Origin of the sequence: Streptomyces cinereoruber, assembly GCF_009299385.1 — a bacterium.
GTDB lineage: Bacteria > Actinomycetota > Actinomycetes > Streptomycetales > Streptomycetaceae > Streptomyces > Streptomyces bikiniensis.
Window position 1 is genome coordinate 6,076,705 of record NZ_CP023693.1, and the last position, 57,671, is coordinate 6,134,375.

At 74.0% G+C, this 57,671-nt stretch carries 43 protein-coding genes and 1 pseudogene (2 of these 44 only partly in view); 23 read left to right on the forward strand and 21 right to left on the reverse strand.

The genetic code is table 11. The features are described 5' to 3' along the window. Window positions 1-526, forward strand: partial view of a helix-turn-helix transcriptional regulator gene (locus CP977_RS27425; protein ID WP_062751579.1) — the end only. 782 nt of this gene lie to the left of the window's left edge; only the last 526 of its 1,308 coding nucleotides appear in the window; its start codon lies off the left edge, out of view; it ends in the stop codon at window positions 524-526. Here CP977_RS27425 and CP977_RS27430 read toward each other — a convergent pair. The 9 genes from CP977_RS27430 to CP977_RS35255 form a co-directional block, all read right to left on the reverse strand. Next, complete coding sequence (locus CP977_RS27430; protein WP_152370989.1) at window positions 458-1,891, reverse strand: amidase; 1,434 nt, start codon at window positions 1,889-1,891, stop codon at window positions 458-460. The genes CP977_RS27425 and CP977_RS27430 overlap by 69 nt on opposite strands. Before the next feature lie 36 nt (window positions 1,892-1,927). Beyond that, window positions 1,928-3,283: a phthiocerol/phthiodiolone dimycocerosyl transferase family protein gene (locus CP977_RS27435; RefSeq protein ID WP_167308970.1), complete on the reverse strand. Its 1,356-nt coding sequence runs from the start codon at window positions 3,281-3,283 to the stop codon at window positions 1,928-1,930. A 15-nt stretch (window positions 3,284-3,298) separates the two neighbouring features. After that, entirely contained in the window at window positions 3,299-3,694 is a 396-nt protein-coding gene (locus CP977_RS27440) for a hypothetical protein (RefSeq protein WP_062751577.1), read from the reverse strand. A gap of 27 nt (window positions 3,695-3,721) precedes the next feature. After that, entirely contained in the window at window positions 3,722-4,927 is a 1,206-nt protein-coding gene (locus tag CP977_RS27445; RefSeq protein WP_062751576.1) for an acyl-CoA dehydrogenase family protein, read from the reverse strand. Between the two features lie 12 nt (window positions 4,928-4,939). Further along, on the reverse strand, window positions 4,940-5,464 hold the full coding sequence (locus CP977_RS27450) for a flavin reductase family protein (RefSeq protein WP_229991793.1): 525 nt from the start codon (window positions 5,462-5,464) through the stop codon (window positions 4,940-4,942). 48 nt (window positions 5,465-5,512) lie between these two features. Next, window positions 5,513-6,436: an SDR family oxidoreductase gene (locus CP977_RS27455; protein WP_079130964.1), complete on the reverse strand. Its 924-nt coding sequence runs from the start codon at window positions 6,434-6,436 to the stop codon at window positions 5,513-5,515. Then, entirely contained in the window at window positions 6,433-7,629 is a 1,197-nt protein-coding gene (locus CP977_RS27460; protein WP_062751574.1) for an FAD-dependent monooxygenase, read from the reverse strand. Before CP977_RS27460 ends, CP977_RS27455 begins: the two co-directional genes overlap by 4 nt. A 1-nt stretch (window position 7,630) precedes the next feature. Then, window positions 7,631-14,896: an amino acid adenylation domain-containing protein gene (locus tag CP977_RS27465; RefSeq protein WP_152370991.1), complete on the reverse strand. Its 7,266-nt coding sequence runs from the start codon at window positions 14,894-14,896 to the stop codon at window positions 7,631-7,633. 333 nt (window positions 14,897-15,229) lie between these two features. Beyond that, complete coding sequence (locus tag CP977_RS35255; protein WP_152370992.1) at window positions 15,230-18,070, reverse strand: AfsR/SARP family transcriptional regulator; 2,841 nt, start codon at window positions 18,068-18,070, stop codon at window positions 15,230-15,232. A gap of 96 nt (window positions 18,071-18,166) precedes the next feature. On the opposite strand from CP977_RS35255, the gene CP977_RS27475 reads away from it, so the two are divergent. Beyond that, window positions 18,167-19,732 carry an MFS transporter gene (locus CP977_RS27475; protein ID WP_062751571.1) on the forward strand — a complete coding sequence of 522 codons (1,566 nt, stop codon included), beginning with the start codon at window positions 18,167-18,169 and terminating at the stop codon, window positions 19,730-19,732. Between the two features lie 68 nt (window positions 19,733-19,800). Here CP977_RS27475 and CP977_RS27480 read toward each other — a convergent pair whose 3' ends face one another. Next, a complete protein-coding gene (locus CP977_RS27480) occupies window positions 19,801-20,664 on the reverse strand; it encodes a LysR family transcriptional regulator (RefSeq protein WP_062751570.1) in 864 nt (287 codons plus the stop codon). 1,370 nt (window positions 20,665-22,034) lie between these two features. On the opposite strand from CP977_RS27480, the gene CP977_RS27485 reads away from it, so the two are divergent. From CP977_RS27485 to CP977_RS27510, 6 genes and pseudogenes are all read left to right on the forward strand, one after another. Beyond that, window positions 22,035-22,328, forward strand: coding sequence for an ArsR/SmtB family transcription factor (locus CP977_RS27485; protein WP_062751569.1), 294 nt, complete (start codon window positions 22,035-22,037; stop codon window positions 22,326-22,328). Further along, a complete protein-coding gene (locus CP977_RS27490) occupies window positions 22,325-22,711 on the forward strand; it encodes a VOC family protein (RefSeq protein WP_062751568.1) in 387 nt (128 codons plus the stop codon). Before CP977_RS27485 ends, CP977_RS27490 begins: the two co-directional genes overlap by 4 nt. Before the next feature lie 55 nt (window positions 22,712-22,766). Beyond that, window positions 22,767-22,897 (forward strand): annotated as a pseudogene (locus tag CP977_RS27495) (short-chain fatty acyl-CoA regulator family protein); the annotation flags it as partial. Window positions 22,898-22,978: 81 nt separating this feature from the next. Continuing rightward, entirely contained in the window at window positions 22,979-23,749 is a 771-nt protein-coding gene (locus CP977_RS27500; RefSeq protein ID WP_208421317.1) for a TSUP family transporter, read from the forward strand. 110 nt (window positions 23,750-23,859) lie between these two features. Further along, window positions 23,860-28,071, forward strand: coding sequence for a CHAT domain-containing protein (locus CP977_RS27505; protein WP_152370993.1), 4,212 nt, complete (start codon window positions 23,860-23,862; stop codon window positions 28,069-28,071). Beyond that, complete coding sequence (locus CP977_RS27510; protein WP_109184340.1) at window positions 28,068-28,763, forward strand: hypothetical protein; 696 nt, start codon at window positions 28,068-28,070, stop codon at window positions 28,761-28,763. The genes CP977_RS27505 and CP977_RS27510 overlap by 4 nt, the downstream gene beginning before the upstream one ends. A gap of 58 nt (window positions 28,764-28,821) precedes the next feature. Here the strand turns inward: CP977_RS27510 and CP977_RS27515 are convergent, their stop codons facing one another. Then, window positions 28,822-29,640: a helix-turn-helix transcriptional regulator gene (locus tag CP977_RS27515; RefSeq protein WP_109184341.1), complete on the reverse strand. Its 819-nt coding sequence runs from the start codon at window positions 29,638-29,640 to the stop codon at window positions 28,822-28,824. Window positions 29,641-29,775: 135 nt separating this feature from the next. Between CP977_RS27515 and CP977_RS27520 the strand changes: the two genes are divergently transcribed. Both CP977_RS27520 and CP977_RS27525 read left to right on the forward strand, forming a co-directional pair. After that, on the forward strand, window positions 29,776-31,455 hold the full coding sequence (locus CP977_RS27520; RefSeq protein ID WP_152370994.1) for an AMP-binding protein: 1,680 nt from the start codon (window positions 29,776-29,778) through the stop codon (window positions 31,453-31,455). Then, window positions 31,452-33,053: an AMP-binding protein gene (locus tag CP977_RS27525; RefSeq protein ID WP_062751562.1), complete on the forward strand. Its 1,602-nt coding sequence runs from the start codon at window positions 31,452-31,454 to the stop codon at window positions 33,051-33,053. Before CP977_RS27520 ends, CP977_RS27525 begins: the two co-directional genes overlap by 4 nt. Here CP977_RS27525 and CP977_RS27530 read toward each other — a convergent pair. From CP977_RS27530 to CP977_RS35570, 3 genes are all read right to left on the reverse strand, one after another. After that, window positions 33,050-33,574 carry a GNAT family N-acetyltransferase gene (locus CP977_RS27530; protein ID WP_062751561.1) on the reverse strand — a complete coding sequence of 175 codons (525 nt, stop codon included), beginning with the start codon at window positions 33,572-33,574 and terminating at the stop codon, window positions 33,050-33,052. The two genes, CP977_RS27525 and CP977_RS27530, sit on opposite strands and share 4 nt — an antisense overlap. 36 nt (window positions 33,575-33,610) lie before the next feature. Next, the gene (locus tag CP977_RS27535; RefSeq protein ID WP_062756773.1) at window positions 33,611-34,399 is read right to left on the reverse strand and encodes a TIGR04222 domain-containing membrane protein; all 789 of its coding nucleotides are present in this window, start codon (window positions 34,397-34,399) and stop codon (window positions 33,611-33,613) included. 155 nt (window positions 34,400-34,554) lie between these two features. Continuing rightward, window positions 34,555-34,917, reverse strand: a complete 363-nt coding sequence (locus tag CP977_RS35570) for a hypothetical protein (protein WP_423515802.1) — start codon at window positions 34,915-34,917, stop codon at window positions 34,555-34,557. Between the two features lie 921 nt (window positions 34,918-35,838). Between CP977_RS35570 and gcl the strand changes: the two genes are divergently transcribed. Continuing rightward, window positions 35,839-37,626, forward strand: a complete 1,788-nt coding sequence (gene gcl, locus CP977_RS27545) for a glyoxylate carboligase (protein ID WP_079130960.1) — start codon at window positions 35,839-35,841, stop codon at window positions 37,624-37,626. A 54-nt stretch (window positions 37,627-37,680) separates the two neighbouring features. Here the strand turns inward: gcl and CP977_RS27550 are convergent, their stop codons facing one another. Continuing rightward, window positions 37,681-38,661: an ArsR/SmtB family transcription factor gene (locus CP977_RS27550; protein WP_109184343.1), complete on the reverse strand. Its 981-nt coding sequence runs from the start codon at window positions 38,659-38,661 to the stop codon at window positions 37,681-37,683. A gap of 81 nt (window positions 38,662-38,742) precedes the next feature. Between CP977_RS27550 and CP977_RS27555 the strand changes: the two genes are divergently transcribed. Further along, window positions 38,743-40,050 carry an MFS transporter gene (locus tag CP977_RS27555; RefSeq protein WP_229991792.1) on the forward strand — a complete coding sequence of 436 codons (1,308 nt, stop codon included), beginning with the start codon at window positions 38,743-38,745 and terminating at the stop codon, window positions 40,048-40,050. A gap of 302 nt (window positions 40,051-40,352) precedes the next feature. On the opposite strand, the gene CP977_RS27560 is transcribed toward CP977_RS27555, so the two are convergent. The 3 genes from CP977_RS27560 to CP977_RS27570 form a co-directional block, all read right to left on the reverse strand. After that, window positions 40,353-41,807: a catalase gene (locus tag CP977_RS27560; RefSeq protein WP_062751558.1), complete on the reverse strand. Its 1,455-nt coding sequence runs from the start codon at window positions 41,805-41,807 to the stop codon at window positions 40,353-40,355. A gap of 191 nt (window positions 41,808-41,998) precedes the next feature. Next, the gene (locus CP977_RS27565; RefSeq protein ID WP_062751557.1) at window positions 41,999-42,889 is read right to left on the reverse strand and encodes a 2-hydroxy-3-oxopropionate reductase; all 891 of its coding nucleotides are present in this window, start codon (window positions 42,887-42,889) and stop codon (window positions 41,999-42,001) included. A 53-nt stretch (window positions 42,890-42,942) separates the two neighbouring features. Further along, the gene (locus tag CP977_RS27570) at window positions 42,943-43,776 is read right to left on the reverse strand and encodes a TIM barrel protein (protein WP_062751556.1); all 834 of its coding nucleotides are present in this window, start codon (window positions 43,774-43,776) and stop codon (window positions 42,943-42,945) included. Window positions 43,777-43,918: 142 nt separating this feature from the next. Between CP977_RS27570 and CP977_RS27575 the strand changes: the two genes are divergently transcribed. From CP977_RS27575 to CP977_RS27615, 9 genes are all read left to right on the forward strand, one after another. After that, complete coding sequence (locus CP977_RS27575) at window positions 43,919-44,170, forward strand: YkoF family thiamine-binding protein (RefSeq protein ID WP_062756771.1); 252 nt, start codon at window positions 43,919-43,921, stop codon at window positions 44,168-44,170. A 44-nt stretch (window positions 44,171-44,214) separates the two neighbouring features. After that, window positions 44,215-44,553 (forward strand): helix-turn-helix domain-containing protein, encoded by a 339-nt coding sequence (locus CP977_RS27580; RefSeq protein ID WP_062756772.1) that lies wholly within the window; start codon window positions 44,215-44,217, stop codon window positions 44,551-44,553. Window positions 44,554-44,708: 155 nt separating this feature from the next. Then, a complete protein-coding gene (gene uraD, locus CP977_RS27585) occupies window positions 44,709-45,215 on the forward strand; it encodes a 2-oxo-4-hydroxy-4-carboxy-5-ureidoimidazoline decarboxylase (RefSeq protein ID WP_062751555.1) in 507 nt (168 codons plus the stop codon). Window positions 45,216-45,278: 63 nt separating this feature from the next. Further along, window positions 45,279-45,683, forward strand: a complete 405-nt coding sequence (gene uraH / locus CP977_RS27590; RefSeq protein WP_062751554.1) for a hydroxyisourate hydrolase — start codon at window positions 45,279-45,281, stop codon at window positions 45,681-45,683. A 5-nt stretch (window positions 45,684-45,688) separates the two neighbouring features. Beyond that, window positions 45,689-46,612, forward strand: coding sequence for a factor-independent urate hydroxylase (pucL, locus tag CP977_RS27595; protein WP_062751553.1), 924 nt, complete (start codon window positions 45,689-45,691; stop codon window positions 46,610-46,612). Between the two features lie 74 nt (window positions 46,613-46,686). Further along, on the forward strand, window positions 46,687-48,093 hold the full coding sequence (locus CP977_RS27600; protein WP_062751552.1) for a nucleobase:cation symporter-2 family protein: 1,407 nt from the start codon (window positions 46,687-46,689) through the stop codon (window positions 48,091-48,093). A gap of 48 nt (window positions 48,094-48,141) precedes the next feature. Continuing rightward, the gene (locus CP977_RS27605) at window positions 48,142-49,533 is read left to right on the forward strand and encodes an 8-oxoguanine deaminase (protein ID WP_109184346.1); all 1,392 of its coding nucleotides are present in this window, start codon (window positions 48,142-48,144) and stop codon (window positions 49,531-49,533) included. 351 nt (window positions 49,534-49,884) lie between these two features. Beyond that, a complete protein-coding gene (locus CP977_RS27610) occupies window positions 49,885-51,333 on the forward strand; it encodes a nucleobase:cation symporter-2 family protein (protein ID WP_062751550.1) in 1,449 nt (482 codons plus the stop codon). Window positions 51,334-51,572: 239 nt separating this feature from the next. After that, on the forward strand, window positions 51,573-52,208 hold the full coding sequence (locus CP977_RS27615) for an aspartate/glutamate racemase family protein (RefSeq protein WP_275431371.1): 636 nt from the start codon (window positions 51,573-51,575) through the stop codon (window positions 52,206-52,208). A gap of 22 nt (window positions 52,209-52,230) precedes the next feature. On the opposite strand, the gene CP977_RS27620 is transcribed toward CP977_RS27615, so the two are convergent. Then, entirely contained in the window at window positions 52,231-52,890 is a 660-nt protein-coding gene (locus CP977_RS27620) for a hypothetical protein (RefSeq protein ID WP_152370995.1), read from the reverse strand. A 157-nt stretch (window positions 52,891-53,047) separates the two neighbouring features. On the opposite strand from CP977_RS27620, the gene CP977_RS27625 reads away from it, so the two are divergent. Continuing rightward, window positions 53,048-54,019 carry a fibronectin type III domain-containing protein gene (locus CP977_RS27625; protein WP_229991789.1) on the forward strand — a complete coding sequence of 324 codons (972 nt, stop codon included), beginning with the start codon at window positions 53,048-53,050 and terminating at the stop codon, window positions 54,017-54,019. Between the two features lie 81 nt (window positions 54,020-54,100). Next, window positions 54,101-55,897 carry a hypothetical protein gene (locus CP977_RS27630; RefSeq protein WP_152370996.1) on the forward strand — a complete coding sequence of 599 codons (1,797 nt, stop codon included), beginning with the start codon at window positions 54,101-54,103 and terminating at the stop codon, window positions 55,895-55,897. A 28-nt stretch (window positions 55,898-55,925) separates the two neighbouring features. Here CP977_RS27630 and CP977_RS27635 read toward each other — a convergent pair whose 3' ends face one another. Both CP977_RS27635 and aceB read right to left on the reverse strand, forming a co-directional pair. Continuing rightward, window positions 55,926-57,071: a GDSL-type esterase/lipase family protein gene (locus CP977_RS27635; RefSeq protein ID WP_062751546.1), complete on the reverse strand. Its 1,146-nt coding sequence runs from the start codon at window positions 57,069-57,071 to the stop codon at window positions 55,926-55,928. Between the two features lie 260 nt (window positions 57,072-57,331). Next, window positions 57,332-57,671 carry the 3' end of a malate synthase A gene (gene aceB / locus CP977_RS27640; protein ID WP_109184351.1) on the reverse strand. It continues 1,283 nt past the right edge of the window, so the window shows 340 of its 1,623 coding nt (coding positions 1,284-1,623); its start codon lies off the right edge, out of view — the gene reads right to left on this strand; it ends in the stop codon at window positions 57,332-57,334.

Genomic DNA, 57,671 nt, shown 5'->3' on the forward strand with positions numbered 1-57,671 from the left:
CCGGGAGACCACCGTCGACGACCTCCTGCCGGTCCTGCGGGTGCCGCCGTCGGCCCTGCTGCTCCTGCTCGACCGGGCGGCCTCCACCGGGATGCTGGCCGTCGGCGACACACGGGTTCGCTTCCCCAACGAGCTGCTGCGGCAGGTGGTCGCCGACTCGGTGCCCGCCCCGCTGCGGCACGCGCTGCGCCGGCAGGCGGCCGCCGCGCGGTCGGCGGACGGCCCGGCGGCCCCGCCGGCCGGGCCGCGACCGACGGAGCCGCCGGACCTCAACGGCCAGGAGCACCTGATCGTGCGGATGATCGCCGAGGGGCTGACCAACAAGCAGATCGCCCGGCGGCTGGACATCTCCCCGCACACCGTCAACTACCACCTGAAGAAGCTGTTCCGGAAGGCGGGCGTGAACTCCCGCATCGCCCTGCTGCGCGAGACCGGCTGGCACGAGCGGCCCGGCGGATCAGCCGAGGGGGGGCCGCTCGTCCGCCCAGGGCAGGGCCCGTTCGAAGGCGGCGGCCACGGCCAGTAGCCGCGCCTCCCCGCCGGGTGCGCCGACCATCTGGATGCCGACCGGCAGCCCGTCCGGGGTCCGCCCGGCCGGGAGCGAGACCGCGGGCTGGCCGGTGATGTTGAAGGGGTAGGTGAAGGCCAGCCAGTCGGCGTACTCCCGCCACCGCTCGACGAAGCCGGGACCCTGCGGAGCAGTCCCCAGCGGCGGCGGGAGCACCGTCAGGGTGGGCGTGAGCAGGACGTCGTGGTGCTCCCAGAAGCGGACCACCTCAGCCGCCCGGCCCTGGGCCGCCGCGACGGCCCCGCAGTAGTCGGCGGCGCCGAGCCGCTCGCCGTACCGGGCGGTGTCGAGCGTGGTCGACTCCAGCTCCGCCAGCCGCTGCGGCGGCACCCCGCGCACCATGGCGGCCGTGTTCGCCGCCATCACCGTCAGCAGCGGGTCCAGCAGCCCGCCGAGGTCGGGCGCGGCCTCCACCATCTCGGCGCCGGTGGCCGCGAACGCCCCCACCGCCCGCTCGAACACCGCCAGCACCTCCGGCGCCACCGCACCGTGCGGCGGGACGGCGGTGTACGCCACGCGCGGGCGCCCGGCCGGCTGCCCGCAGGCGGCCAGGAACGAACCGGACGGCGCGGGCAGCCCGTACGGCTCCCCGGGCACCGGGCCCGCCAGCACGTCGAGCATCAGGGCGGCGTCGGCCACGGTCCGGGCCACCGGGCCGTTGACGACGTAGCCCGCCCACTGCTCCTGGGTGCTCGGGGCCCACGGCACGCGCCCGCGGCTGGGCTTGAGCCCCACGACGCCGCAGGCGGAGGCCGGGGCCCGGACCGAGCCGGCGCCGTCGGCCGCCAGCGCCAGCGGCCCGATGCCGGCCGCCACGGCGGCGGCGGCCCCGCCGCTGGAGCCCGCCGGGCCGTGCTCGGTGTTCCACGGGTTGCGGGTGGCTCCGAACGCCCGGTTGTCCGTGGTGATCCTCAGCCCGAACTCCGGCATGTTGGTGCCGCCGACCAGGATGCCGCCGGCCCGCCGGAGCCGGGCGACCGCCTCGCTGTCGAAGCCGGGCCGGTAGCCGGTGAACGGCAGCGATCCGTAGGCGACGGGCAGATCCGTCGACTCGTTGACGTCCTTGACGGTGAACGGCACGCCGTGCAGCGGGCCACGCCGCTCCGGCGGCAGCGCGTCGGCGGTCCGCGCGTCCGCGAGCGCGCCCTCCGCCCGTACCGAGATCACCGCGTTCAGCAGCGGGTTCACCTTCTCCAGCCGGGTCAGGACCGCTTCGGTGATCTCGACGGCGGAGGACCGCCCGTCGCGGACCAGCCCGCGCAGTTCGACGGCGGACGTGAAGGCCGTCGGCCCGTCCGTCGTGTGGGTCGGTGCGTCGTCCATGGTCGGTCGTTCTCCCCTGGGGTGTGGGGCCGGCTGTCAGCCGGCCGTTCGGACGAGGTCGAGGACGATCTCCACGCAGCGGTCGGCGAGCCGTGCCGCGCGTTCCCCGGAGACCAGCCCCTCCGCGTAGGTGAAGTTCCACGCCAACTGGTGGTGACTGGAGTTGACGGCGGCCACGAAGGTGCCCACCACCGACAGGCCCGCCACGAACTGGGCGCCGGACACCCGCCACGGGCCGATCGAGTCCGGGAACGGGAACCGGCCGACGTTGGAGACGCAGAAGTTGATCGGCCCCTTCTCGTCCAGGTGCCGCACGAACGGCATGCTGTCGGCCACGGTCCGCGGCCCGGAGTCGCCGACCAGGCGGATCATGGAGAACTGCTCGCCCCGGGCCTTGCGGGCCCTGAGGTCCGCGCTGACCGCCAGGGCCGTCTCCCACAGCGGGTGGTCGGCGGCGTGCTCGACCAGGGAGGGAACGGTCGCCACGTAGCTGCCCACGTCGTCCGGGGCCACCGGCGGCACCAGGTCGCCGCGGAAGTCGACCGGGGAGCCGATCGAGTACCACGTGCCGTCGGCGGCCCCGGCGTCCTCGGCGACCGCCCGCACCATGGCGGCCGCCAGCACGCCGTGGACGGTCGCCCCGCGGGCCCGGCCGGCCGCCGCGAGGCCGTCCAGCGCCGCTGTGTCCAGTGCCCGGTGCAGGAACCGGGTGCGGCGCCGTTCGAAGGGCACCGGCCGGTCGGCGTCGATCCGGCGCGGGGCCAGCCGGCGCAGGTCGTCCTCGTCCCGGCGGGCCTTCTCCCGGGCCAGGTCCAGCCCGGCCGGGCCGCGGTGCCCGGCCGGGAACAGGTCCTCGGCCGGGGCCAGCACGGCCCGCGGCGCGACCGGGAGCCCGGCCGCCAGCTCCGCCCACTGCCTCACCAGCGAGAGCACCGTGGTGCCGTCGGCGACGACGTGCAGCAGCGAGAGGACCAGGTCGTGCGTCTCGCCGTCCGGTCCGGCGCCGCTCAGCACGGTGGCCCGGGCGAGCGGGCCGGTGCGCCAGTCGATGCGCTCGTCGACGAGTTCCTCGTCGACGAGCCGCGCCCACGCCCCGTCGGCGGCGTCCGGGGCGCCGGACACGCGGTGCTCCAGCGGGACGGGCCGGTCGTGCAGCGGTGTGAACCGCGGCCGCCGGCCGGCCTCGTCCGCCTCGATCGCCACCCGCAGCAGCGGGTGGCGGGCCTGGAGCCCGTCCAGGGCCGCGCGCAGCGTGCCCGGGGCCACCGGCCCGTGCAGCCGCACTCGCCCCAGGACGTTGAGCGGTGCTATCTGGTCGGCTATCCAGTACCAGCGTTCCAGCGGGCTCAGCTCCCGCGACGCCGTCCGGACGGAGGTGGGGATCGTGGTCACGTGCGCTCCCAGCGGTCAGTCGACGGGTGAGGCGGCCAGCGGCCGGAACATGCCCGCGCTCGCCCGGGTCTCCGGAGTGCTCTGCCAGGGCGGGTTGGTGCCGAAGGCGAGCAGGACCTCCTCGCCGTCGGCCCGGAAGGCGACCGGGTCGCCCTTCTCCACCCACACCAGCTCGTGCGGGCCGGCGGTCACCGAACCGCCCTCGAAGTCCACGGCGAACCGCCCGGACAGCACGACGATGAACTCGTCGTAGCTGGGCACCCACTCCATGACGTCGCCCGGGTGCAGCCGGGCGAAGCCGGCGCCCATCGACTTGGGCACCCCGTCGTCGGCCAGGTCCCCGATGTAGATCCGGGTGTCGGCGAACTGCTGCCACTTCGCCCTCTTGGTGTCGTACGTGTACGCGGCCACGGCCGTCTCCTCTCTGCGGTCTCCGCGTCACACGAGCGGAGAGATCTGCTCCTCGACGCCCAGCAGGGCCTTGCCGTACATCTCCTTGATCATCTGCGGCTGCAGGATGGCGTGCCGGGCGCCCACGGCCGAGTCCCGCCAGATCCGCTGCAGCGGACTGGCCTCGGCGAAGCCGCCCGCACCGTGCGCGGTCAGCAGGGTGTCGACGGCCTCGGTGACGTAACCGATCGCGGCGCTCAGGTCCGCCCTGGCCCGCAGCCGCCCCAGGGCGTCCAGCGCCCGGCCGCGGGCCGCCGCGTCGATGTCGTCGACCGCGCGGCGCAGGTGAAGCTCCGCGGAGTCGATCCGCACCGCGGCCTCCGCCACCCGCAGCTGGAAGGCCGCCGAGTCGCGCTGCTTGTCGAAGAAGGTGAAGGTGAACGCCTTGGCGGCGGCCTGGTCGCGGACCAGGTCCAGGGCCGCCCGGCCCAGCCCCAGCTGGGGGGCCGCCAGCGGGGCGCCGGTGAGGAACTGCGTGAACGCCGAGCGGGCCAGGGCGCTGCCGGACCGCTGGACGGGGTAGTCGCCCGCCATCGCCTTCGGCACCGACAGGACCCGGTGCTCCGGGACGAACACCTCCTCGGCGGCCACGCAGTTGCTGCCGGTGGCGCGCATGCCGGCCACGTGCCAGGTGTCCTCGACGGTGTAGTCGGCGGCGGGCAGGAGCGCCATGCCGTGGTCGACCGTCTCGCCGGTCACGTCCGGGACCGGGAAGCCGATCAGGGCCCAGTCGGCGTGCCAGGCGCCGGAGGCGTAGTGCCAGCGGCCCGAGACCCGGAAGCCGCCCTCCACCTTCCGGGCGGTGGCGCTGGGCGTGAGCACGCCGGAGATCCTCGCCTCCGGGTCGGCCCCGAAGAGCTCGTCCTGGGCCTGCTCGGGGAACAGGCTGACGACCCACGCCACCGAGTTGCAGACCGACACCACCCAGGCGCTGCTCCCGTCGCCCTCGGCGAGGATCGCGGACACGTCGGCCAGGGTGCGCACGGACGCCTCGTGGCCGCCGTACCGCCGGGGCACGGCCAGCTTGAACAGGCCTGCGGCCGCCAGGGACTTGACCGTCTCCTCGGGCAGCCGGCGGTCGCGCTCGCCCTGCTCGGCGTTGCGGGCGAGCAGCGGCACCAGCCCGCGGGCGCCCCGCAGCAGTGCGGAGTGCTCCGGAGGGACGCCGGTCCGGTCGGGTGTGGTGGTGGTCATGGTCTCTCCGTCTCAGCGGGCGAACGCCGCGATCTGGTCGGTGATGGACGGGGGTGCGTGGTGGGGGAGGGCGCAGTGCGTGCCGAACGCCCGGCGGCCGTAGACGAGCGGTGCGGCGGACGGCGCGAGGGCGACCCGGGTCACCCCGCCGAGGACCAGGACGTGGTCCCCGCCGTCGACCAGGCGTTCGGTGCGGCACACCAGCCAGCCCGGCGCGTGGCGCAGTCGCGGCAGTCCGTCGTCCGCCTCCCACCCGGCCGCGGCGAACCGGTCGGCTGCCGGGGAGGCGAACACCGCCGCCAGGCCGGCCTGGCCGGCGCCGAGCAGGTTGACGCCGAACCGCCCGGTCCGCCGGACGACGGCCAGCAGGCGCGAACGCCGGTCCAGCCCGATGGTCACCATCGGGGGCCGCAGGGACAGCGAGGTGAGCGAACCGACCGTGGTGCCGTGGGGCAGGCCGTCCGCCAGCGCCGTGACCACCGCCACCGACGTGCACACCTCGGCCATGAAGTCCTTGAAGTCCCGCTCCGCAACCATGTCCTCTCCCGGGGTGAAGTGTGGGGCGCCGACGGCGAGGTCCGGCGGCTATCGGGGCCGTCGCCCCGCCGGGCCCGCCGTGGGCCCGGCGATCCCGCTGAACCGTCGGTCCAGCAGGGGGTCGGGCAGCAGACGCGCCAGGCGGCCCATCCGCCGGGCGTCCGCGCCCACCCAGTAGCGCGTGCGGGGGCGGGCGTCGGTCAGGGCGCGGGCGACCGCGCGGGCGAAGTCCTCCGGAGTGGTCCGGCTCGCCGCGGCCTGCTGCGCGTTGCCGGCCATGAAGGCCCGGAACGCGGCCCGATAGGGCTCGGCCACGGCTGCGGGCACACCGTCCAGTGCCCGCTCGCCCGCCTCGGACACCTTTCCCCAGATCGGCGTGAGGATGGCGCCGGGCGCCACGACGCAGACCCGCACGCCCTGGGGGGCCAGCTCGCGCCGGAGGGCGTCGTTCAGCGCCTCCTTGGCGAACTGCGCCGCGGAGTAGGCCCCGAGGAAGGGCACGGCGGCCTTGCCCAGACCGGAGGTGACGTTGACGATCCGCCCCTGCGAGCGGCGCAGCAGCGGCAGGTGCGCGCGGACCACGCCGAGGTGCCCGATCACGTTGACGTCGAGCTGGCGGCGGAACTGGTCGGCGTCGAGGCACTCCAGCGGCCCGGGAACGCAGATGCCGGCGTTGTTCACCAGGCCCCGGAGCCCCCCGTGCTCCCGTCCCACCCGCTCGGCGCAGGCCCGCACCGACGCCTCGTCGGTGACGTCGACGACCACCGGGCGCAGCCGGTCGTGCAGCGACTCGGCGAGGAGCTTCTCGCCGTCCTCCTCCCGCCGCACCCCGGCGAGCACCTGGAAGCCGAGGGCCTCCAGTTCCAGCGCGCACTCGCGGCCGAGGCCCGACGAGGCGCCGGTGACCAGGACCGGCCCTTGTGCGGGCAGGCGTCCCGCCCCCCGTCGACCGTACGTCGTCCGTTCGCTCACCGGTTCGCTCCTTCGCCGGTACCGGAGGGGAGACCCGCGCCGGGGAAGGTCAGCGCGGGTTCGAGCTTGCCGACCAGGCTGCGGTGCGGCATCCAGCGGAAGTAGGCGTCCCGCAGCCGGCGGCGCACCGGGCCCTGCGACTGTTCGAAGTCGCTGATCGAGCGGGTGGCCTCCACGATCGTGCGGGTGCGGTCGTAGCGCGCCGCCTCGTAGCCGCGCAGCCCGCTCGGCACGTCCGCGGCGTGCCGCAGGTGCAGCGCGAGGACGGCGGCGTCCTCCATGGCCATGGCCGAGCCCTGGCCGAGGCTGGTGAGCATCGGGTGGGCGGCGTCGCCGAGGAGGGTGACCGGTCCGTCGCCCCAGGGCCGCAGGAACGGGCGGTCCCGCGTGTTGAGGGTCAGCAGGTCGGCGGGCGGAGTGACGCGGATCGCCTCCCGGACCTCGTCCGGCCAGCCCGAGTAGGCCGCCAGCACCCCGGCCTTGCCCTCGTCCCAGGTGCTGGACCGGGCGTACGGCATGTTCTTGGTGCCCCACCAGTACAGGCGGCCCCGGCCGATGTCGACGAGGCCGAAGCGCATCCCGTCGCCCCACAGGTGCACCACGGAGCCGGGGGCGAACCGCGGGTGGCTGTAGTCGGTGATGCCCAGCCATGCGATGTACCCGCTGTCGCGGGCCGGCTCGCCGGGCCCGGTGATCTGCCGCCGGATCGCCGAGTTGAAGCCGTCCGCGCCGATCAGCACGTCCGCCTCGGCCCACGCGCCGTCGGTGAAGCGCACCCGCGCCCGGTCGCCGGCCACCTCGAACCGCTCCGCGGTCGCGCCGAGGGTGATCGGCACATCGGCCGCCTGGTCCAGGAGCGCGGCCAGCAGATCGGCCCGGCTGATGCACACGCAGGGCACGCCGATGCGCCGGGTGATCTCGGGGAACGGGAACTCCCTGATCAGCCTGCCCTTGTGGTCCTTGACGTGATACGTCTCCATCACCCGGCCGCGCTTCTCCAGGCCGAGGTCGATGTCGAGCGCGGCGAGCGCGGCCGTGGCGTTGCTCATCACGGAGAGGCCGAAGCCGGCGGCCCGCAGTTCCGGCGCCCGTTCGAAGACCTCCACCTCGAAGCCGACCCGCCGCAGTGCGACGGCCGCGGCCAGCCCGCCGATGCCGGCGCCGATCACGACGGCCTTCCTGTTCCCGCCCATGTCAGCGTCCCCTCTCGCTCGTGAGGAGGCCGCTGGCCCGGAGCACCGTGCCGACGAGGTCGGACACCCGCGGTTCCTCCATGATCGTCAGATGGTCGCCCTCGACCTCGATCACCGTCAGGCGGCCGGCGGTCCGGTCCCGCCACCCGTTGGCCGGGTCGGCGTGCATGCTGTCGATGGCGGTGTGCATGTCCAGCAGGACCCCGGGGAGCGGGTCGCGGGCCTTGACCAGCACCAGGTCGTGGTCCACCGTGCCGGGCCGGTAGTCGAAGGCCGCGCGCCAGTTCGCCTCGTAGACCCGGAACAGCCGCCGTACGACGGCGTCACCGCTGCCGGCGGGCAGGACGCCCTCCTCGACGGCCAGCCGGGTCATGTACGCGAACTTCTCGTCCAGCGTCGCCAGCCCGGGCGGCAGCAGGTCCCCGGCCGTGGCGCTGCCGTGCTGGAGCCACAGCAGCTCCCAGAAGAACCAGCCCAGCAGCGCCTCGTCGTCGGTCCACGGCCGCCGGTCCGGGTTGAGCGCGGTGGTGTCCAGCACGACCAGCGAGGCGACCTCCTCCCCGGCGGCGTGCAGCTGGCGCGCCATCTCGAAGGCGACGAACCCGCCGAAGGACCAGCCGCCCAGGTGGTACGGTCCGGCCGGCTGGACCCGGCGCATCGCCGCGATGTAGTCGGCCGCCAGCCGCTCGATGCCGCGGACCGGCTCCACGCCGGCGTCCGCACCGGCCGCCTGGAAGGCGTAGAAGGGCTGGTCCGGCGGCAGGTGCCGGGCGAACGGCACGTAGCACAGCACGTTTCCGCCCATGGGGTGGGCGAAGAACAGCGGCGGCCGGTCGCCCTGCGGGCGGATCGCCACCAGCGGGTCGAACGCGGCCGCCTCGCCGCCCGCCGAGCGCAGCCGCTCCGCCAGGGCGGCCACGGTCGGCGCCACGACGAAGTCCGACAGCGCGATCGCCGTGCCGAACCGCTGCTCCATCAGCACCACCAGCCGCATCGCGGTGATCGAGGTGGCGCCCAGGTCGAACAGGTCGTCGTGCACCCCGATGCCGGACACCCCCAGCAGGTCGGACAGCACCTCGACCAGAGCGCGTTCGTGGTCGTCCCGCGGCGCGACCCGGCCGGCCCGCTCCCCGACGGCCAGCGGCGCCTGCCGCAGTGCGGCCTCGTCCCGCTTGCCGTTGGGGGTGAGCGGTACGGCGGGCAGCCAGGCGAAGTGCGCCGGCACCATGTACTCCGGCAGCTTCGCGCGCAGGCGCCGCCGCAGGGCGTCCACGTCGGTGCGCTCGGGGTCACCGACCAGGAAGGCCGCCAGGAAGGTCTGGCCCGCCGGATCGAGCCGGGGGACCACGGCGACATCGGTGAGTCCGGCGCTCTCCGCCGCGACCAGCTCGATCTCCGCCGGCTCGACCCGGTAGCCGCGGACCTTGACCTGCCGGTCGGCGCGGCCCAGGCACACCGTGTTCCCGTCCGGCAGGACCATGCCGACGTCCCCGGTGCGGTAGAGCAGCCCGCCGCCGGACGGGTCGGGCACGAACCGCTCCTTGGTCAGGTCGGGCCGTCCGGCGTAGCCGTCGGCCAGACCGGCCCCGCCGATGTGGATCTCGCCCCGGCAGCCCACCGGGACGGGACGCATCCGGGCGTCCAGGACCAGCACCCGCGCCCCGTGGATCGGCTGCCCGACCGGTGGCAGCGCGGGGAAGGCCGCCGGGTCCCCGGTCATCTCCAGGAAGGCCGCCGCATGCGTCTCGGTGGGCCCGTAGTGGTTGTCCAGCACCAGGCCGTCCAGGGCGGCGCAGAAGCGCCTGATCTCCCCGGTCGTGCGGAACTGCTCGCCGGAGGAGCACAGCACCCGCAGGGCGCGCGGCACCAGCCCCAGTGCGTCGGACGCCTCCGCCAGCTGTTGGAGGGCCACGTAGGGCAGGTGCATCCGCTCCACCCGCTCCCGGTCCATCAGCCGCAGCAGCCCCGGCATGTCCCGGCGCAGTTCCTCGGCGATGACGACGAGCGTGCCGCCGCCGCACAGCGTCGCGTACAACTCCTGGAAGGAGACGTCGAAGCTCAGCGGGGCGTACTGCAGCGTCCGGGCGCCCTCGGCGGTGCTGGCGATGCCGTTCTGCCAGGCCACCAGGTTGGACAGGGAGCGGTGCGGCGCCGACACGCCCTTGGGCCGCCCCGTCGAGCCCGAGGTGAAGAGCAGGTACACCTCGTCGTCCTCGGAGATCTCCGGCAGCACGGCCGGCTCCGCGCCGCCGGGCCGCTCCGCGGCGGCGGCCAGCGACGCGTAGGCGATCTGCCGGACACCCGGTCCGAGCAGGTCCTGATGCGCCTCGTCGACGACCACGCAGGCCGGCCTGCCCTGCTCGACCATCGCGTGCAGGCGCTCCACCGGGTAGGCGGTGTCCAGCGGCATGGCCGAGCACCCCGCCTTGGCGGTGCCCAGCATCGCGGCCACCGTCTGCGGCGAGCGGTCCATGGCGACGCCGACCCGGTCCCCGGGGCGCACGCCCGACTCCAGCAGACCCGTCGCGATGCCCGTGGACAGCCGGTCCAGCTCCCGGTAGGTCCACGTCAGGCCCTCCGCGACCACGGCCTGCGCCTCCGGCGAGAGCCGCGCCCGCTCCTCGAAGGCCCGCACCACGTTGGTGCGAGGCCGCTCGTTCCGCGCGGCCCGCGGGCCGGGCGCGAGGAAACGGAAGTCCACCGCGTCGTCCGGGCGCTCGGCCAGCTCGCGCAGGATGCGCACGTAGGCGTCGGCGTACAGCCGCCCCTGTGCGGGGGTGAACGTCCGCCCGGAGAAGTCCAGGCGCAGCCGGATCCCTTCGTCGACGGGGTCGACCATGGCGTTGACCACCAGGGAGAAGTTGGTCTCCTCCCAGACGGCGAAGCCGCGGCTGGCGAGCGCGGGGGTGCGGAAGACCTCGCCGAGCTGGCGGAAGTGGATGTAGTTGAACAGGGTGTCGACCAGGGGGGCGCCACCGAGGTCCTCCTGGATGACGGCCAGCGGCACCCGCCGGTGCGGGAAGCTCTCCCGCTCCCGGTCCACCACGTGCCGGACGACGTCGAACCACGACTCCGGCTCCTCGCGCACCCGCACCGGCAGGGTGTTGAGGAACAGGCCGCAGGTGCGCTCGGCGCCCTCGACGTCCGGCCTGCCGTGGGTCACCAGACCGGTGGTGACGTCCGTCTGCCCGGAGAAGGCGCGCAGCATCAGCACGTGCGCGGCGAACAGCACCGCCTTCACCGGGACCCGCCGCCCGCCGGCGGTGCCGCGCACGGCCTCCACCAGGTCGGCGGGCAGGCGCAGGTCGCACTCCGTGCGCTCCTCCGGCGCGGGCGCCTCGTGCGGGCGGAAGCTCTCCAGGTGCGGCTGGACCGCTCCGGCCAGCGACGCCTTCCAGTAGGCGCGGCTCTCCGGCGCGTCGATCGCCGCGCGCTCCTGGAGGACGTGCAGCGCCGCCGACGGCGGGACCGCTTCCGGTACCGGCTCCAGGCCGAGGCCCAGCAGGTGCCCGTAGTCCCGCAGCAGCTCCGAGACCAGGTTGGCGACGCTGCCGCCGTCGAGGATGGCGTGGTGGAAGCTGAAGACCAGCTCGACCGTGCCGGGCAGGACGAACGCCCGGAAGTGGTACAGCGGCGCGCGGTCGAACCGGTAGTCGTGGCGCCGCCGCTGTGCGACGTGCGCGCCGATGGCCGCCTCCGCCTCCTCCGCGGTCGTCTCGCGCAGGTCCGCCACGTCCAGCCCGCCCTCCACGGAGGCCCGGACGATCTGCAGCGGCTCGGAGTGGCCGGCGAGCGCGAAGGACGACCGCAGCACCGGATGCCGCGCCACGAGCCGGTCGAACGCCGTCCGGAACTCCCGCTCCCGCCACGGCATGGCCAGGCTGTAGCGGAAGACGTCCTTGTACGTCGCGGAGTCCTGCTTCTCGCGGCTGTGGAACAGCAGGCCCAGTTGGAGGCTGCTGACCGGGTAGGCGTCCTCGCAGCCCTCCAGGCCGGCCCGGTCCACGTGGGAGACCAGACCGAACGGCCGCAGGGCCGCGGAGGCGTTCGCGTCCTCCGGCGCGGCGGCCGGCGAGGTCCGGGCGCACTCGGCCAGGGCGGCCACCGTGGGGTTGCGGACGAAGTCCTCCACAGAGAAGCCGATGCCGGCCCGCTCGGCGAGCACCCGCACCCGCAGCATGCTGATCGAGTCGCCGCCGATGACGAAGTAGTCCGCGTGCACCCCCACCCGTTCGACGCCCAGCACCTGCGCCCAGATGCCGGCCAGCACGCTCTCCCGGGTGGTGCGCGGCGCGTCGTCGCCGTCGTCGGCCCCGCCGAGCGCCGGGGCGGGCAGCGCACGCCGGTCGACCTTGCCGTTGGGGGTCAGGGGCAGAGCGTCCAGCCGCTCGAAGTGGGCCGGGATCATGAAGCCGGGCAGCACCTCGCCGAGCGCCGCGCGCAGGCGGCCGGGGTCCAGTTCGTCCTGCGCGGTGCAGTAGGCGACCAGGACCGCCCCCCGGCCGGGGCCCGGCCGGTGGTCGACCACCACGGCGTCCCGGATGCCGTCCAGGGCGACCAGCGCGTTCTGCACCTCGCCGAGTTCGACCCGGTTGCCGCGGATCTTGACCTGGTCGTCGGTCCGGCCGAGGTACTCGACGGCGCCGTCGGCCAGCCGGCGGGCCAGGTCCCCCGTGCGGTAGAGCCGGCCGCCGGGGCGGAAGGGGTCGTCCACGAACCGCTCGGCGGTGAGTTCGGGGCGGTTGAGGTAGCCGCGGGCCACCTGCACGCCGCCGATGTGCAGTTCACCGGGGACACCCACCGGCTGCGGGCGGCCCTGCCGGTCCAGCACGTGGACGGTGGTGTTCTCCACCGCATGTCCGATGGGCACCCGGTGCACCGGCCCGTCGGACGCCGGCGGGCACTCGAAGCACGTCACGTCCACCGCGGCCTCGGTGGGGCCGTAGAGGTTGACCAGACGCGGCGCGCCGTCGTCGCCGAAGACCCGGTGGAACTGGTTGACCCGCTCCGGCGGCAGCGCCTCGCCACTGCAGAACACCGTGCGCAGCGCGTCGAGGTCGTCGGCCCGGTCCGGGCCGCTCTCCAGCAGGTCCAGGAAGGGGCCCAGCATGGAGGGCACGAAGTGGACCGCGTTCACCCGCCGGTCGCGCACGACGCGTGCGATCTCCCGCGGGTCCTTCTCGCCGCCCGGTGGCAGCAGGACCACCCCGGCCCCCTCGACCGCCCACCACAGCAGCTCCCACACCGAGACGTCGAAGGAGATGGGCGTCTTCTGGAGCAGCATGTCGCCCGGCCCGATCGGATAGCGGCGCTGCATCCACATCAGCCGGTTGACCACCGCGTGGTGCTCGACCATCACGCCCTTGGGACGTCCGGTGGAGCCCGAGGTGTAGATGACGTAGGCGACGTCGCCGGAGCCCGACGTCGGGTCGAGCGGTCCGGCCGGACCCCGGTACAGGTCCGATATCCGCAGCACCGGCGCCCCGTCCGGCGGCTCCGGAACCTCGCCCGGACCGCGCAGCACCAGTTTCGCCCGGCAGTCCTCCAGGAGCAGCCGGATGCGCGCGGGCGGGTAGCCGGGATCCACCGGCACGTAGGCGCCGCCCGACTTCAGGACACCGAGCAGACCGGGCAGCAGTTCCGGGCCGCGCTCGGCGAGGATGGCGACGCGGTCGCCCGGCCCGACCCCGTGTTCCCGCAGCGCCCGCGCCACCTGGTCGGAGAGCCGGTCCAGCTCGCCGAAGGTCAGCGTCGTGCCGGAGGCGTCGTCGACCACGGCCGTCAGGTCCGGACGGCGCGCCGCCTGCTCGGCGAACATCTGGTGCAGGGTCTTCTCCTGCGGGTAGGGCACCAGGGCACCTTGGTGCCGGCGCACCACGTCCTCGTACTCGTCGTCGGTCAGCATGGGCAGCGCCGACACCGGCAGGTCGAGCGAGTCCAGCCCGTGGCGCAGCAGTTGCCGTACGTGCCCCGCCAGGGCCGACGCGGTCAGGTGCCCGTCGAAGACGTCGTCGGCGTAGTCCAGGTCGACGCGCAGGCCCGGTTCGTCGTCGAACGCCTGCACCATCACGGACAGCGCGTCGCCGGCGTGCACCGGCGCCATGACGGTCGTCTCCCGCGCCACCTCCGGTATCCCGGGCGGCCGGGGGAAGCGCAGGTAGGAGACGGTGACGTCGAACAGCCGCCGGCCCTCCGCGCCCCGCGCGGGCGCTTCCCGGAGGATGTCACCGTACGGCAGCCGCTCGTGCTCCCGCAGTCGGTCGACCAGCGCGCGGACCCGCTCGGCCATGCCGACCAGGGTGGGGTCGCCCTCCGTGGACAGCCGCAGCGGCAGGTTGTTGGCGAACTGGCCGACGACGTCCCGCTCCGCGTCGGTCCGGCGGTTCAGGAACGGCACGCCGACCACGACCTCGTCCTCCCGGTGGAAGCGCGCGAGGCACACCCCGAGCGCCGAGACCAGGTACGAGAAGGGGGAGACCCCCGCGTCGAGGATGCGCGCGACGAGCTCGGCGTCGACGGAGAAGGAGTACCGGCCGCGGCCGGGCCGGGCCGCCCCGGAACGCCGGAACAGCGCGGGCTCCACCCCCGCCAGGTAATCCCGGAAGAACTCCCGGTCGCCCTCCTCGTCAGGAGTGCGCGGCGCTTTTCCCGATTCCCGTATGTATTCCCAGTACGAGGGCGGAGCGACCGGCACGGAAAGCGCCGGTCCTTTTCCCTCGCCGTCCCCGCTCGGGTTTCCGTTCGCGTTCCCGCCGCCCGGATCCGCCGCCCGGGCGCGGTAGTCGGCGAGGATCCGGAACGTCAGCGCGTTCAGCGCCCAGGCATCGGTCACGATGTGGTGCGAGGTCACCACCAGGTGGACGGCGGCAGGACCCTCGATCAGCAGGGCCGCCCGGTACGGCGGCCCGCCCCGCACGTCCAGCGGCCGGCCCAGTTCCCGTTCGCACCAGATCCGCGCGGCGTTCCGGGGGTCCGGCTCGCCGGACAGGTCGACGCTCTCGTACGCCGGGAAGGAGGCGTCCGGCGGGTTCGGCCCCCGCCGCACCCGCGGCACCCCCTCACCGTCCTCGTCGAACCGCAGCCGGAAGGCGTCGTGCCCGCGCACCGCGCGCTCCAGGCACGCGCCGAGCAACTCCCGGTCCACCGGGCCCTCCAGCCGCTCGTGCACCAGGACGTTGAACTGGCAGTCACCGGGCGATCGGGCTTCGGCCGCCCAGATGTCGCGTTGATAGCCGAGTAATTCGAGGGCTTCGGATTCAGACGCCATCCCCACGGAATGCCACTCCTTCGCCTGCCGTTCGTACCGGACGGAAATTGGGCTCCGTCAGGCTAGGAGAGCGCCGCCGCACGCGGCTACTGCGTGATCGAGTAGCCCCGCCGGACGAATGCGTAGTGCCCCCGGCGGCCCGCGCCCCGGGTGTCCTGCCGCCCGCACCCCCGGCGAACGGACGCCGCGCACCCCCGAGACCGACGGGCCGGGACGCGGCGGGGGCGGCGCACCCTCGTCGCCGGGGCTGCGCGCGGTACGGAACGGGGCGTCGCACCGCGCCCCGCCGCCGGTGGCGGCCGAGGCGGTCGTGCCCGGGAGCGGGCGGGGTGGTCAGGCGCGGGGGACGAGGTCCAGTTCGGCCAGCGCGGCCGCGGCGTCGGCGGCGTGGTCGGGGGAGGGGCTCTTGGCCAGCGCCCGGTTCAGATGGCGGCGGGCGGCCTCCCGGTCGCCGCGCATCCGGGCGGCCAGTCCCAGGCCGATCTCCGCGCGGACCTCGCCCCGGCCGTAGGCCCGTTCGCCCGACACGGACAGCGCGCGTTCGTACAGCTCCGTCGCCTGCCGGGCCCGGCCGGCCGCCAGGGCGGTCCTGCCGAGCCAGGTCAGGGTCTCGACGACCTCGGTCCACAGCCCGAGCTCCTCGGCGACCAACAGCCCCGCCCGGTGCAGCCGCTCGGTCCGGGCCCGGTCCCCTTCGCGCTCGGCCGCCAGCGCCAGCGCCCGGGTGGCCCGCAGCTGCCCCCAGCGGTCGCCCACCTCCTGGAACAGCGCGGCGCCCAGCTCCGCCCGGTCGTGGTCCCCGGCCGGGTCGTTGCCCGCCAGCTCCACCAGCGCCGCCGCCTCGCCCCAGCGGTCCCGGGCGGCCCGCGCGCCGGCCAGGCTCGCCTCCGTCAGCCGCAGCCCCTCGGACCGGCGGCTCTGCCCGAGCAGGCCGGTGCCGACGAACCACTGCAACCGGGCGCGCAGCACCGGGTCGCCGACCCCTGACGCCGGGTCCTCGTCCGCCGCGGCGACCGGCTCCGCGTCCACCGAGGAGGTGCGCAGCTCGATGCCGGTCAACCAGGCCCGCGCCGCCGACCGAGCCCCCGCGTCGGTCCCGTCGTCGACGGCCAGCGCCGTCTGGAGCGACCTGCGGGCCTCGGTGAGCCGTCCCCGCAGGAACCAGTACCAGCTCAGCGCGTTCACCAGCCGCACCGCGCACCCCGGGACACCGCCGGCCGCGGCGAACTCCAGGGCGCGCCGCAGGTTCACGGTCTCCGCGTCCAGCCGCTCCAGGCAGCGGCGCTGCTCCGGGCCGCGCAGCAGCTCGCTCTCCCGCTCCGCCGCCTCGGTGTGCCGGCGCACGAAGCGAGCCCGGACGGCGGCCTCCTCCCCGGCCTCCGCCAGGCGCTCGCCGCAGTACGCGGCCACCGACTCCAGAAGGCGGAACCGATCCCCCTCCCGCACCACCAGCGAGCGGTCCACCAGCCGGGACAACAGGTCCGGCACCCGGTCCGGGCCGAGGTCAGCGTCGGCGCAGACCGCCTCGGCGAACTGAAGGGTGCAGCCGTCCGCGTGCACGGCCAGCCGCCGCAGCACGGTCCGCTCGTCCGGGGAGAGCAGCTGCCAGCTCCAGTCGAGCATGCTGCGCAGCGTCTGCTGGCGCGCCGGGAGGCCCCGCACCCGGGCCGCCGGCGGGGTGAGCCGGTCCTCCAGGCAGGCGGCGAGCTCGTCCGGGCTCAGGGTCCGCAGCCGCGGCGCCATCAGTTCCAGCGCGAGCGGAATGCCGTCCAGGCGGCGGCAGATGGCGGACACCGCCGCCGCGTTGTCCGCGTCGAGGGCGAAGCCGGGCGCCGCCGCGGCCGCCCGCTCCACGAACAGCTCGACGGCGCCGGACCGGGCCGCCGCCTCCGCGTCGGCACGCTCCGGCAGTGCCAGCGGCGGCACCGGGTGCACCAGCTCGCCGGGGATGTCGAGGGCCTGCTGGCTGGTGACGAGCAGGTGCCCGGCGGGGACCGCCGACAGCAGGGCCCCGGCGAGCACGGCCACCGGCTCGACCAGGTGCTCGCAGTTGTCCAGCAGGACCAGCAGTTCCTTGCCGGCCACCGCCTGGCACAGCCAGCCCACCAGGTCGTCCAGGTCCGGCTCGGTCGCCGCGGTGTCGCACAGGCCCAGGGTGGTGATGACCCGCTCGGCGACGTCGTCGTGGTCCGCCGTGGCGCTCAGACCGGCCAGTTCCACCAGCCACACGCCGTCGGCGAACCGCTCGGACAGGTCGCGCGCCGCGGCGATCGCCAGCCGGGTCTTGCCCACGCCGCCCAGACCGGTGAGCGTGACCAGACGGGTCCTGGTGCCCGGGCTCAGCAGGGCGCGCACCCGCTCGACCGCCGAACGCCGCCCGATCAGCGGCGTCAGCGGCGTGGGGAGGCTGGTGCGACGGGACGGCGCCGCGGCGACCGGCGCGGCCAGCTCCGGTTCCTGACGCAGCATCGCCTCGTGCAGGGCGGAGACCTCCGGCCCGGGCGACACCCCCAGCTCCTCGACCAGCCGACGCCGCAGCTCCTGGAAACCGTGGAGCGCCTCGCCCTGCCGCCCGGCCCGGTACAGCGCGCGCATGTGAGCCATCCGCAGCCGTTCGCGCAGCGGGTGCCGGGCCACCAGTTCGCCCAGCTCCGCCGCCAGCGCAGGATGCTCGCCCAGCACCAGCCGCACCTCGGCCTGGTCCTCGACGACGCTCAGGCGCAGCTCCTCCAGCCGGGCGACCTCGGCGCGGACGAACAGCGACTCGGCGACGTCGGCGTAGGCCGGGCCCCGCCACAGCGCGAGCGCCTCGGCGAACAGGCCCGCCCGTGCCGAGGGCTCGCGGCGCCCGCGGGCCCGCTCGACCAGCTCCTGGAAGCGGGCCGCGTCCAGCGCGTCGTCGGGCATCACGAGCCGGTAGCCGGCGGGCTCCCGGACCACCCGCTCCCTGCCCAGCACCCGGCGGAGCTGGGAGACCTTGGTCTGCAGGGTGTTGGCCGAGCCGCCGGGCGGGCTGCCCGCCCACAGGTCGTCGATCAGGCGGTCGGCCGGTACCGGCCCCCCGCCGTGCACCAACAGGTCCGCCAACAGGGCGCGCACCTTGGCCTCGGGGACCTTGACCGGCCGCCCCTCGGCGTCCCAGACGGCCAGCGGGCCGAGCACCCCGTAACGCATGCCCGCAGTGTAGCTCCGGGCGACCCTCAGGAAATCGTGCGTGACCGTCTGCATCGTGGCCCCGAACGTTCTCGGACGGAGACCATGGGGAGTTCCATGAGCACAACAACCGCAGGCAGGGCCGGGGCCCGGGAATGGGGAGGACTGGCGGTCCTGTCGTTGCCCACCGTGCTGCTGGGCCTGGACGTCACCGTGCTGTACCTCGCCCTTCCCTCCCTGGCGGAGGACCTGCGCCCGAGCGGCACCGAAGAGCTGTGGATCATGGACGCCTACGGCTTCCTGATCGCCGGCTTCCTGATCACCATGGGCACCCTGGGCGACCGCATCGGCCGGCGCAGGCTGCTGCTGCTGGGGGCGGCCGCCTTCGGAGTCGTCTCCGTGCTGGCCGCCTACTCCACCAGCGCCGAGATGCTCATCGCCGCCCGCGCGGCCCTCGGGATCGCCGGCGCCACCCTCATGCCGTCCACCCTGGCGCTGATCAGCAACATGTTCTCCGACGAGCGCCAGCGCTCTCTGGCCATCGGCGTCTGGGCCACGAGCTTCGCGCTCGGCATGGCGCTCGGCCCGGTGGTCGGCGGCGCGATGCTCGACCACTTCTGGTGGGGTTCGGCGTTCCTCCTCGCGGTCCCGGTCGCCGTCGTGCTGCTGGTGGCCGCGCCCCTGCTGATCCCCGAGTACCGGGCGCCGCACAGCGGCCGCTTCGACCTGCTCAGCGTCGTGCTGTCGCTGGTCGCGATCCTGCCGGTGATCTACGCGGTGAAGCAGTTCGCCAAGGACGGCCTGGGCCTCGCCACTGTCGCCGCCACGGTGGTCGGCGTGGTGTTCGCGGTGGTGTTCGTCAAGCGCCAGGGCAAGCTGGCGAGCCCGCTGCTGGACATGCGCCTGTTCACCAACCGGACCTTCAGCGCCGCGCTGAGCGTCCTGCTGATCGGCCTGGTGGGCGTCGGCGGCTCCATGCTGCTGATCACCCAGCAGCTCCAGCTCGTCGAGGGGCTGCCGCCGGTCGAGGCAGGGCTGTGGATGGGTCCGCCCGCGATGCTGATGTTCCTCGCGGCGATCGGAGCTCCGCTGGTGTCGCGCCGGGTGCCGCCGGGGATCGTGGTGGCCGCCACGCTGACGCTGTCCATGGTGGGGTACGTGCTGCTCACCCAGGTCGACGCCGGGGACGGCGTGGCCCTGATGGTGATCGGCTTCGGCCTCGTCTACCTCGGACTGGGGGCGATCGCGGCCCTGGGCACGGACCTGGTGGTCGGGGCCGCGCCGCCGGAGAAGGCCGGCTCGGCCTCGGCCATGTCGGAGACCGTCCAGGAGCTGGGCCTCGCCCTGGGCGTGGCGATCCTGGGCAGTCTGGCCACCGCCGTCTACCGCAACCGCATCGACGGCGAGATCCCCGCCGGTACGCCCTCGGACGTCGCCGAACCCGCCGGCGACAGCCTGGCCGGCGCGGCGTCGTCGGCCCAGCGGATGCCCGAGGGGTGGTTCGAGACGGCCAAGGAGGCGGCCACCTCCGGTCTGAACACCGCCATGCTGGTCGCCGCGGTGTGCACGCTGGTGCTGGCGCTGCTCTCCGCCGTCGTCCTGCGGCACGTCGGGGTCATCGGCGGCCAGGAGCCGGACGCCGAAGAGAGCGTTCCGGCGGAACGTGCCGGGTCGCAGGTGTGAGCGCGCCGGAGCCACGCACCCCCTCCGCCCGGCGCCGGGCGACCGAGGCCGGTGCGGGGCGGCCCGGGTTACCGGGCGTCCTCCGCCACCACGTTTCGGGCCAGCCGGACGAAGGAGCGCAGCGCCGGATGCCGGTTGTTGGACGCCCAGACCAGGTAGACCGGCACCGGGGGCGCGTCCCGGAGGGGGAGGTACGTGATCTCGGAGTGCGGGTGCATCCACGCGGTGGAGGCCGGCGTCACCCCGATGCCGACGCCGGCGGCGATGTACGTCTGCCAGTCGTCGAGGGTGTCCACCTCCACCGCGACGACGGGCCGCCTGCCGTCCTGCCAGAGGCGGAGACTGGTGGTGCCGGAGAAGGAGTTGATCACCAGGGCGTGGTCGGCCAGGTCCGCCAGCCGGACCTCGCTCACGGCGGTGAGCGGGTTGTCCGTCGCCACCGCCACCACTCGGGGCTCCATGACGAGCAGCTCCTCGTTCAGGTTCCGGCCCCGGACGTGAGTGCGCATGATCGCCACGTCCGACAGCCCGCTGGTGAGCCCGCCGGCGGGGTCGTCCACCCGCCGCAGACGCACCTCGACATCCGGGTGGGTCTCCTGCCATCGGCGCAGGATCTCGCTGGTGTGCACACCGACCGCCGACCAGGCGTGTCCGACGCGCAGGGCGCGCACCCTCTGCAGGTCCGAGCGCATGGCGTCGTCGAAGGCGGTGACGGCCGCGTCGGCCTTGGCGCAGAAGGTCTTCCCGGCCACCGTCGGCTGCACCCCCTCCGCCGAGCGCTCCAGCAGGGGGTGCTTCACCTGGCGTTCCAGTTCGGCGAGTCTGCGGGACACCGCGGACTGCGCCATGTGCAGGCGGGCGGCCGCCTTGGAGATGCTGCCTTCCTCGACCGCCATCAGGAAGGTGCGCAGGTGCTGTATGCCCACGGCCATGACGAAGTTCCTTTTCGCTGAAGCGGGGGGAGCGGGGAGCCGGTTCCCGGCACGGGGCCGGATCGATCGGGTGGGGATGGGGGGCGGGACGGAGCGTGCGGAGTGGCGGCGAGAGGTCCGACCGGCCCGGGCCGGAGCCGTCGGGCCGGTGAGGACCGGGCGGTGAGGAGGGCTCCCGGCAGGGCGCGGCGTCCGACTGCGGACACCGCGGGACCGCGTCCGGCGCCGTCCTCCCGCCACCGTCGGCGGGCGTACCGGCCGGAGCCCCCGCCGTGCGGTCGCCGCCGATCCGTGCGGGCGGCCGTGCCGGGCAGCCGTCCGTCCGACCCGGGCACGTCCGCGCGAAGCTCCGCCCCCGCCCGGGGTCCCGTCTCCGGGTACGGCGCGGAGTCCTCCGCCCGGGGTGCGGGGCACGGTGCCGTGCCGACCCGGCCCCGCACACACACCGACCCCGGCTGCGGAGTGGGATACGCAACCGGGGAATTGCCCAAAGAGGAGGGGCGCGGGAAATACCGTTGCCTAAGGCAGCTTTCTTCCGTCACGGCCGGCTCCGTGCGTCATGACGGAGCGCGGCCGGAAGAACCGCTGGATTCGGCTCTCCGGACAAGGGGCTGCGTCGGGCTCTTCCGGCTTTTCCTGGATGCCTTGAAAGGCCTGGCTGGAAATGTGCGGACAGGTGCGGCGAATAATCTGCCCTTCGGTGGCTGAAACGGCTCTCACCAGGTGCGCGTGGCTCATGGACACCCCCGTGGAAAATGCGGACAGAGTAATCGTTAAAACGCTGGAAAGTATCGCCGGACGGGCCTTTGTGTGCGCCGAAGACGACTGCGCTCTTCAGTGTGACTGTTGCTTATGGAGCCTTCAACAGTGCCCCATTGATTGGCCCGATAACCTACTGGTCCAGGTGGTATGGAAAGGGTTGCAAAGACGTCGCGGGCGAGGCTTTCGCCACAGGTGGGAGCGTTATCCGGTGGTGAAACAGAACGCTCGCTCGGAATGACCGGCCCTATCGCGTGGCGAAAAGCGACCGGCCTGGTGCGCCGGCATCCGCGCCCGGCGCACGCCCCCGCCTCCGCCCCGGTGGCCGCACCGCCCGGCAGCGGAGCGGCCCGCTGCCGGGCGGATCCTCGATCCCGGTCTGCCGCGGCCGGCCGGATCCGGTCCCGGCTCCACCGGACGAACCGCCGGTGGCCCCACCCGCCGGAGCGGTACCCGCAATGCGTCCGGTACCGACCGCTCGACCGGATCCGTCATGTACGGATCAGTGAGCGATCACGCCGAAGGAGACGACGTCTCGGGGGCTGCGCGGCTGACCGCGGCCGGAGTCGCCCGGCTTGATAGGCAAGTGAATGCTTGCCTATGCTGGCGAGGTGACGGACGACGTGTTCAAGGCGCTGGCCGACCCGACCCGCCGCCTCATCCTCGACGGGCTCGTCGAGCGGAACGGCCAGTCCCTGTTCGAGATATGCGCCCGGCTGGCCTCCCGGCACGGCCTCGGCATGTCCCGGCAGGCGGTCAGCCAGCACCTCGCCGTCCTCGAAGCGGCGGGCCTCGTCGTCACGCGGCGCGAGGGGCGCTACAAGTTCCACGACCTGAACACCGAACCGCTGGAGCGCATCGCGACGCGATGGCTCGCGCCGGAGAAGCCGGAGAACACACCATGAGGATCCATCTGTCCAGCGTCTTCGTCGACGACCAGGACAAGGCCCTGCGCTTCTACACCGACGTGCTGGGCTTCGTGAAGAAGGAGGAGGTTCCGATCGGCGAGCACCGCTGGCTGACCGTCGTCTCGCCGGAGGACCCCGACGGCACCGAACTGGTCCTGGAGCCCGACGCCCACCCGGCCGTCAAGCCGTACAAGGACGCCCTGGTCGAGGACGGCATCCCGGCCACCTCCTTCGCCGTGGAGGACGTGCGCGCCGAGTTCGCCCGGCTGAGCGGGCTCGGGGTCCGCTTCACCCAGGAGCCCGTGGACATGGGCCCGGTCGTCACCGCCGTCCTCGACGACACCTGCGGCAACCTGATCCAGATCGCCCAGCGCGTCTGAGGCCCGGACCGCCGGGTCCGGGGCGCGCGGCCCCGGACCCGGCGGACGCCGTCACACCCCCATCGGCACGGGCTGCCGCATCTGCGAACGCCTCGACTGCCCCCAGCGGGCGGTCCCCCGCTCGGCCGGGCCCTCGCCGTCGACGAGCACACCGGCACGTTCGTGCCGTACGCGGTGGAGGGGGAGGGGAGGCCCCGCCGGGCCGGGACCGGATACTGTCCGGACGATCTCGGAACGGCGGCGGGGGAGGCCACGGTGGACTGGACGATGCTGCTGGGCGGGGTGGCCGCCGGGCTGCTGATCTCCGTCGTGACCGCGCCGGCCGGGGTGTCGGGGGCGGTGTTCCTGCTCCCGGTCCAGCTGAGCGTCTTCGCCGTGCCGAACCCCTCCGTCACCCCGACGAACCTGCTGTACAACGTGGTCGCGGGCCCCGGCGCCCTGTGGCGCCACGCCAGGACCGGCGCCCTGCGCGGCCCCCTCACCCGCCTCCTGGTGGCGGGCACCCTCCCCGGGGTGGTGGTCGGCGCCGGCGTCCGCGTCTTCGCCCTCCCCGGCCCGACCGTCTTCCGCCTCCTCATCGCCGCGCTGCTGCTGCCCCTCGGCGTGTGGCTGTGCCTCCGCACCCTGCGCCCCGCCCGGAAGCGGACCGGCGCCGAACCCTCGCCCCGCGCCGTCACCGGACTCGCCCTGGCCGTCGGGGTGGTGGGCGGGATCTACGGCATCGGCGGCGGCTCCCTCCTCGGCCCGATCCTGGCGGGCCGGGGCGTCCCCGTCTCCCGGGTGGCCCCGGCCGCGCTCGCCGCCACCTTCGCGACCTCCGTCGTCGGCGCCCTGACCTTCGCCCTGCTCTCCCTCACCACCACCGAGGCCGCCGCTCCGGACTGGGCCCTGGGCCTCGCCTGCGGCCTCGGCGGCCTGATCGGCGGCTACCTCGGCGCCCGCCTCCAGCCCCACCTCCCGGAAACCGCCCTCCGCCTCCTCCTGGGCACCCTGGCGACCGCCCTCGGAGCGCTGTACGCGGCCCAGGCCCTGTTCTGAGCCGCCCCCCGCCGCACGCCGGGCCGGCCGAACCGGTACGTCCGGGAGGTCACGTTCCACACGCCGGGACCGCTCCGTGACCTACCCTGAGGGCCGGGGGAGGTCGTGTCATGAGGGATGCACTGCTCGGTGAACTGTCCGGAAGGACAAGGGGCTTCGCCGACGGCGGAGATCCGGGCCCCGTGCTCGACGAGGCCGGGATCGGATGCGCCGCCGCGCTGATGGAGATCGCCGACGAAGCGCGGGACGCGGGACGGGCGGTGGACGGCGACATCCTGCACACGGTCGCCGCGTACTACTGGGCGCGGTCCCTGGCCCAGGGCGACACCGGGGCGGCGGAGGCCGACCACACGACGGCGCTGGCCGTCTTCGGCCTGTTGTTCATGGCCGACCACCGGCGCGTGCCCCGGACGTTGTGGCCCCTGCTCACCGAGGAGACCGGACACGACCCGTGGCGGGACCCGGTGGACCGCGCGAGCGATCTCGTCCTGGACGTCGAGGAGGGCGGCGACCCGTCCGTCCTCGACGAGGCGGTGGGCCTGCTCCGGGACGTCCCCCCGGGCCCGTACCGCGACACCACGCTCGGTCTCGCCCTGGGGCTGAGGTCCGCGTCCGGCGACCGCCCGGCGGCCGACCGCCTGGCCGACGCCGACTCCGCGATCGAACTCCACGCCCGCGTGGCCGCACTGCCCGAGGAGTCGCCCGCCCGCCAGGCGCGCCGCGGACTCACCCTCTCCGAGGCCCACACCCGGCGCTTCGTCCTCTCCGCCGAGCCCGCCGACCTCGCGGCGGCCGAGTCCACGGCCCGCGCGGCGTTCGGCGAGGCCCCGGAGGACTCGGACGTACGGGCCGGTGCGGCGGAAAACGTGGGCGTGTCGCTCGGCCGCCGCGCCGAGACGGCCCCGCCTCCCGAGGACGCCGCCCTGCTGCGGGAGTCCGTCTCCTGGCTGCGACTGGCGGTGGACCTCCGGACGGACGCGGGACGGGACCCCGGCCGCGCGAACCTCCGCAGGGCCATGGGGATGCTCCTCGACCGGACGGCCCCGGACCCCGGGGCGGAGCCGGAGGAACGGCGAAGGGAGGGGCGGGGACCGGGAGAACGGCGAGCGGAGGAACGGGGAGCGGAGAGGCGGGAGCCGGGGGATCGGGGAGCCGAGGGGCGGGAGCCGGAGGAACCGGCACGGGAAGAACAGCGGGCGGAGGACGCCGCCCCTGCGCCCGGCCCACCCGACCCTCCTCACACCACCCACCGGGCGCGGGAGCTGGCCGGACTCGGCTCGAAGGTCATCGCACGGATCGTGCCGGAGGCCGAGGCGATCCGCCGGGTCGTGGACCCGGACTTCGCGCTCTCGCCGGACGACGTCGCCTCCCTGGTGGCGGGCGCCCTGCGGCTCGTCCGGTCCGGGGAGCCGCAGGAGGCCGTGCCCGCCCTCACCCTCGCCCTGGAGGCCGCCGCCGTCCGATGGGGGACGGACCCCGGAAGCCCCTGGTGGTGGGCGGCCGACGCCTACGTCGAGGCCGCGCGCCTGAGTCTGGTCGGACACCCCGACGGGCTGCTGTTCCGGCGGGCGCACGACACCGTGCGCACCCAGATCGACGCGCTGCGCGCCGCGGCGGACACGGACTCCGGGGCGGGCGGCACCACGGAGCTCGCCGAGACCCTCTTCGCCGCCGGGCTGCTGCACCTCAGCCCGTACGCGGGCCAGTCGACCGGGCTGGAACCCGCCGGCGCCCCGGCGGTCTGGGAGGAACGCGGAAGGCGGCACCGGTCCCTCCACCCGGACGACCCCGCCCACGCCTCGGGCCCGGACATGCCCGCCCCCGAGGAGGCGGTCGAGGCCGCCGTCGGGTACTTCGAGGAAGCCGCCGTGCCGGCGTCGGGGCACGAGCTGGGCCGGGTGCTCAAGGCCCTGGCCGAAGCGCTGTCCTTCCTGGCCGGGATGCGGCAGAAGTCCTACGACCGGGAGATCCTGCGCGCCGCCCGGAAGGCGTTCGACGTCCTGGACCCGCGACGCGATCCGCTGGGCCGGCTGTACCTCCTGCGCGTCCTGCACCACCTCGGCGAACTGTCCCTCCCCGGCGACCTGCGGGGGCTGCTCCCCGTACCCCTCGCGGCCGTCCGGGAACGGCAGGGGCTCCACGAGGCGTCGTGCGTCTTCGCCGAGGCGCTCACCCTCGCCGTGGAGGCCCACCGACCCGATCTCCAGGGGCAGTTGCTCGCGGCGGCCGACCGCGATCTGCCGCGGCTCTCCACGGACCCCCAGCGCCGGCTGCGCTGGTCGAGCGAGGTGCACTGCCTCGCCGGGAGCCGCCTCGGGTGCGAGCCCGGACCGATGCCGGTGGGCCCGCTCGCCGAGCGGGTGCGGGCCGCCGCGCGGGCCGGTGCCTGGTCCGCCGAGGAACGCGCGGCGACGCTCCTGCACCTCGCGGCCCACACCGACCCGGCGCGCGACGGCGAAGCCGGCCGCGCACTCGTCGCCGAGGCCCGGGAACTGGCCCCCGGCCTCTTCCGGCGCCACCACGACGCGCTCTGCTTCCTCGACGCCGTCCTGGCCCACGACACGGCCGTGCACGCCCAGGAACAAGGCCGACCGGGCACCGCCGCACTCCACTTCGCCTCCGCCTCGCACGGCTTCGCCCTGTGCCTGCAGACCGATTTCGTCCTCGCGGCCCTCGACGCGGGACTGGGCTGCGTCCGGGCGGCCGAGGGACCGGCGGTCGAAAGGGCGGCCCTGGCCCTGGTCCCGGCGTCCGTCTTCCTGCGGCAGGGGACGGACGAGACGGTGGCCTGGAAACTGCGCGACCTCTACCAGTCGCTGGTCTTCGAGACGACCGGCCCCACCATCGACCCCCCGGTCATGTCCGGCATCCACCAGGGCGCCAAGGGCATGGAGTTCACCCTCTCGGCGGGACGCCCGGGCGCCCTGGAGTTCTCCCGGCGCCTGCGCGGGATGCTCGACCGCACGAGGCGTGCCGAGGCGGACCTGCCGGAGCCGCTGCCCGACTTCGACCTGCCCGGCGGGGCGGAGACCGCCATGCTGTACTACCTCGGCTCGGGCGAGGCGGAGCAGGAGACGGACCCCGAGGCGGAGGTGCGCAACCTCCAGCGCGCCGCCGACCGCTGGATCAGCACGGAGCTCCGCGCCGCGCGGGGCCCGACGTGGTTCCCCCTGATGCGGCTCGACGAGATCCAGGCGCTCCTGCCCGCGGACACCGTGCTGCTCTCGCTCTTCCTGGGCCAGGTCCGCCACCTGTCCTCGCCCGACCCCGTCCCCGCCGTCCAGGGTCTGGCGGTGACGCGCGAGGACGTGTCCCACCGCACCGTCGTCCTCCCCGGTCTCGCGGGGACGCTGTTCCGGGTCTCCAAGGGCGGCCACACGCTCCACGTGTCGCCCGCCGCGATCCAGGTCGCCGAAGTGCGCCGGGAGATCACCGCCGACCCGCTGCACCGCGACGTGACGCGCACGGCGGCCCGGTTGCTCGCCGAGGACTCCTCCTCCTACCTGGCCGGGTTCACCGCATCCCTGCCGTCCTGGCGCGCCCTGGGCAAGACCCATCTGTGCGTCTGGCCCCACGGCCCCCTGCACTACCTGCCCTTCCACCTGCTCTCCGCCAAGGGGCGCCCGCTGGACGACGACTGGACCGTCACCCAGCTGCCGGGCCTCTCCTCCCTCCTCCACCCCGCACCCGCCGCGCCGCCCTCCCGCGGACTCGCCGCCTTCGCGTACGACAGCGGGGGCACGGACACCCTGGAGGCGCACACGGCGGAGATCGCGGCCGCGATGGGCGGCACCGCCCCGGTCCTGGGGGCCGCCGCCACCCCGCGCCGCTTCCTGGAGGCCCTGTCCGAGGCCCGCTACGTCCACGTGGCCGCCCACGGCTCGCACAACGAATGGGCGCCCTGGTACCAGTGCCTGTTCCTGTCGCCGGACCCGGAACGGGGCGACGACGGGCGGGTGTTCGCCCACGACATCCTCGGCACCGACCTGCGCGGCGTCGAACTCGTCACCATGAGCGCCTGCGAGTCCGCCCTCGGCCGCTTCGACGTCAACGACAACCTGCGCGGTCTGCCCGCCGCCTTCCTCCAGGCCGGGGCCGCCGCCATCGTCGGCTGCCTCTGGCCGGTGACCCCGGAGGTGGCCACCGCGTTCTTCGGCACGCTGTACGAACAGCTCGCCCTCACCGGGGACCGGCGCGCCGCGTTCCGCACGGCCCGGTCCACGACCCGCGCACGCCACCCCGCCCACCGCGACTGGGGCGCCTTCTGCTTCATCGGCGACTGGCGCACCACCACCGACGACCCGCACGGAGCCACCGCATGATCCCTCTCGACCACCCGGCCGGAACGGCGACCCCGCACGACCTCACCCTCCTGCCGGCCCTCCTCCTGCAGGCGCCCGCCCCGCCGCCCCCGCTGACCGGGCGGATCTCCCTGGGCACCCCGGTCGTGCGCCCGCTCACCGGCGCGCAGGCCGCCGGGGGCGACGGCGACTGGGGGGCCTTCCTGGAATCGGAGGCCGACCGGTACGACTACCTGCTCCTCAGCCTCGTCTGTTCCTTCCGCCCCTCCGCCGACGGTGCCCCGTTCACCGACGCGGGCATCGGCATCCGTCTGGAGGCCCCCGGCCTCCCGGCCGACCGGCAGCCCATCGCCTGGTCCCTCTCGCCGAAGAGGCGGGCCGTCCCCGTCGCCCCCTCCGGCTCGCTGACCCTGACCGCCAACCTCATGCTCGTCGACGCGGGCGTGGAGTACACCCCGGGCGGGGGCGGGCAGGAGAAGCTGTTCGTGGTCGGCATGGGCGAACGCGACAGCGATCCCGAGTGGAGGTTCACCGCGACCCCCGACACCCCGCTGGTCGGCGACGAAGCCCTCGCCCTGATCGTCCGGACCCCGGCCGGCGCGCCGGCGCACGCCCTCGTCACGGTGGCCGCGACCGTCAGACAGCGCCGCCTCGGCCTGATCCCGTACCGCGCGGAGCTGCCCCCCGCCCTGCGGACCGTCACCCTCCGGTGATCCCCGCGGGGGCGCCGGAGCGGCGGCCCCGCGCACCGGCCGCCCCACCGGGGCAGACCTACGGCAGCACCCCCGCCCGCCGCGCCGCCACCACCGCCTCCAGCCGGTTGTGCGCCCCCAGCTTCCGCATCGCCGAGCGCAGATAGCCCTTCACCGTCTCAGGGCGCAGCCCGAGCCGGGCGGCCGCCGTCGCGTTCGTCGCGCCCGAGGCGACCGCCGCCAGGACGTCCGTCTCGCGCGGGGTCAGGGCCGGCCCCGGGAGGTCGGAGGGGGCGCCCGAGGCCGTCTCCAGGCGGCCGCAGACCGCCAGGAGCCGTTCCCGCAGCTCCGGGTCCGTAACCTTCGGCGCCAGCTCGCGCAGCTCGCCGTACGCCTGCCGGACCTCCTCCCAGGAGGGGCCCGGCGGGGGCGGGGCCAGGACCTCCCGGACCTCGTCCCGTACCGCCAACGCCTGCTCCAGGTCCCGGGCCGCCGCGACCGCCGCGTCGAAGACCCGCTCGCCGACCGGCAGCGCGTCGCGCAGCGCCCCGTACAGCACGCCCCGCACCTTCCGGCGCACGACGACCGGCACCGCGATCACCGACCGCAGCCCCTCCGCCGACACCGGACCGTCGTACTCGTGGGTGATGTGCCGCGCCGACGGGTAGTCCGTCACCGCGCACGGCCGCCCCAGCGCCAGGCACTTGCCGCCCAGGCCGGAGCCCGCCGAGATCGCGAGCCCGCGCAGGGCCGGTGTCACCGCGCCGTTCAGCTCGCCGATCCGCAGCCCCCGGGTCTCGTGCGTCAGCCCTCCGAAGACCACCGGGAGCCCGGTGGCGCGGCGCAGCCTCAGCAGCGCCCCGCGCAGCTCCACCGACGATTCGACGTGCTCGCGCACCGCGCTCTCCTTCGTGGCCGCCGGCCCCGCCGCGCCGGCCCTCGCCGTCCGCGGGTTCACCCCCGAACGGGGGTGGTGAGACCCGGGTCACTGATTACACGATGTCCGGGACCGGTCCCGCAACGAGGAGGACACATGACGGCAACCAGTGCGACCGAGGAGTTCCGGGCCGCCCGGGACTTCCTCCTGGAGCACCGGGAGGACTACGCGGCGGCCTACGAGGGCTTCGTCTGGCCCCGGCCCGAGCGGTTCAACTGGGCGCTCGAATGGTTCGACGTCGTCGCGGAGGGCAACGACCGCACCGCCCTGCACATCGTGGAGGAGGACGGCTCCGGGACGAAGGTGTCCTTCGCGGAGATGTCCGCCCGCTCGAACCGGGTCGCGAACCGGCTGCGGTCCCTGGGCGTCCGCGCCGGGGACCGGATCGTGGTCATGCTGGGCAACCAGGTCGAGCTGTGGGAGACCGTCCTCGCCGCGATGAAGCTGCGGGCCGTCGTCATCCCCGCCACCCCGCTCCTCGGCCCCGCCGACCTGCGCGACCGCGTCGACCGGGGCCGCGCCCGCCACGTCCTCGTGCGCGCCGAGGACACCGCCAAGTTCGACGACGTCCCCGGCGACTACACCCGGATCGCGGTCGGCGGCGACGGGACGGGGGAGTGGCGGGAGTACGAGCTCGCCTCCCGCGAGTCCGACGCCTTCGAGCCGGACGGCGACACGCGCGCCGACGACACCCTGATGCTGTACTTCACCTCCGGCACGACCGCCCGCCCCAAACTGGTCGAGCACACCCACACCTCGTACCCGGTCGGGCACCTCGCCACCATGTACTGGATCGGCCTCAAGCCCGGCGACGTGCACCTCAACATCTCCTCGCCCGGCTGGGCCAAGCACGCCTGGTCCAACCTCTTCGCGCCGTGGAACGCCGAGGCGACCGTCTTCGTCCACAACTACACGCGCTTCGATCCGGCCCGCCTCATGGACGAGATGGAACGGAACGGGATCACCAGCTTCTGCGCCCCGCCGACCGTCTGGCGGATGCTCATCCAGGCCGACCTGGGGCAGCTGAAGACCCCGCCGCGCGAGGTCGTCGCCGCGGGCGAACCGCTCAACCCCGAGGTCATCGAGGCCGTCCGGCGCGCCTGGGGCATCACCATCCGCGACGGCTTCGGGCAGACCGAGACCGCCGTCCAGGTCTCCAACAGCCCCGGTCAGCGGCTCAAGGAGGGCTCCATGGGCCGCCCGAGCCCCGGCTACCGGGTGACCCTGGTCGATCCGGTGAGCGGCCGTCCGGACGCCGACGAGGGCGAGATCTGCCTCGACCTGTCCGCCCGCCCGGTGGGCCTGATGACCGGCTACCACGGCGACCCGGAGCGCACGGCGGAGGCGATGGCCGGCGGCCACTACCGCACCGGCGACATCGGAGCACGGGACGCGGACGGCTACATCACGTACATCGGCCGCAGCGACGACGTCTTCAAGGCCTCCGACTACAAGATCAGCCCGTTCGAGCTGGAGAGCGCGCTCCTGGAGCACGAGGCCGTCGCCGAGGCCGCCGTCGTCCCCGCCCCCGACCCGCTGCGGCTCGCCGTCCCCAAGGCGTACGTGGTCCTCGCGGCGGGCTGGGAGCCGGGCCCGGAGACCGCGAAGGCCCTCTTCGCGCACTCGCGCGCGGTCCTCGCCCCGTACAAGCGGATCCGGCGCATCGAGTTCGCCGACCTGCCCAAGACCGTCTCCGGCAAGATCCGCCGGGTGGAGCTGCGCCGCCTCACCGCCGAGGGCGGCGGCACCGAGTACGCGGAAGGGGACCTCGCGTGAGCACGCCCAAGGAACTCTCGTACGCGCACGGCACGTCCACCACCCCGCTGCTCGGCGACACCATCGGGGCCAACCTGGACCGGGCCGTCGCCGCCTGGCCCGACCGCGAGGCGCTGGTCGACGTCCCCACCGGGCGCCGCTGGACGTACGCGGAGTTCGGCGCCGACGTGGACCGGCTCGCCGGATCGCTCCTCGGCAGCGGCGTCCGCAAGGGCGACCGGGTCGGGATCTGGGCCGTGAACCGCGCCGAATGGGTCCTCGTCCAGTACGCCACCGCCCGCGTCGGCGCCGTCATGGTCACCATCAACCCGGCCTACCGCGCCCACGAGTTGGCGTACGTGCTCAACCAGTCGGGCGTCTCCCTGCTCTTCGCCTCCCTCGCCCACAGGACGAGCGACTACCGGGCGATGGTCGAGCAAGTGCGGGGAGAGTGCGCGGGGTTGCGCGAGGCGGTGTACTTCGGGGACGCGAGCTGGGACGCGTTCCTCACCCGCACGCCCGGAGAGCTGCGCCCGGAGCCGCTCTCCTGCGACGAGCCCGTCAACATCCAGTACACCTCGGGGACCACGGGCTTCCCCAAGGGGGCCACGCTCTCCCACCACAACATCCTCAACAACGGTTACTTCGTCGGGGAGATGATCGCCTACGGCGAGCAGGACAGGATCTGCATCCCCGTCCCCTTCTACCACTGCTTCGGCATGGTCATGGGCAACCTCGCGGCCACCTCGCACGGCGCCTGCATGGTGATCCCCGCCCCCTCCTTCGACCCCGCCGCCACCCTCCGGGCGGTCCAGGAGGAACGCTGCACCTCGCTGTACGGGGTGCCGACGATGTTCATCGCGGAGCTGAACCTCCCCGACTTCGCGACGTACGACCTGTCCACCCTCCGCACCGGCATCATGGCGGGCTCGCCGTGCCCGGTGGAGGTGATGAAGCGGGTGGTCGCCGAGATGAACATGGCGGAGGTGTCGATCTGCTACGGCATGACCGAGACCTCGCCCGTCTCCACCCAGACCCGCCGCGACGACGACCTGGAGCGCCGCACCGGCACGGTCGGCCGGGTCCTGCCGCACGTCGAGGTGAAGATCGTGGACCCGGCGAGCGGGCTGACCGTGGAGCGCGGCGCGGCGGGCGAACTGTGCACCCGGGGCTACGGCGTGATGCTCGGCTACTGGGACGAGCCGGAGAAGACCGCCGAGGCGATCGACCCCGGCCGCTGGATGCACACCGGCGACCTGGCGGTGATGCGCGACGACGGCTACGTGCAGATCGTCGGCCGCATCAAGGACATGATCATCCGGGGCGGTGAGAACGTCTACCCGCGCGAGATCGAGGAGTTCCTGCACGGTCACGCCAAGATCGCGGACGTCCAGGTGGTCGGCGTCCCCGACGACCGCTACGGCGAGGAGATCCTCGCCTGCGTGATCCCCCGCGACCCGGCCGACCCGCCCACCCCGGAGGAGATCACCGCCTTCTGCCGCGACCGCCTCGCCCACTACAAGATCCCGCGCCGGGTGGAGATCCTCGCGGAGTTCCCCATGACGGTGAGCGGGAAGGTGCGGAAGGTCGAGCTGAGGGAGCGGTACGCGGAGGGCTAGGGCCTGTCGGTGAGGTCCCGGCGCATGCAGACGCGGGGCCAGGCCGCCAGGCCGTGGGCCGCCTCCGCGCGGGCGATCGCGCGCAGGCCCTCGGTGAGGGCCGGGTCGGAGTCGTCGAGCGGGCGGAAGCCGAGCCGGGCGTAGTACGGGGCGTTCCAGGGCACCTCGGCGAAGGTCGTCAGGGTCAGGGCCGTCAGGCCCTCCTTCCCGGCGACCGCCGCCAGGTGCTCGATCAGGGCCCGGCCGACGCCCCGGCGGGCGGCGTCCGGGTGCACCGACACCTGCTCGATGTGCGCGGCGCCGTCGACCGGGTCGGTCAGCAGGTACGCCACCGGACGGTCGGCGGCGTCCGCCGCCACCCAGGCCCGGCCCGCCCGGCGGTACGCCTCCAGGGCCTCCGGGGACGGCGGGTCGTCGTCGGCGATCGCCGCCATGCCGAGGGCGCGGAACGGTTCGCCCGCCGCCCGTTCGATGTCCTGGAGCAGCGGGAGGTCGGCCGCGACGGCCGCTCTGATGCGCATACGACAGTATGACGCGGGACGGGTGCGGGGCGGTCCTCAGGGGCGGGCGGTGCCGCCCGGCGGCGGCCGGTTCCGGTCCGCGTCCCCGGGCCGGTCGAGCAGCCCGCCGTCCCGCGAGAAGCGGGGCAGGAACAGGGCGAGCGCCGGATCCCCGTACAGCGCCACGTACAGCTGGACCAGGCGCCCGTCCGTCACCTCCCGCCGGTGGGCCGGCAGCGGGTACCGCTCGCGCAGCCCGGCGAGCAGCCGCCGCGCCGCGCCGGTCGTGACGGGCAGCCGCAGCAGCACCGCCACCGCCCCGAGGGCCGGCGGCAGGCCGACCGCCAGCACCGCCGGCAGGTCCGCGCGGAACGCCCCCGTCGCGACCGCCCCGACGAGGACGGTCAACGGCACGCAGCCGAGCAGGGCCCGCACCACCCACAGCTGCGCGACCGGCCGCAGCAGCCCGGCCCCGCGCAGCTCGCCGCTGAGCGCGTCCACGGCCCGCCGCGTCTCGGGGCGCTGCGTGAGGTCGCCCAGGGCGAGGGCCCGGCGCAGCGCCCCGTGCACCCCGAGCTGGACCGGGTCACGGGTCCGGCCCGGCCCGCCATTGGCCCGAATCGTATGTTTGCGGCCCGCCGCGACCGCCCCGCGCTGGTGCAGCGCCACGAGCGCCACGGTGACGGCGGCCCGCCGCCCGCCGCGCAGCAGCGCGAGCGCCTGCGGCGTCGGCACGGCGTCCGCGTCCGGCGGACCGCTCTCCCGGCTGCACGTTCGCGCCAGCGCGGCGGCGAGCAGCAGCTCGGCCCACGCCGCTCCGATGAACCACCACATCCCCGTCGGCATGACGCCCACCCCCCAAGGGAGTTGTGCCCGGCGGAGCGTGTTCCTCACGCGTGAATGGCCGATTTCGGATGCCGAGGTGTTGTGGGGGAGGGCGGGGGGCGCGCTTCGCGGGGCGCGGGCGCCGGGTGCGGGCGCGGGGGAGCGTGGACGCGGGGTCAGGCGCCGCCCGAGGCCAGGTCGTCGGCGGCGTGGTTGACCGGCTGCGGGGTGCCGGTCAGGTCGAGGACGAAGAGCGGGAGGCCGATCTCGGCGGCGCGCGTCCGGGCCTCCGGGGTGTAGCCGGCGAGCGAGAAGAACACGCTCGTGGCCGAGGCGCTCAGCCCGTTGAGCCAGAGGCACTCGACCGCCCGCAGCCCGGCGGGGCGGGTGCTCGGGTCCACCTGGGCGACGAGCCCCGGCGCCCGCAGGTCCACCCCGGAGGCGGGCCGCTCCTCGGGCTGGACGACGTCCCGGAAGCCGAGCCAGCGCAGGTACGAGGCCGCGGCGGCCACCGCGTCCCGCCCGGTCCGGATCGTCACGGGCCGGAAGGCACCCCGCGCCGGGGCCGTACGCGGGCCGGTGGGCGGCAGGGGGATGTGGGCGGGGTAGCGCTCGGCGAACGGGCGGTACGGCCCCTGGTGCGGCGGGGCGCCGGAGTCTTGAGGGGCGTCGGAGCCTTGCGGGTCGGCGGGGTCGGTCGGGTCGGCGGGGTCGGAAGCGCGATCGCCGGGAGCACGGCCGCCGGAAGCACCGGGACCACGGGAATCGCCAGGACCTCCCGGACCGCCGGGCGCCCCGCCGGCTCCCGTACCAGCGGACGCCGTACCCGCCCCCGTACCGCCGGACCCGCCCGGGCCGCCGGCCCCGGCTCCGTCCCCGTTCCCGGCCCCGTCTCCGGAGGGTGCCGCGTCCGTCGTCCGGACCGGTACCCGCAGGACCGCGCCGCACTGGCAGCCGAGCTCCGGGTGCGGCCAGTCGTCCTCGCGGCCGCAGGCACCGCAGCGGACGGTGACCCACTCGTCCGTCCAGTTCCGGCGCGTGATCGGCTCCGCCACCGCGCCCGCCGCCACCGGCGGCGCCACGGGGCTCCCGCACGCGCAGGGGAAGACGGGTGCCGCGTACGCCTGTGTGCTCAGACACTCCGGGCAGCGCACCGGTACCGAATCGCCCACGATCCAACCCCCTGTCGTCCGCTCCCATCGTCCACCCATCCACCGCCCGGAGGGGGGTGTTCGGCCACTTCGGACGTCCCGGAACCGGCCCCGGACCCGCCCGGACCACCCTCCTGACCGCCCCCGGCCGTTCCGGCACGCGGACCTCCCTTGACGGTTCTTCGCCACCCCACCTACATTGCTTCCACATAGCAGAACAGCTTTTCCGTATTACGGAAACTGGCGACGAGCTCCCCCGAGTCGCGGGGAGCCCGCCCGGTTCCGCCCGGCCGAAGCAGGAGCACTCCCATGCCTCGTATGACCGCCGCCGCAGCGGCCGTTGAGATCCTCAAGCGCGAAGGCGTCACCCAGGCGTTCGGCGTCCCCGGCGCGGCGATCAACCCCTTCTACCGCGAGCTCAAGAACGTGGGCGGCGTCGGCCACACCCTCGCCCGCCACGTCGAGGGCGCGTCCCACATGGCCGAGGGCTACACCCGCGCCAAGGCCGGCAACATCGGCGTCTGCATCGGTACGTCCGGCCCCGCCGGCACCGACATGATCACCGGCCTGTACTCGGCGATCGCCGACTCGATCCCGATCCTCTGCATCACCGGCCAGGCCCCGGTCTCGAAGCTCCACAAGGAGGACTTCCAGGCCGTCGACATCGCCACCATCGCCAAGCCGGTCACCAAGGCCGCCACCACCGTCCTGGAGGCCGCGCAGGTCCCCGGCGTCTTCCAGCAGGCCTTCCACCTCATGCGCTCCGGCCGTCCCGGCCCGGTCCTCATCGACCTGCCGATCGACGTCCAGCTGACCGAGATCGAGTTCGACCCGGAGACGTACGAGCCGCTGCCGGTCTACAAGCCGCGCGCCACCCGCGCCCAGGCCGAGAAGGCGCTGAGCTTCCTCCTGGAGTCCGAGCGGCCCCTGATCGTCGCCGGCGGCGGCATCATCAACGCCGACGCCTCCGACCTGCTCGTCGAGTTCGCCGAGCTGACCGGCGTCCCGGTCATCTCCACCCTCATGGGCTGGGGCACCATCCCGGACGACCACGAGCTGGCCGCCGGCATGGTCGGCGTCCAGACCGCGCACCGCTACGGCAACGCGACCTTCCTGGAGTCCGACTTCGTCCTCGGCGTCGGCAACCGCTGGGCCAACCGCCACACGGGCTACAACCTGGACGCGTACACCAAGGGCCGGAAGTTCGTCCACGTCGACATCGAGCCCACCCAGCTCGGCAAGATCTTCGCCCCGGACTACGGCATCGCCTCCGACGCCAAGGCCGCCCTGGAGCTCTTCCTGGAGATCGCCAAGGAGTGGAAGGCCGCCGGCCGCCTCCCCGACTTCACCGCCTGGGCCGCCTCCGCGCAGGAGCGCAAGGCCACCCTCCAGCGCCGCACGCACTTCGAGAACATCCCGATGAAGCCGCAGCGCGTCTACGAGGAGATGAACAAGGCCTTCGGCCCGGAGACCCGGTACGTCACCACCATCGGCCTCTCCCAGATCGCCGCCGCGCAGTTCCTGCACGTCTACAAGCCGCGCCACTGGATCAACTGCGGCCAGGCCGGCCCGCTCGGCTGGACCATCCCGGCCGCCATCGGCGCCGCCACCGCCGACCCGGAGACCCCGGTCGTCGCGCTCTCCGGCGACTACGACTTCCAGTTCATGATCGAGGAGCTGGCGGTCGCCGCCCAGCACAAGGTCCCCTACGTCCACGTCCTCGTGAACAACGCCTACCTGGGCCTCATCCGGCAGGCGCAGGGCGGCCTCGGCATCAACTTCGAGGTCAACCTGGAGTTCGAGAACATCAACACCCCGGAGATCGGCGTCTACGGCGTCGACCACGTCAAGGTCGCCGAGGGCCTGGGCGTCAAGGCCATCCGCGTCGAGGACCCGGAGAAGCTGGGCGAGGCCCTGGAGCAGGCCAAGAAGCTGGCCGTCGAGCACCGGGTCCCGGTCGTCGTCGAGGCGATCCTGGAGCGCATCACCAACATCGCGATGAGCAAGACGGTCGACATGAGCGACGTCACCGAGTTCGAGGACCTGGCCACCGAGCCCGGCCACGCCCCGACCGCGATCAAGGCCCTCCAGGTCTGATCCCGGAGGCGTGACACGGCCCCCGCCCCGAGGAGCACCGGGACGGGGGCCGTGTCACGTCCCGGTGCCCTGCGCCCGTACGAGCACCGCGCCCGCCTCCGTCCACTCGTACAGGACCGACCGGCCCGCCCGTCCCCGCCGGACGAGGCCCGCCTCCCGCAGCACCTTCAGGTGCCGGCCCACCGAGCCGAGGCCCTGCCCGGTCAGGGCCACCAGCTGGCTGGTGGACTTCGGCGTCCCCAGGCGCACGAGCACCCCCGCCCGCCCCGGTCCGAGCAGCGCGCCCAGCGCCCGCGGCACGACCGGGCCCGAGGCGTCCGCCAGGACGCCCGCGCAGGGGTAGACCACCGCGAACCGCTCCGTGCCCTCCCAGGACACCCAGCCCGTCGCCGGGGTCACCGGTACGAAGAGCAGCCGGCCGCCGTCGACCGAACGCGGCGGGTACGGGCGGGCGTTGACCTGGAGCCGGCCGTCGCCGAGCCAGCGCATCCGGCCCGGCGACAGCTCGTCCAGGGCCGCCGCCCAGCCGGCCCGGCCCAACCGCGCGGTCCGCGCCGTCACGTCGGCTTCGAGGATCCTCCGCCGCCGCGGCCACTCCGGGAGCACGGTCTCCTCCCACACCCACGTCAGGACCTCCGCCATCCGCCCGGGCAGGTCCCGCGCCGAGCGCAGCGGCTCCGGTACGGGGCCGTCGAGGGCGACGGCCAGCTGCGGCACCGCCCCGGCCGGGTCGGCGGCGCGGACGGCCTCCACCTCCTCCCCGAAGGACCGCTCGCCCTCGCCGAGCGGCGTCGGCGTCAGGAAGTCCGCGTTCCAGGTGGGGCCGATCGCGGCCCGTACGAGCAGGGCGTCGAGCGGCTCGGCCGCCAGACGCGCCCGGTAGGCGGGCAGCGAAGACGCCAGCCAGGCCCGTTCGCCCGGATGGGTCGCGGCGGCCGCGTGCAGGGTCTTGAGCGCGGCGATCGTCTCGGCCAGCGGCGAGACCACGAAGCGGCCGCCCGCGAGCGAGTCGGTCCCGATCCGCCACCAGCCCATCCCGCCGCCCCCGGAGCTCCTCGGTTTCGCCTCCGCGCGAAACGATAACGGCGGGCGCCGGACGCCCCCGAGACTCCCCGCATGTCCCGTCACCGCGCCCGCCACGGCACCCGTCAGGAAGCCCGTCACGACACCTGCCGGGACGCCCGTCACCGCTCCCGTCACCACACCCGCCAGGGCCCCCGCTACCGCTCCCTCTTCCGCACCCCCGAATTCGCCCCGCTCTTCCTCACCGGCTCCGCCCACACCGCCGCGCAGACGGTGGCCGGGCTCGGGCTCGCCACCCTCGTCTTCCGCGCCACCGGTTCGCCGCTCCTCTCGGCCCTGGCCCTCTTCGGGCCCTCGCTCGCCCAGCTCCTCGGCGCGACCACGCTGCTCTCCGCCGCCGACCGGCTGCCGCCGCGCGCCGCGCTCTCCGGGATCGCCCTCTTCTTCGCCGTGGGCACGGCCGTCCTGGCGGTCCCCGCCGTCCCCACCTGGGCGGTCTTCGCGGTCCTCCTCGCCGAGGGGCTCGCGGCCTCGCTGGGCGGCGGGGTGCGGTACGGCCTCCTGAACGAGATCCTGCCGCGCGAGGCGTACCTCCTCGGCCGCTCGGTGACGAACATGGCCACCGGCGTCTGCCAGATCGGCGGTTTCGCGGCCGGCGGGCTCCTCGTCGCCCTGCTCTCGCCGCGCGGCGCGGTCCTCGCCGGCGCCGGGCTCTACCTCGCCGCCGCCCTCCTCGCCCGGCTCGGCCTCGCGGCGCGCCCTCCGCGCGCGGAGGGACGCCCCTCGATCGCCGCGACCCGGCGCGCCAACGCCCGGCTCCTGTCCGTGCCCGCCCGCCGCCGCTGCTACCTCGCGCTCTGGGTGCCCAACGGGCTGATCGTGGGCTGCGAGTCGCTGTTCGTGCCGTACGCCCCCGAGCGCGCCGGACTCCTCTTCGTCTGCGGCGCGTTCGGAATGCTGGTCGGGGACACCGCCGTCGGCCGCTTCCTGCCGGAGCGGCTGCGCGCCCGGCTCCGCTTCCCGCTCCAGGCGCTGCTCGCGGCCCCGTTCCTGCTCTTCGCCCTCGACCCCGGGCTTCCGCTCGCGCTCGCCGCCGTGACCGTGTCGGCAGTGGGGTACGGGGCGAGCCTGCTGCACCAGGAGCGGCTGATGGCCCTGGTGCCGGAGGAGCTGGGCGGTCACGCCCTGGGCCTGCACTCCTCGGGGATGCTGGCGTTCCAGGGGGTGAGCGCGGCCCTGGCCGGCACCCTGGCCCAGTACGCCTCGCCGCGGACCGGGATGGTGCTCCTCGCGGTCGCCTCGCTCGCCGTGACGTTCCTCCTGGCGCTGGCCGACCGGCGGGAAACGAAGAAGAGCGCGGAACCAGGGACCGTAAACCTGGTTCCGCGCTCTTCCGTCTGATGTCCGCCCGACGGTGCGAGGCTGGCGCGACAGGACGTTCGCGCCGCCGGGCGGAGTTCTCGGGAATCCCCCTCTATATAAGGGGAGGCGTTGGGACCGCGGCGGTGCCGACGGGCGGAGCGGCCGTCCTTCCTTCAGGTCAGGAAGGGGGCCGTCGCCCTTACCACCGCACTGGCTCGGCGCCGCCGCGGTCCTCACGCTGTCCGGTTCACCGGCCACCCCTCATTCGGGCCGGTGTTCCGGACCGCGTACGGCACTGACCTCCCGTCAGGTGCCGTACGCAGTCTGGGTGTCGCCGTGGATCAGTCGCGCAGGGCGGCGACCGCCTCGGCGACGCGCCGGCCGTACTCCGGGTCGGCGGCGGCGAAGTGCGCGACGTTCTTCTCGATGACGTCCTCGCGGGACACCTGGGAGAGGCTGCCGGCGATGTTGGCGACCAGGCGGCCCTTCTCGTCCTCGGACATCAGGCGGTAGAGCTCGCCGGCCTGGAAGAAGTCGTCGTCCTTGACGTGTGCGGGCGCCTCGTGGGTGCCGGTCCAGCCGTGGATCGCGAGCGGCGCGGAGAGCGCGGCGTCGGTCTGGGCCGGGCCCTGGTACGAGTTGGGCTCGTAGTTCTTGTCGTGGCGCGAGCCGTTGCGGGTGGCCATGAAGCCGTCCCGGCCGTAGTTCTGCGCCGTGGTCGCCTTGGGGGCGTTGACCGGCAGCAGGGTGTGGTTCACGCCGAGGCGGTAGCGGTGGGCGTCCGCGTAGGCGAAGAGGCGGCCCTGGAGCATCTTGTCCGGCGAGGGGCCGATGCCCGGGACGAAGTTGTTCGGGGAGAACGCGGCCTGCTCGACCTCGGCGAAGACGTTGTCCGGGTTGCGGTCGAGGACCAGGCGGCCCACCCGCTGGAGCGGGTAGTCGGCGTGCGGCCACACCTTGGTGAGGTCGAACGGGTTGAAGCGGTAGTCCGCGGCCTCGGCGGCCGGCATGACCTGGACGTAGAGGGTCCAGGAGGGGTTGACGCCCCGCTCGATCGCCTGGAGCAGGTCGGTCTGGTGCGAGTTGGCGTCCTTGCCGACCAGCTCGGCGGCCTGCTCGGCGGAGAGGCTGCGGATGCCCTGGTTCGTCTTGAAGTGGTACTTGACGAAGAAGGCCTCGCCCGCCTCGTTGGTCCACTGGTAGGTGTGCGAGCCGAAGCCGTGCATGTGGCGGTACGAGGCCGGGATGCCGCGGTCGCCGAAGAGCCAGGTGATCTGGTGGGTGGACTCGGGGGAGTGCGCCCAGAAGTCCCAGACGTTGTCCGGCTCCTGCTTGCCCGTGAACGGGTCGCGCTTCTGCGAGTGGATGAAGTCGGGGAACTTGATCGGGTCCTTGATGAAGAACACCGGGGTGTTGTTGCCGACGAGGTCGTAGTTGCCCTCCTCGGTGTAGAACTTCAGCGCGAAGCCGCGGGGGTCGCGCACCGCGTCCGCGCCGCCGAGCGAGTCGGCCACGGTGGAGAAGCGGATGAAGGTCTCGGTCCGCTTGCCGACCTCGGAGAGGAAGGCGGCCTTCGTGAAGCCGGTGACGTCGTCGGTGACCTCGAAGTACCCGTACGCGCCGGAGCCGCGGGCGTGCACCACGCGCTCCGGGATCCGCTCACGGTTGAAGCGCGCGAGCTTCTCCAGCAGGTGCTGGTCCTGGAGGAGGAGGGGGCCACCGACGCCGGCGGTGGCGGAGTTCTGGTTGTCGGCGACGGGGGCGCCGGACTCGGTCGTAAGCACGCGCTGCGACATCGTGACCTTCCGTACGGGAGCTGCACTGTGTGACGGTGCCAGGAGCGTAGGTACGCCCTCCGAAAAACGTCAACAGTTTGTTGAAAATGAAGTGTGGTGTTCCGGTCGGCGGCGGCGCCTGGGCGCGACAGGACAGTTGTCAGCGCCGCCGCCGACCGGAAATCGGGGGCCCCGGGGAAGCGGGGACGGGGTCAGACCTGCTGGCCGGAGAGGCGCTCGACGGCGCGCAGCAGGGCCGAGTGGTCCAGGCCGCCGTCGCCCTGCGCGCGCAGGGAGGCGACGAGCTGGGCGACGACCGCGCCGACCGGGAGGGCGGCGCCGACGTTGCGGGCGGCGTCGGTGACGATGCCCATGTCCTTGTGGTGCAGGTCGATGCGGAAGCCCGGCTTGAAGTCCCGGTTCAGGAAGTTGTCCTTCTTGCGGGTCAGCACGGTCGAGCCGGCCAGGCCGCCGTTGAGGACGTCCAGGGCGGCGTTGAGGTCCACACCGGACTTCTCCAGGAAGACCACGGCCTCGGCGCAGGCCTGGATGTTGACCGCCACGATGAGCTGGTTGGCGGCCTTCACCGTCTGGCCGGAGCCGTGCGGGCCGCACAGCACGATGGTCTTGCCGAGGGCCTCCAGGATCGGCAGGGCCTCGTCGAAGTCGGCCTGCTCGCCGCCGACCATGATCGAGAGCACGGCCTCGATGGCGCCGGCCTCGCCGCCGGAGACCGGGGCGTCGATGACGCGGATCCCCTTCTCGGCGGCGTTCTTGGCGAGGTCGACCGAGGTCTGCGGGGTGATCGACGACATGTCGACGATCAGCGCGCCCTGCCTGGCGTTCTCCAGGATGCCCTCGGGGCCGTAGGAGATCGCCTCGACCTGCGGGGAGGCGGGCACCATCGTGATGATCACGTCGGCGTCCTCGACGGCCTCGGCGATCGAGCCCGCGGCGGCGCCGCCGGCCTTGGCGAGGCGGTCCAGCTTGTCCTGCTCCAGGGTGAAGCCGGTGACCTGGTAGCCGGCCTTGAGGAGGTTCTCGGACATGGGGGAGCCCATGATGCCGAGGCCGATCCACGCGATCTTGGGAAGGTTGCTCATGAGGGTGCCTCTCGAAAACTGGTGGTACGGGGGAGGGGGCGCGGGTCGGCCGGTCAGCGGGCCGCGCGGGCCTCGGCCGGGAGCCACGCGAAGGACGCGGCGGCGTCGGCGGCCTTGTACTCCAGGCCGACCCAGCCGTCGTAACCGGCCTTCTTCAGCTCGTCGAGGAGCTGCTCCAGGGGCAGGTCGCCGGTGCCCGGCGCGCCGCGGCCCGGGTTGTCCGCGATCTGCACGTGACCGGTCTTGTCCGCGTACTGCGCGATGACCGCGCTCACGTCCTCGCCGTTCATCGACAGGTGGTAGACGTCGAGCAGGAACTTGGCGTTGCCGAGTCCGGTGGCCGCGTTGACCTTGTCCACGACCTCGATCGCGGCGGGGGCGCTCACCAGCGGGTAGAGCGGCGACTCCGGCTCGTTGAGGGTCTCGACCAGGAGGATCGCGCCGACGCGGTCGGCGGCCCGGGCGGCCAGGACCAGGTTCTCCAGGGCGAGGGAGTCCTGGATCTGCGGGTCCACGCCCTCGACTCGGTTGCCGTAGAGCGCGTTGAGCGCCTTGCAGCCGACCGAGGCGGCGAAGTCGGCGGCCACGTCGATGTTGGCGCGGAAGCGGTCCGACTCCTCGCCGGGCACGGAGAGGGCCCCGCGGTCCGGGCCGGGGAGCTGTCCGGCGTAGAAGTTCAGTCCCACCAGCTGGGTGCCGGCGTCCTCGAGGGCCTTCTTGAGGGCGTCGAGCTCGCTCTGCTCGGGGGTGGCGGTGTCGATCCAGGGCCACCACAGCTCGACCGCGGTGAAGCCCGCCGCGGCGGCGGCCGCGGGGCGCTCCAGGAGCGGGAGTTCCGTGAAGAGGATCGACAGGTTCACATCGAAGCGCTGATCGGTGTATCCCATGAGGGGTAGGCGCTCCTTCCGTATCGCGGAAGTAAGTTTCTGTCTGACGGAATGCTGCAAGCAGGTCGCCGCACTTGTCAAGGGGTCCCCGCAGGTCCGGGGCTCCCGCGGGGCCCGGGAGGGGCCGTAGCGTGGGGCCATGGTGCGTTTGAGAGTGGAGTTCACGACCGAGCCGTTCGACCTCGACGAGGCGCCGGCGCACGCGGTCGTGGCCCGTGAGGTCATCCAGTCGGCCGACCTGGACGCGGTCGACGTCGGTCCCTTCGGCAACACGGCGGAGGGCGGCGCCGACGCGGTCCTCACCGCCGTCGACGCGCTGCTCCGCGAGTCGCTCGCGGCCGGCGCCACGCGCGTCTCGCTCCAGGTCAACGTGATCGAGGGGGGCGAGAAGTGAACGAACACCCCTTGATCGCCGCGGTGAAGCCCCTGGTCGACGCCATGGGCGCCGAGCTGCTGGACCCCGGGCTCGCCGAGCCCGACGACGTCGTCCTGTCCTGGGAGGGGGAGGACGTGCTCGCCGTGCGCCTCCCGCAGCTCTCGGAGTCCCTGGACCACATCCTGGCCGCCATGGAGCGGCGGCACGGGACGCCGCTCGCCGAGCTCGACCGCAAGTCCAAGCAGGAGATCGTCCGGCTCCTGGAGGCCCGCGGGGCCTTCTCCGTGCGCCACGGAGTGGAGACGGTGGCGGGCGCGCTCGGCGTCAGCCGCTTCACCGTGTACAACTACCTCAACCGTGAGACCGCCCTGAACAGGGAAAAGGCCGTCAAGGCCGACTAGTTGATCATGTGTGTCCACAAGCCGTCGTCCGCATGTCGGGACGACGGCTTTTGTGTCACCGACTTTTCAACAAAGTGTTGACGTTGTGTTGTGGAGGGCGTTAGCTATCCGCAGCCCGTCCGACGCACAGCGAAAAACAGCCACGGAGGCTTCCCGTGACTTCAGGTACGACACCGGGCCTGGCCCGGTTCAACACCTCGGCGGACAGCGAGGCCCTCGCCGCGCTCCACGAGGTGTGCTCCAGCTCGGCGTGGGGGAGCAAGATCCTCGCCCAGCGCCCGTACACCACCGCCGAAGCCCTCTTCCTCGCCAGCGACGCCGCCATGGCCGAGCTGACCGCCGAGGACCTGGCCGAGGCGATGGCCGGGCACCCGCCGATCGGTCGTCCGAAGGCCGGGGACCCGACCTCCTCCCGCGAGCAGAGCGGGATGGCCGGCGCCTCCGAGGAGCTCAAGGCCGAGATGCTCGAACTCAACCTGGCCTACCAGGACAAGTTCGGTCATGTCTTCCTCATCTGCGCCACCGGCAAGAGCGGCGAACAGATGCGCGACGCGGTCCGCGAGCGGATCGGCAACTCGCCCGAGGCGGAGCGGGAGATCGTCCGCACCGAACTGGGCAAGATCAACCGCATCCGGCTCACCCGCCTCGCCGAGGGCGCGTAGGCCCCGCAAGGGCCCGCGAGCCCCGCAGAGGACCCGTAGCAGAACAAGGAAGAGAGCGCCGCAATGAGCACCGACACCACGGCCTCGGTGTCCACGCACATCCTGGACACCAGCATCGGCCGCCCCGCCGAGGGCGTCGCCATCACCCTCGCGGCCCGCGCCGGCTCCGACGCGGAGTGGACCGCGCTCGGCGGCTCCGCCACCGACGCGGACGGGCGCTGCAAGGACCTGCCGGCCCTGCCGGAGGGCACCACCCACGTACGCCTCGACTTCGAGACCGAGGCGTACTTCTCGACCAAGCACAGTGCGAAGAAGCAAGCCGAGGCGCAGCAGGACGCCCCCCGCGTAAGGGACAGCGGTGCGTTCTTCCCGGAGGTGGCGATCACGTTCGCCGTCACCCCGGGCGAGCACTACCACGTACCGCTGCTGCTCAACCCGTTCGGCTACTCCGTATACCGAGGGAGCTAGCAGACATGCCCACGATTCTCGGCCAGAACCAGTACGGCAAAGCAGAGAACCGCGTCGTCAAGATCACGCGGGACGGCGCCACCCACCACATCAAGGACCTGAACGTCTCCGTCGCCCTCTCCGGCGACCTCAGCGACGTCCACCTCACCGGCTCCAACGCCAACTGCCTCCCCACCGACACGACGAAGAACACCGTCTTCGCGTTCGCCAAGGAGTACGGCATCGAGTCCGCCGAGCAGTTCGGCATCCACCTCGCCCGCCACTTCGTGACGAGCCAGGAGCCGATCAAGCGCGCCCGGATCCGGATCGAGGAGTACGGCTGGGAGCGCATCGCCTCCTCCGACGCCAACTCCAAGTTCATCGGCTCCGACGAGGTCAACCACTCCTTCGCCCGCAAGGGCCAGGAGACCCGCGTCACCCAGATCACCTACGACGGCGAGAAGTGGGAGGTCATCTCCGGCCTCAAGGACCTCGTCGTCATGAACTCCACCAACTCGGAGTTCTGGGGCTACATCAAGGACCAGTACACGACCCTCCAGGAGGCGTACGACCGCATCCTGGCCACCCAGGTCTCCGGCCGGTGGCGGTTCAACTGGACCGACGACGACCAGCGGATGCCCAACTGGGAGCGGTCCTACGAGCAGACCAGGAAGCACATGCTCGAGGCCTTCGCGGAGACCTACTCGTACTCCCTCCAGCAGACGCTGTACCAGATGGCCACCCGGATCATCAACCACCGCTCGGAGATCGACGAGGTCCGCTTCTCGCTCCCGAACAAGCACCACTTCCTGGTCGACCTCGAGCCCTTCGGCCTGAAGAACGACAACGAGGTCTACTACGCCGCCGACCGCATGTACGGCCTCATCGAGGCCACCGTCCTGCGTGACGGAGCCACGGCGCAGATCCCGGTCGACATGACCAACCTCTAAGCGGCATCTGAGTGACCGGCCCCCGCCCGCCCGCAGCCGGGCGGGGGCCGCACCAGACCGGAGGGAACCTTCCCATGGCACAGCCTGCAAAGGGGCCGGCAACCGCCGAAGGCCCGTGTTCCACCCCCTCGTCCTCCCCGGCCCCCTGCCACCCGGTGGACGAGAAGCTCCCAGCCTCGCGGCTCGTCCCCGCGGCGCTCCAGCACATCGCCGCCATGTACGCCGGCGTCGTCACCCCTCCGCTCATCATCGGCCAGGCCGTCGGCCTGGACGCGGCCGGCATGACCCGGCTCATCGCGGCCAGTCTGCTGATCGCCGGCTGCGCGACGGTCCTGCAGACCCTCGGCGCCGGACGCTTCGCCGGAAACCGGCTCCCGTTCGTCAACGCCGCCTCGTCCGCCGGCATCGCCCCGATGCTCGCCATCGCCGAGACCAGCGCCCCCGGACACCAACTGCCCGCCATCTACGGCGCGGTGATGGTCGCCGGAGTCTTCTGCCTCGCCGTCGGCCCCTTCTTCGGCCGGCTCCTGCGCTTCTTCCCGCCGCTCGTCACCGGCGTCGTCATCACCCTCATCGGGGTCACCCTGATGCCCGTGCCCGTCGCCTGGGCCCAGGGCGGGGACCGGACCGCCGACGACTTCGGCGCCATGAGGTACCTGGCCCTCGCCGGCTTCACCCTCGTCGTCATCCTGCTCTTCCAGCGCTTCGGCAAGGGCTTCGTCAAGCAGATCGCCCTGCTCCTCGGCCTCTTCATCGGCACCCTCGCCGCGATCCCCTTCGGGATGGCCGACTTCGGCGCCCTGCGCGAGGCGCCCGTCGCCGCCCTGCCCGCGCCCTTCGCCTTCGGCGCCCCCGAGTTCCAGCCCGCCGCGATCCTCTCCCTGTGCATCGTGATGCTGGTCCTGATGACCGAGTCCAGCGCCGGCATGCTCGCCCTCGGCGAGATCTGCGAGCGGCGCACCGACGGCCGGACCATCACCCGCGGCCTGCGCACCGACGGCATCGCCACCCTCCTCGGTCCCGTCTTCGGCGGCTTCCCGACCTCGGCCTTCGCCCAGAACGTCGGCGTCGTCTCGCTGACCCGGGTCCGCTCCCGGTACGTGGTCGCCACCGCCGGCTGCGCCCTGCTCGTCCTCGGCGCCTTCCCGGTCCTCGGCGCGGTCGTCTCCACGGTCCCGATGCCCGTCCTCGGCGGCGCCGGCATCGTCCTCTTCGGCTCGATCGCGGTCAGCGGCATCCGCACCCTCTCGGAAGCCGGACTGGACGACAGCTCCAACATCATCCTGGTGGCCGTCGCGCTCGGAGCGGGCATCATCCCGCTCGCCGCCCCCACCTTCTACGCCGACTTCCCGGCCTGGGCGCAGACCGTGCTCGGCTCCGGCATCAGCGCGGGCGCGCTCGTCGCCGTCCTGCTCAACCTGTTCTTCCACCATCTCGGCACCCGGAGCCGTCACACGGCCCCGGCACTCAAATCCTCCTAGGGTCCTGCCGTGCCCACACCACCCCCGAGGAATGAAGGAAGCACCGCCATGGCAGCACCTTCGGCAGCCCCCCAGCGGATCGTCGTCGAGAACGCGGCGATCGCGACCGTCGACGCGAACGACACCGAGTACGCCTCCGGGTACCTCGTCGTCGCCGACAACAAGATCGAGTCCATCGGTGCCGGCAAGGCCCCCGAAGGCCTGGAGAACGTGGTCCGGCGCATCGACGCCACCGGCCACCTGGTCACCCCCGGCCTGGTCAACACCCACCACCACTTCTACCAGTGGATCACCCGCGGCCTGGCCACCGACCACAACCTCTTCAACTGGCTGGTCGCGCTCTACCCGACCTGGGCCCGCATCGACGAGCAGATGGTCCGCGCCGCCGCCCAGGGCTCGCTGGCGATGATGGCCCGCGGCGGCGTCACCACCGCCATGGACCACCACTACGTCTACCCGGTGAACTCCGGCGACCTCTCCGGCGCCATCATCGGCGCCGCCTCCGAGATGGGCGTCCGCTTCACCCTCGCCCGCGGCTCCATGGACCGCAGCGAGAAGGACGGCGGCCTGCCGCCGGACTTCGCCGTCGAGACCACCGAGGGCGCGCTCGCCGCGACCGAGGAGACCGTGAAGCGGTACCACGACGCCTCCTTCGACGCGATGACGCAGGTCGCCGTCGCCCCCTGCTCCCCCTTCTCCATCTCCACCGAGCTGCTCCGCGAGGGCGCGGCGCTCGGCCGCCGCCTGGGCGTGCGCATGCACACCCACGGCTCGGAGACCGTGGAGGAGGAGAAGTTCTGCCACGAGCTCTTCGGCATGGGCCCGACGGACTACTTCGAGTCCACCGGCTTCCTCGGCGAGGACGTGTGGATGGCGCACTGCGTCCACATGAACGACTCCGACATCGCCGCCTTCGCCCGCACGAAGACCGGCGTGGCGCACTGCCCCTCCTCCAACGCGCGCCTCGCCGCCGGCATCGCCCGCGTACCGGACATGCTCGCGGCGGGCGTCCCCGTCGGCCTGGGCGTCGACGGCACCGCCTCCAACGAGTCCGGCGAGCTCCACACCGAGCTGCGCAACGCGCTCCTCATCAACCGCCTCGGCGCCCACCGCGAGGCCGCGCTCAACGCCCGCCAGGCCCTGCGCCTCGGCACCCACGGCGGTGCGCAGGTCCTCGGCCGCGCCGACAGCATCGGCTCCCTCGAAGCCGGCAAGCTCGCCGACTTCGTCCTCTGGAAGATCGACGGCCTCGGCCACTCGACCATCGCCGACCCGGTCACCGCCATCGTCTTCGGCGCGGCGGCCCCGGTCACGGCCTCCTTCGTCAACGGCCGGCAGATCGTCGAGAACGACCGTCTGCTCACCGTCGACGAGGACGCCATCGCGCGCGACGCGCGCACGGAGGCGCAGCGCCTGGCCCGCATCGCGGCCCAGGCCTGACCCTCCCCACGGAGTCCGGCCGAGGGGGACGGCCCTCGGCCGGTCGCCGCGGATCCGAGCGGGATCCGCGGCAGCCCGACCGGGAGGTGCCGTACGCAGAAGACCTACGGCACCTCCCGGAACGGTGACCCCCGCCCGTACTCCCACCGGGCACCCAGCCCTCCCGTCAGGCACCCGCCCGTACTCCCACCGGGCACCCGCCCACGCGCCGCACCCCCTCCGCGGCCGCACCACCCGGCCTCCCGAGGCCCGCCCCCGCGACGAGCCGCACCTCCCGCACCCCGCACCGCATCGCACCACCTCCCAGACACCCGCGTCACCGCCGACGTGTAACCGACCGGAGGAACCGCCGTGGCATCCAAGCCCCAGGTTCGCAATGCACAAGACGCAGGCTCCGCCCCCGAAGACCGCGAGAAGCATCCGGTCGACGAGACGCTGCCCCCAGTGAAGATGCTCACCAGCGGTCTCCAGCACGTGGCCGCCATGTACGCGGGCGTCGTCGCGCCGCCCCTGATCGTCGGAGCGGCCGTCGGCCTCTCCGGCACCGAACTCACCTTCCTCACCGGCGCCAGCCTCTTCACCGCCGGCCTCGCCACCTTCCTCCAGACCCTGGGCGTCTGGAAGATCGGCGCCCGCCTGCCGTTCGTCAACGGCGTCACCTTCGCCGGCGTCGCCCCGATGCTCGCGATCATCGACACCACCGAGAACAAGGCCGACGCCCTCCCCGTGATCTTCGGCGCGATCATCGTCGCCGGACTCCTCGGCTTCCTCGCCGCCCCCTGGTTCTCCCGGCTCGTCCGGTTCTTCCCGCCGGTCGTCACCGGCACCGTCATCACCCTCATAGGCGTGTCCCTCCTCCCGGTCGCGTTCGGCTGGGCCCAGGGCCCCAACCCCCAGGCGAAGGACTACGGTTCGACCACCTTCCTCTCCCTCGCCGGCATCACCCTCGTCGTCGTCCTGCTCCTGCGCCGCTTCACCCGCGGCTTCCTCAAGCAGATCGCCGTCCTGGTCGGCCTCGTCATCGGCACCCTCATCGCCATCCCGTTCGGCGTCACCGACTTCTCCCCGGTGACCGAGGCGGACATCGTCGGCTTCCCGTCCCCCTTCCACTTCGGCGCCCCGCAGTTCGCCCTCGCCGCGATCATCTCCATGTGCGTGGTCATGCTGGTCTCCATGACCGAGTCGACCGCCGACATGCTGGCGCTCGGCGAGATCGTGGACCGGCCCGCCGACGAGAAGACCATCGCCGCCGGACTGCGCGCCGACACCCTCGGCTCCGCGATCAGCCCCCTGTTCAACGGCTTCATGTGCAGCGCCTTCGCCCAGAACATCGGCCTGGTCGCCATGACCCGCATCCGCAGTCGCTTCGTCGTCGCCTGCGGCGGCGGCTTCCTGGTCCTCATGGGCCTCTCGCCGGTCGCGGCCTCGCTGATCTCGGTCGTGCCCCGCCCGGTCCTCGGCGGCGCGGGCGTCGTCCTCTTCGGCTCGGTCGCCGCCAGCGGCATCCAGACCCTCGTCAAGGCGGGCCTGGAGAAGGACAACAACGTCCTGATCGTGGCCGTCTCGCTGGCGGTCGGCATCATCCCGATCACCTCGCCGACCTTCTACCACGCCTTCCCGGAGACCGCGAAGATCATCCTGGACTCCGGCATCTCCACCGGCTGCGTCGCCGCCGTCCTGCTCAACGTGGTCTTCAACCACCTGGGCCGGCGCCGGGACGACGACCAGGTCACCGCGCCGATGGAGCCCGGCGAGGAGATCTCCGGCAGCCGCACCGCGAAGGCGGCGCACGTCCACTGAACCCGCACCCCGTCCCCCCGGCCGCCCCGGCCCCCGCCCACCCGGCGGGGCCCGGGGCCGCCGCGCGTACCACGGACCCGACCGCGACGGCCGGAACGGAGGCCGGCACCGGCACCGGCCCCGGAACGGCCGTCCGTACCCGAACGAGCCCCGGATCCGGAGCGACCACCGGCCCCAGAAGGGCGGCCATCCTCCGAACGGCCGGCAGCCCCCGAACGGCGGCCGGGACCGTCGTCCTGATCAACCCCAACACCTCCGCCGCCACCACCGCGATGATGACCGCCATCGCCCGGCGCGCCCTGGGACCCGCCCACCCCGTCCGGGGCGTGACCGTCGCCCGGGGCCCGCGCATGCTCACCGACCCGGCCGCGCTGCGCGCCGCCGCCCCCGAGGTCCTCGCCGCGGGAGCCGCCGCCGCGGGGGGCGACTGCGCCGCCCTCCTCGTCGCCGCCTTCGGGGACCCGGGCCTGGCCGCCCTGCGCGCGGCGACCGGACTCCCCGTGGCCGGCCTCGGCGAGGCGGCGCTCCTGGAGGCGGCCGCCGACGGCACCCCCTTCGGCATCGCCACCACCACCCCGCTCCTGGCCGACGCCATCACCGCCCGGGTGGCCGAACTCGGGCTCTCCGACCGGTACACGGGCCTGCGGCTCACCGCCGGCGTCCCCGAACGCCTCTCCGCCGACCCGGCGGTCCTCCTCGACCGCCTGGAGCGGGCGGTCCGCGCCTGCGCGGAACGGGACGGGGCCCGCACCGTCGTCATCGGCGGCGGCCCGCTCGGCGAGGCGGCCGAGGAGCTCGGGGCGCGGTGCGCCGTCCGGATCGTCGCCCCGATCCCGGCGGCCTGCCGGTCACTGGCCCGCCTCCTGACGGAGTGACGGCGGAAGGCGCCCGCCCCGCTCACCCCTCCGCCGCGATCCGGCGCAGGCACTCCCGGGCCAGGGACGGGTACGCGGCGCCGATCGCCTCGTACAGGCGCCTGCGCAGCAGCCGTTCGGCCTCGCCGCGCCCGGTCTCGCCGTACAGGCCGTCGAGCAGCGTCTCGTACCGCGCGAGGGCGTGCCGCAGATAGCTCACCTGCCACCGTACGAGCGACCCGGCGGGCACCCCGGCCGTCCGTACCGCGCGCTCACGGCCCGGTCCGGGCGCCCCGCCCGTCCGCGTCCCGCCCCCGCCTTCCGGTCCGGGCGTCCCCGGGCTCCGGGCCCCCAGCAGGTGCCGGTGGCGGACGGCGCGGCGCTCCAGCTCGGGGCCGGGCAGCCGGGGCACCTCGATCGGCTCCGTGCGGATCGCGGTCAGGACGGCGGCCCGCCGCCGCTCGGCGTACACCCCGGTGGCCGAGGAGCGGGCCCGCGAGAGCTCCGCTGCCCCGGCGAACTCGGGCGTCCGCTCCACGGCCTCCACCCGGGCGAGCAGATAGAGCCGCACGGGCGCGAGGGACCAGCGGCGCGGGTCGCGCCCCTGCACGTCGGGCGTGCCGAGCAGGTCCCGGACCATCGCGTCGGTCCAGCCGCGCCCGCGCACCCCGGCGAGCGACACATAGGTCGTACGGTCCGTCATGTTTCCCCCAGAACTCGACTACGGAGAGTGACGATCCCAGTGAAGCGCACCCCACTGACAACGCCCCCTCCGAGCGTCCCTCCCGGTGCCCCCTTGTCGAGTCCGCTCCGACTGTGCGATATAGGTCTGGACCTTTCCGAAGGACGGAGGCCGCACCGTGCAACGCCCGTTCCCCCCACGCCGCTTGCTCGCCCCGGCAGCACTTCTCGCGCTCGCCCTCACCGCCTGCTCCGCCGCCGGGGCCGAACCGGAGGACACCCGCGCCCCCACCGCGCCCACCGGGGTCACCGCGACCTCGGGCAGCTCCACCACCGTCCACGTCATGTGGAACGCGGCCACCGACGACCGCGCCGTCACCGGCTACGAGGTCCACCTCGACGGCCGCAAGGTCAAGGACCTGCCCGCCACCACCCTCATGACCGACGTCGTCGGCCTCGCCCCGGCCACCCCCCACCGCTTCACCGTCCGCGCCCGCGACGCCGCCGGCAACGCCTCGCCCCCCAGCGCCACCGTCGCCGCCACCACGCTCCCGGCGGCCACCGAGGACCGCACGCCCCCCACCGCCCCGACCGGCCTCCGCGCCGCCCCCGACGGCAGCCGCGCCGCCACCCTCCGCTGGACCCCGGCCCGGGACGACACCCGGATCACCGCGTACGACGTCTACCAGGCGGACACCCGCGTCCACACGGTCCCGGGCACCGCCACCGGCACCCGCCTCACCGGTCTGCGCCCCGGCACCGCCTACGCGTTCACCGTCCGCGCCCGCGACGCCGCCGAGAACTCCTCCCCGGACAGCAACACGGCCGACCTCACCACCGCCCCGGCCCCGGGCGCGCCCCCGAACACCGCCCCCACCGACCTCGCCGCCACCGCCGCGAAGGGCGGCGAGATCACCCTCACCTGGACCCCGCCGAAGACGGGCGCCCCGGTCACCCACCACGAACTGCACCTCAACGGCCGCTTCGCCACCACCATCGTCTGGGGCACCGCTCCGCCCCCCGGCCGCGCCACCTACACCTTCCCGGTCACCGACCCCCCGGGCACCCGCTACACCCTCACCCTCCGCGCCCGCCTCCCCGACGGCACCTGGGGCGACTTCTCGGCCCCGAGGACGGTGACCGTGCGCTGACCCCCTCGCGAACTGCGGCGACACACCTGCCGCCCGCTCCTTGCAGCCCTGAACCGCCCACCCGGAACTACCCTGGGAAGCGTGGCCGAGACCGTTCTCACCAACACCGGGCTCGACAGGTTCCTCGAACTCGTCGGCGGAGCACCAGAGCACCGCGGCCCCGCGTTCGCGCGGGCCGCCGAGGCGGTGCTCGGGCTCCTCGCGCTGCGGGGGGCCGACCGGGGGACGGGGGTGCCCGAGCCGACGCCCGAGCTGACGCGGCAGCTCCTCCTGGAGGACCTGCCCGCGTTCGTGTACGTGCCGCCCGGCGAGCTCGCGCTCTACCCCGCCGTGCTCGGGGCGCTCGCCGCGCGCTTCGACGGGAGCTGCGTCGAGCGGATCGCCGCGGTGGTCGCGGAGACGGCGCCCGACTTCGAACGGGCCATGCACGACCCCGGGAACCTCACCTGGCACCGCTGGTACGCCTCCCTCCTGCGCACCTGCGGCGCCGACCTCGCCGACCCCGAGGACGTACGCCGCAGGCTCGCCGCCCTCGACGGCGCGCCCCTGCCCGACGGAGCGCGCCGGGCCGATCTCATGGGGCGGACCGCCCTCGCGGACGTCCTGCTCACCGAGGCTCTCACGCGCGCGTACGTACGGGACGCCGAGGAGCCGCCGCCCGTCGGACCGCTGCTCACCGACCACGCCGTCGCGACCGGCATCGGACGGGTCGCCACCGCCCTCCGGGACCGCTGGACCGCCGCCGGACTCGCCGAACAGCTCGCCGGCCCCTACGCCCACTACGCCCCCGGGCCCGACGCCTTCCCCCACCTCGTCCTGGCCGACGCCCTCCTGGACGAGCACCTCGACCACCACGGCGACCCCGCCGTCCCCGTGCCCCCGCCGCCCGCGATCGAGCACGGGTCCGCCGAGACGGACGCGGACACTCTCCTCGCCGCCGTAGAGGAGCTCGCCGAGGAGGAGTTCGAACCGTACGGGGGCGAGGCCCCGCACCTCCTGTACGTGGTCTACCAGCGCGGCTGCTCCGCCGAGTCCGTCGCCCGCAAGGCCGCCGAGTACGAGGACTGGACCGTCGATCCCGCCCTGGAGGACCTGCCCGTCCCCGTGCCGGACGGCGCGCCCGGCGCGTACGCGGTCCCGCCCGTGCCGGAGCTCGTCCGGCTCCTGGGCACCCCGGGGCTGGACGAGGTCGACCGCGCCCGGCTCGAAGGACCCGCCCGGGACCTGGCCGCCGTCCTCGACCGGCTCGCCGCCACCGGCCTCGTCTTCCGCACCGGCGACGCCTTCGGCCTCACCCCGCGCGGCGCGGGCGCCGTGCGCTACCTGCTCGGCGTGCGCGGGGTCGCCGCGCCCGACGCCGCCGAGGCCGCCGCCTGGCCCGCGACCGTCCTGGTCGCCGCCGCCGGCGGCTGGCCCGCACCGGTCGCCGCGCGCGTGCTCGCCGACCGGCTCCACGCGCGCGTGGACACCGCCCACGCCTGGACCGAACTGCTCGACGCCCTCGGCACCGTCCACGCCGGCACCTCCGAAGCGGCCGCCACCCGGGGGCTCTTCGCCGTCCTGGACACCACCACCGCCCCGCCCGAGGCGCTGCGCGCCGCCCTCCGCGACCCGGTGCTCGGCGCGTACGCCCTCCGGGCCCTGGAGGAGCGGGGCGAGGAGGCCGACCCGATCCAGGTGCCGACCTCGGCCCGCGCCCTGCACGTCCTCGACGCGCTGCCCGCCAAGAAGGGTCCCCTGGAGTCGCGCCGCGCCGCCTTCGACGCGGCGGCCGCCGCCTGGCCCGGCGGCTCCGCCGCCCTGGTCCGCGCGATGGCCGAGGCCGACCGCCACGAGGCGGAACGCGTCCTCGGCCCGCTCGGCATCGCCCTGCCGTGACGCCGGAGAACTTGACGGAACCCCCGCCTCACCCCGCCGTGAGGTACATCCCCGACGCACCCGCGCCCGCCGTGTTCCGGCACGCGCGGTGGCCGGACGGGACGGCGTGGATCAGGGCCAGGCAGCGGCCGAGGGCCTGCTGGCCGTAGGCGTTGGGGTGCATCGACTCCTGGACCAGGCCCTGGGTGCTCCGGCTGTCGATCCAGCGCGCCCATTCGCTCGTCGCCGCCGACGGCGGCAGGGAGGCGGTCGCCTGCCGGCTGGACCTCGCGCACACCTCGCGCCCCTGGAGGCTGTCCCGCAGGTCCAGGAACTGCGCGCCCTTCGCCACCGCGACCTGCCGCAGCCGGTCGGCGAGCCGGGGAACCAGGGTGTCCCGCGCCCAGTCGGCGTCGGCGTCCCAGAACGGGCAGCCGCCCGTGCTCGTACGGGACCAGCCGCTCTCCGCGTAGCGGTTCTCGGCGGCGCGGGGGAGGGGGGAGGGGTACGACTGGAGCACGATCCGGTAGTCGGAAGCGCCGTACCCGGCGCCGGACATGACGGCCCGGATCTCGTCGACGGCCTTGCCCACGTTCGCCATCACGCCGTCGATGCGCGCGTCGACCACGGCCTGCTGGTCGTCGTGGCAGTACGAGTACCAGACGATGTAGTCGGTGGCACAGGCGGTGATGATGTCGGCGAAGCCGAGGTCGTTGCCGCCGACGGAGAGCGCGATCAGCTCCACGTCGTGCGTGGCGGCCACGGCGGCCAGTTGGTCGGCCTGGGGCGCCTCGCCCTTGTGGGAACGGCCGCCCCGGACGGCGCGGAAGACGTTCTCGGTGGTCGCCCCCGAGCAGGCGAGGTTGATCAGGGAGGCGGCGACCGGACCGGCGCTGCGCACCTCGGAGGTGTCGGAGCGGTGGCAGCCGCCCGCCGTGGAGCCGTACACCCGCGACGGGTCGTAACCGCTGCCCGTCCAGGCCCGGTCGGTGCCGTAACGGCTGCCGGAGTCGGTCAGGCCGTTGCCCTGCCAGCGTCCGGCCTCGCCGGAGATGTAGCTGTCGCCCATGGCGACGACGGCGGTGGGCCCGGAGCCGGGGGAGGCGTGGGCGGGCGGGGCGGCGACGGAGGCGAGTCCGGCGGCGGTACACAGGGCCAGGAACGCGCGCAGGGCGCGGTGGGGGTGCGAGGGCATGGCTGTGCTCCTGCGGTACGCAGTGACGTGGGGGACGGCCGCCGGCCGGTGGCAGGCGGAATCTCGCACGGCATGGCTTGTTACCGCTAGGTAGCTGCATATCTCGGTTGTGTCTCGTCGCCTGTGACGCCACAGGCCGACGCCGCGAGGAGGGAAAAGGGGCGGGCCCCGCTCCCGGTGCTGTGCGACACCAGGGGCGGGGCCCGTCCGAAAAGCTGTCCGACGACTGTGCGGGCGGCCGGATCAGCCGTACGGGCGAGTCAGCCGACCAGCTGCTCGTACGCGGGAAGCGTCAGGAAGTCCGCGTAGTCCGCGTCCAGGGAGACGTGGAGCAGCAGGTCGTGGGCCTGCTGCCACTTCCCGGCCGCGAAGGCCTCCTCGCCGATCTCGGCGCGGATCGCGGCCAGTTCCTCGGCGGCGACCTTGCGGGCCAGCTCCGGGGTGGCCGCCTCGCCGTTCTCGAAGACGACGCCCGCGTTGATCCACTGCCAGATCTGGGAGCGGGAGATCTCGGCGGTGGCCGCGTCCTCCATCAGGTTGAAGATGGCGACGGCGCCGAGGCCGCGCAGCCACGCCTCGATGTAGCGGATGCCGACCTGG

Coding starts and splice junctions, on each gene's coding strand:
- CP977_RS27510 (WP_109184340.1), top strand. CDS start 28,068: ATGATCCCTCTCGACCACCCGGCCGGAACGGCGACCCCGCACGACCTC.
- CP977_RS27605 (WP_109184346.1), top strand. CDS start 48,142: ATGGCAGCACCTTCGGCAGCCCCCCAGCGGATCGTCGTCGAGAACGCG.
- CP977_RS27520 (WP_152370994.1), top strand. CDS start 29,776: ATGACGGCAACCAGTGCGACCGAGGAGTTCCGGGCCGCCCGGGACTTC.
- CP977_RS27560 (WP_062751558.1), bottom strand. CDS start 41,807: ATGTCGCAGCGCGTGCTTACGACCGAGTCCGGCGCCCCCGTCGCCGAC.
- CP977_RS27450 (WP_229991793.1), bottom strand. CDS start 5,464: ATGGTTGCGGAGCGGGACTTCAAGGACTTCATGGCCGAGGTGTGCACG.
- CP977_RS27600 (WP_062751552.1), top strand. CDS start 46,687: ATGGCACAGCCTGCAAAGGGGCCGGCAACCGCCGAAGGCCCGTGTTCC.
- gcl (WP_079130960.1), top strand. CDS start 35,839: ATGCCTCGTATGACCGCCGCCGCAGCGGCCGTTGAGATCCTCAAGCGC.
- CP977_RS27555 (WP_229991792.1), top strand. CDS start 38,743: ATGTCCCGTCACCGCGCCCGCCACGGCACCCGTCAGGAAGCCCGTCAC.
- CP977_RS27535 (WP_062756773.1), bottom strand. CDS start 34,399: ATGCCGACGGGGATGTGGTGGTTCATCGGAGCGGCGTGGGCCGAGCTG.
- uraH (WP_062751554.1), top strand. CDS start 45,279: ATGAGCACCGACACCACGGCCTCGGTGTCCACGCACATCCTGGACACC.
- CP977_RS27490 (WP_062751568.1), top strand. CDS start 22,325: ATGAGGATCCATCTGTCCAGCGTCTTCGTCGACGACCAGGACAAGGCC.
- CP977_RS27550 (WP_109184343.1), bottom strand. CDS start 38,661: ATGGGCTGGTGGCGGATCGGGACCGACTCGCTCGCGGGCGGCCGCTTC.
- CP977_RS27480 (WP_062751570.1), bottom strand. CDS start 20,664: ATGGCCGTGGGCATACAGCACCTGCGCACCTTCCTGATGGCGGTCGAG.
- CP977_RS27460 (WP_062751574.1), bottom strand. CDS start 7,629: ATGGGCGGGAACAGGAAGGCCGTCGTGATCGGCGCCGGCATCGGCGGG.
- CP977_RS27430 (WP_152370989.1), bottom strand. CDS start 1,891: ATGGACGACGCACCGACCCACACGACGGACGGGCCGACGGCCTTCACG.
- CP977_RS27445 (WP_062751576.1), bottom strand. CDS start 4,927: ATGACCACCACCACACCCGACCGGACCGGCGTCCCTCCGGAGCACTCC.
- CP977_RS27635 (WP_062751546.1), bottom strand. CDS start 57,071: ATGCCCTCGCACCCCCACCGCGCCCTGCGCGCGTTCCTGGCCCTGTGT.
- CP977_RS27620 (WP_152370995.1), bottom strand. CDS start 52,890: ATGACGGACCGTACGACCTATGTGTCGCTCGCCGGGGTGCGCGGGCGC.
- CP977_RS27475 (WP_062751571.1), top strand. CDS start 18,167: ATGAGCACAACAACCGCAGGCAGGGCCGGGGCCCGGGAATGGGGAGGA.
- CP977_RS27505 (WP_152370993.1), top strand. CDS start 23,860: ATGAGGGATGCACTGCTCGGTGAACTGTCCGGAAGGACAAGGGGCTTC.
- CP977_RS35255 (WP_152370992.1), bottom strand. CDS start 18,070: ATGCGTTACGGGGTGCTCGGCCCGCTGGCCGTCTGGGACGCCGAGGGG.
- CP977_RS27580 (WP_062756772.1), top strand. CDS start 44,215: ATGGGCGCCGAGCTGCTGGACCCCGGGCTCGCCGAGCCCGACGACGTC.
- CP977_RS27565 (WP_062751557.1), bottom strand. CDS start 42,889: ATGAGCAACCTTCCCAAGATCGCGTGGATCGGCCTCGGCATCATGGGC.
- CP977_RS27530 (WP_062751561.1), bottom strand. CDS start 33,574: ATGCGCATCAGAGCGGCCGTCGCGGCCGACCTCCCGCTGCTCCAGGAC.
- pucL (WP_062751553.1), top strand. CDS start 45,689: ATGCCCACGATTCTCGGCCAGAACCAGTACGGCAAAGCAGAGAACCGC.
- CP977_RS27465 (WP_152370991.1), bottom strand. CDS start 14,896: ATGGCGTCTGAATCCGAAGCCCTCGAATTACTCGGCTATCAACGCGAC.
- CP977_RS27500 (WP_208421317.1), top strand. CDS start 22,979: ATGCTGCTGGGCGGGGTGGCCGCCGGGCTGCTGATCTCCGTCGTGACC.
- CP977_RS27570 (WP_062751556.1), bottom strand. CDS start 43,776: ATGGGATACACCGATCAGCGCTTCGATGTGAACCTGTCGATCCTCTTC.